Below are 57,671 nucleotides of genomic sequence, written 5' to 3'. Positions count from 1 at the left end.
GGGTTATTTACTGAACCACCTGCTAAAAATGCACCGCGTAAATACGATCGTTTACAACATTTCTTCTCAATTAATTCTTGTGATATATTTCGAATAAATGAAAAGTCGTCTCGAACGATATGAAGATCAGCTAATATTTCGCGTGACTTCTCAACAAGCCTTACGATATATACATTGTTTTTCTTCAATCGCATTTTTTTACGAACAAGTAATTCTACCGTCACGTCATATCCTTTTTTCAAAAGCGTATAAATCCTTCTTGCAATTGCCGCATTTTCCGTTTGAATATCGATTGATAGACGACGATTTGAAAAAGAAAGCGATCCGTTCATACGAAGTAACGCTGATAATTCTGCTTTCTCACAGCATTCCTTCATCTCTAGATTCGTCAACTCTTTCTTTGTTTCTGATGCAAATGACACAGCCAACACCTCCTTATACGATTATTGTGGAACAAAAATCTTGTCCTATATGAAATGAGGAGCGTTACCTCAAACGAGGCAACGCACATCTACAACAGTGAATATAAAATAGAAGCTAGTTTTAATGTATCGTGTCTTACAACACGGTCATCATACTTCGCTAATTGATCTTGAATCACATTAATATTGTTTTCAGTAAAACGCTCTTCATCTACTACAACTGGCGCCGACATTTCTTCCTCATATAACTGACGTAATTCACAAGGAATATCACGGTTATTTACAATTGCAGTATCGATAAATGGTTCACCTAAATGATCATGTAACGCCTGCACATGGTCAAACGCAGTATATCCCATCGTTTCACCAGCTTGCGTCATAACATTACACACATATACCTTCTTTGCTTTTGCAGCAAGAACAGCGTCCCCAATTTTGTTAACAACTAAATTCGGTAATATACTCGTATACAAACTTCCTGGACCGAAAACAAGTAAATCAGCTCGTTTAATTTCAGTCAACGTTTCATGTAACGGCTCTACATCTTCTGGAGTTAAAAAGACACGGTTAATTTTCTTTCCGAAATAAGGAATCTTTGATTCACCTGTTACAATTTCTCCGTCTTCTAGTTCCGCATGTAGTACTGCACTTTGATTCGCTGCTGGCAATACACGTCCTCTAACATTTAAAACTTTACTCGTTTCTGTAATAGCATGGAAGAAGTCTCCTGTAATCGAGGTCATACCTGCCAATAATAAATTTCCTAACGCATGACCTTTCAGCCCATCTCCCGTTGTGAAACGATGCTGAAATAAAGCTTCCACCAGTGGCTCTACATCTGATAACGCAACAAGTACGTTACGAATGTCACCTGGAGGTGGAATTTCTAGCTCATCACGTAATCTACCTGAACTGCCACCATCATCAGCGATTGTAACAACTGCTGTAATATCAACAGGATATTGCTTTAATCCTCTTAATAAAACAGAGAGTCCAGTTCCGCCTCCCATAATGACAATTTTAGGCTTTCTCTCTTTTTTCATCCCTTAATGGCCCTTTCTCTTCTCCACATCACGATGAGATACATGAACACTATACTCTGGTTTCAAATGTTTCCCAAGGTATTCTGTAAGCGTAACAGAACGATGCTGTCCACCTGTACATCCAATTGCAATTACAAGTTGACTTTTGCCTTCTCTTTTATAATGAGGCAGCATGAAAGTAATCAGATCCGTCAACTTTTCTAAAAACTTATGCGTCTCATTAAATTTCAGCACATACGATGAAACTTCTTCATCTAGTCCTGTTAATGGCTTCATATGTGGAATGTAATATGGATTTGGTAAAAAACGAACATCAAATACTAAATCTGCATCAATTGGAATACCGTACTTAAATCCAAATGACATAACATTTACACGAAATGCTTGCTCAGTTTCAGTTGAAAATAGGTGAACAATTTTTTCACGTAATTCTTTCGGTTTTAAATCAGATGTATCAAGCACAATATTCGCGCGTGCCTTCATATCTGTTAATAAATTACGCTCTGCTTCGATTCCCTTTAACGGCAGACCAGTTGGTGCAAGTGGATGCGAGCGTCTCGTTTCTTTATAACGAGTTACAAGTGTGCTATCTTTCGCATCTAAGAATAAAATATGAGGAATAATCCATGTACGTTCTGATAAATCATCAAGCGCTTCCCATAAATGTTCGAAAAACTCTCGGCCACGTAAATCAATACCAAGTGCTACTTTATTCATTTTTCCTTTTGAATCCGCCATAAGCTCAATAAACTTTGGCAATAACATCGGTGGTAAATTATCCACACAGAAATATCCTAAATCTTCAAAACTTTGTAAAGCTACTGTCTTTCCAGCTCCAGACATTCCTGTAATAATTACCATTTTTATATCATTATTCTCTGTCATCGTATCCTCTCCTTGACGGTTTAACTCGGATCTAATCGATATGAAAGCAACTCAAAATCTGGGGTATATACAAATGTACCGTAGATTATTCCATTTCCTTTAATTAAATAATCAATAATGTGATAATCTCCTGGTGCCATTGCTAAATCATCAATTTTATCAAATGTATGCCAACCAATGATGCCTTCTTCGCTCTCTAGTTTGTTTTCTCCTGCAAAATCTGTCGCTAAAAAGGAGAACATCATCCATTCAGAAACAACTTTATCACCTTCTTGGATGACAAAGGTGAAGACCCCCTTTAACGCTGGGTTCTTTAAATAAATACCTGTTTCTTCACGATACTCGCGAACAACGGAATCCCTTACAGTCTCACCACGCTCCATTTTCCCGCCTGGTGCAACCCACCAATTCCGGCGAGGTTTTTGGAGTAAGAGTACTTCATTATCTCTAATTAACACACAGTTTGTCACTCTTTGCATGTTTCTTCACCTCAGCTACTTGCAGCAAATTTCTCACTGCATACTCATTTCATTATACTATCAAAAACAGTTTGCTACAACGAAGGAGCCAGTCCCCCTTTCGCTAAGCACTGCTACTCAACAATTTTAAAAAAGCTTTTTATAACAAGCAATGTAAATGCCTGGACTTTCCGTGAATAGCATGAAAAATCCCCTTAACGACTTTTATCGCCAAGGGGACTCCAGCCCTTACTTCTTACCGAAATAAGTAACAATCGCAAATCCTAAAATAAAGGTAATAATTGAACTTATAATTGAAAATCCTCCAGTTGGAATACCAGGGAACACAATTACAATCGAACCGATAACTAGTCCAATAATTGCCGCAAATGTCATACTTTTATAACGATCTAATAAGAAACTAATTCCTTTACTACTTACAACAAACCCTACCATAACACCAGCACCAATAACTGCGATTAAAGGTAAGTTGAGTGTAGTTAAAGCATTAATTGCTGTTGGATACACACCAATAATTAATAAAATAAATGATCCGCTAATTCCAGGAAGTAACATAGCCATACTAGCCATCCACCCTGCGAAAAATAAACCAATTGCATTTAAAATTGTTAACGTCGTAATTGGATCTGCTGTCTTATCTGGTTTAAAGAAAGCTGTGATCGCAACAAGAATTGCTGCAACTATTAATAAAACAATGTGCTTACCTTTAAACGACGACTTTGCATCAGCTTCTCTCATTAACATCGGTAATATACTAATAATTAAACCGAGAAAGAAAAATTGAGTCGGTTCATAATGATTTGCAAGTAAATATTTAATAACGTGACTTAACGTTAAAAACGCTGCTGCCACACCAGCTGCAAGTGGAATTAAAAACCCTAAATGTTTTTTCCATTCACGACTAAAGAATCCACTAATTGCCGCAAGCAATTGTTCATAAATCCCTAACACAACAGCGATTGTACCGCCGCTCACACCAGGAATTAAATCACTAACGCCCATACAAAATCCACGATATATATTACGCCATTCCATACTGAATAAATTCCTCATTTCTTATAGTGATTTTTTCCGTAAAGTCCAGTATATCAATAAGAAAGCTTATAATCTCAATATTTTTTGACAAAACTTTGACATTTAATTATTCAATTGCCAAATCAAATACATCATTAGTGAAAAGGGGGGTGCTTGATACAGTTTCAAATCTCTAGCCAAAAAAGGCATGACCACAAGCATGCTCCATAAAAGAAACTGCCGTGGTAATGCCCTAATAAAATCTTTTTATTCCTCCTCAAAATCGTTTTTCTTATTCATAAGAAAAACAATTTTCTCATAACTTTACTGAGTATTAAAATATAGGAGCAATATAGAATATAAGTATTTCCCCTAAGTACCAAATAAGTGAATCCGTCCACACATAAACAAGAGTTTTTTCATTCACACTATTAACATATCCCCATCTGCAAAATTTAATCTCTTTTTTTATCAAAAACCTATCTCTGAATAGCTAATGAATTTATGAGGAAAATCAATATCTTTCATCCTATTAATTTTTCTCCTATAAAATAAATTTAGAATATTGGATATACCTTTCTATTCAATAACGCTTGTCCCCTTCTGTTCTTCTATATATTTGACAATACTATTAATAGTTCTAAATACATTCATGTCAACTGCACCGATATTTAATTCATAGTCTTTTTTTAGAACATTAATAAAGATTAACACATCCATAGAATCCAATCCATAAGGAGAATCCTTCCCGAATAAAGGTATTTCGTTATTAATTTCCGCGGGATTAATAGACATTTTATACATCTCTACTAGTTTCTCTTTTATTTGCAATTTAATCATTTTCCAAACCCCTTTTCTTCATTTTTTATATATTTCAAACATATTGATCCCCAAAGAAAACCAGCTCCTATTGCAGAGAAAACTACATAATCTCCTTGTTTGATTTTATTTTCACTCATTGCCTTGTTAAAAGCAGAGAAAATAGTTGCTGATCCCGTATTACCTTGTTCCTGTACTGTAAGGGTCGTTTTATCCATTGAAGCCCCTACTGCACTCATTGCTTCTTTAATAATGTTTAAGTTAGCTTGATGAAGAATGAAGTGATCTATATTCTTCACCTCAAGTCCCGCATTCTCTATAACGGAACAAATAGAGTTTGGAAGATTTTTTGTAGCCATCTTCCATACTTCTCGACCATTCATTTTAATAAATTGACTTTTATTAATATCTTCACCTCTTACTGATTTTGTTCCTCCACCAGTAATTTCCACCGCATTAGATAAACTAGAATCAAGATTCCAAGATAATATACCACTTCCCTCTTTCGTTTTCTGAAGAATCATTGCTCCAGCAGCATCGCCCAAAAACACTCTTGTAGAACGATCTTCCGGATTGGTAATACGTGATAGCACTTCTGCCCCAATTACTAATACATTATGAATATTATCGTTTTGTAACAAATGAGCCCCTAACATAATCGAGAAAATTCCACCCGCACATCCTGTTTGATTCAAGTCAATAGGAATTGCATTGGTAGCACCTATTTTCTCTTTTATAATAAGTGCTGTCGAAGGCAACTTTTGATCTGGTGTAGTCGAAGTTAAAATGATAGCATCCAGATTCCCTGCTGAAATTCCAGCATCATTTATTGCCTGATTGCTGGCATATACACACATATCCGATGTGACGAGCCCTTCTTGCAAAAACCTTCTTTCTTCAATGCCTGTTTTCACCTGAATCCATTCATTAGTCGTCTCTAAAGTCTGTGTCAGCATCTCATTTGTAATTACTTCATCTGGTATATAAGCGCCCACTCCCTGTATTGTTACAGGAGTAACAAGACCACTTGCATTCCTAGCCCTCTCTATACCTACTGTCTCCATTTCCAATTAAACTTCCTCCTTCTCCGGAAAATCTCCATATATTTCTTTTAATGAATCTGGAACATCTTCAAGCTGAACTATACATTCTAAAATAACCGTCTTCCCTTGAGCATATTGCTCATAAACATATTTAAAAGTGCTTAACACATCATCTTTATTATCTAAAGAAAGTACTTCCAGTTGCGAAGTTTTCATCCCTACTAGTGGCAACCCTTGATTAACAAAAGAGTATGGATTTCGTCTCTCTTTATTTTTATTTTGAAATTGCAACCAACCATATCCTCCATTTTTTAATACCACATAAATAACAGGTACCTTGTTATTTATAACGGTTTCTAGCTCACTTCTGAATAAATTAAACGCACCATCACCAACGAAAGCTATAACAGGTCGATTTATATTAGTCTTCGCCACTCCAATTGCAGCACTTACTCCAAAACCAAGGCTTGTTTGTTCACTCGGAACAATTGCATTTTGTCCTTCTTTTAAGCTTAAATAAGGGAAATAATACGACCACATATCCTGCAAACCATTTTCGTGAACAAATATAGTACTGGAAGGTGCATACATTTGCATGCCGTTTAATACATGTGCAACCTTCAGGTTATCACCAGATTCTAAATATTCAATCTTTTTTGAGGTTAGCTGTTTTTTTAACTGCACAATTTTCTCAACCCATTTTTCCTTTTCTAATGGTTCCTCAATTATAGATAGGATGTAATTTACTGTAAGCTCAGCATCCCCTACCAATCTCATTCCATTAAACTCTAAATTAAAATCTTCTTCGATATTATTAATTTGGATTATCTCTTTCGTCCTAAGCGCCCGATCCCAACCAAATAAAGCTGTTTCCTCTAGCTTGCTTCCAATTGTGATTATAAGATCTGAATCTTGTATGATTGGAGACAATTGTTTAGGTGAATATAATCCTGCTAGTCCGCAAAATAACTTTTGACTTTCATCATACGCGCCTCTTCCTGATGCAGTTACAAATACTGCTGCATTTATAAGGTTGGAAAATTCAGTATATAAATGGGTGTCTGTTAAAATCTTACTCCCCCCTCCTAGTAATAGTAGCGGACGCTTAGCTTCTATTATCTTTTTCCGAAACTCTCTCAAACAATTAGGATCAGGTAAGGTTCTCGAAATTGAAATTGGTGAAAATTGCACTGATTCAAGATCTACATACAGTTCACCAATATCTTCTGGAATCTCAACATAAACTGGTCCTGGTTTTCCATTTAACGCCATAAATAATGCTTTCTTTAAAACCCAACCTATAGAATCAGGGTTTTCTAGCCGATGACACCATTTCACTAATGGTGATACAAGTGAAATCTGGTTCGCCTCCTGAAAGGCCTTTTTATCACCATACACTTTGGTCCTTGTTCCGGATGCTATTATTAATATAGGTGCATTTTGAGATTGAGCTTCTAATAATCCTGTAACACAATTAGAAACCGCCGGGCCTTTCCCAACAATACACACTCCCAAGCTTTTAGACGCTAATGCATGTCCAGTCGCCATAAATACAGCATTGCGTTGGTCCTTATTTACCAAAAATTCAATACCATACTCTTCAATAACATTCATTAAATGAAGATCATCACTTGGTAACCCATAAACTAGATCTATCTTATTTCCTTTTAAAATATTTGCAATTGCTTCATAGACACTTATTTGTCCCATTTTCCACCTCTTTTTTTCAAATGTTGCCTACAAACCAATGAAAGAAGGAGCGGTTTAATAAATAATTCACCTTCATAGTAAATATAATTAGCCATCGGTCCATACCCTCCAAAAGCTGTGTTTCCATCTTCTATATCAAATAAAGTTTGATTAACTGAAACAGTATGTTTTCTCTTCAAAAATGTAATCAATTCATGTTGCCCTTCTCCATATACAGTTGCACCCATAGCTCGTTCGAGGAAGTAACCTGTATTCAAAACTTCTTTAATTCCTTCCAATTTTTCGTAACTAACAATATTAAAAATTGGCGAGAAAAATTCATCAATCTTAAGTTTCTCTTCTAAAGAACTAACCAAAATTGTTGGCTCTATTACCTTGTCCTTATAATTTATATTGCCACCATGAATAATATAATTACTATTTTGATTTAAATATCGCGCAATAGATTCTAATGTAGACGTATAGTGAATTGATCCATAATCCGCTCTTTCATCTGAATTATCACCGAATTTCAAATTAGACAATTCCCTTTTTAATAATTGTATAAAAAGAGGTTTAATCTGTTCAGATACATAAACTACATCTGGTCCCATACAATCCTGTCCTGTATTAAACATTCTCACATCAACTAAATCTCTTGCAGCTTTTTCTAAATCCGCGGACTCCGTTATTATAAATGGATTTACCCCTTGTCCAAAAAAGACAAATAACTGATCTTTTGAAAGTTGGAATTTAATACTCTCTGCATTTTGATAAGTTCCTGTAAATAAAACTACATTTGCCTTTAAAGCAGACTCTTTAATATATTTTCTATATGAATACTCCATTAATTCAATTGGTAATTGGTGAACCTTTTCAAATAACTCATGAAGTTTTCTAACCTGATCAATTACTAAACTAGAACCACGAAACTCTATGTGCTTTACATATAATGATGGAATTATTAAATACAAAATATAGGAATACAATACGACATTGGACGGCATAAACACAGACATTCTATCAATAGTTGGTGGTTGATTCTGCGTTACTTCATCGATTGCATTTTCTAAAGCTAATAATGAACAATTAAACTCCTTCTCAGCTGTTTGGTACGTACTGATTTCTGTTAATATATCCAAAATTTCAAACTTATTACTTTTCATATATTGTATACAAAAAATAATTCTTTCTTTTCGTTCATCTAACAATTCAGGTGAATCAATGACCGGTGTCAAACTTTGCATAAGTCTTCCTCCACTCCTATATATGTCCTTGCTTGAACTTCAAGTGCAACAAGATCAATTTTTCCATTAGGGAGATAAGGAAATCCTTCCAGGAAAATAATTTTATCTGGTCTTATTAAAGAATCAAGACTTTCAAACACCAATTTCTTCATATCATCCGCTTCCTTTAATGGAATCTCAAGAAACAAAACAATATACGCTCCCTTTTTCTCATCCTGAAAACCAATAACTTTTCCTACTACACCTAAGTTATCCTCTAATTGCTTTTCAATTTTTGCTGGATTGATAACATAACCATTGCGAATAATCTCTTTTCCCTTTCTACCAATAATAAAAAGATTCCCGTCACTATCCAAATAGCCTAGATCATTCGTTTTAAACCAACCATCAACTAAAACTAAATGTGTTTCTTTGGATAAATTCAAATATCTTTCCATTACTTCTGGTGTCTTTACAATCACTTCTCCAACCTCTTTGAAATGGAGAATTTCATTCATTTCATTTACAATTTTAATTTGTACCCCCTCAAGGGATTTACCGCAGCCACCTTCCTGACCATTTACATTAAGTGCCACGTTTCCTAGTTCAGATAATCCATATCCATCTAATAGTGGCTTATCTAGCAATATTTGAAAATCCCCCGCCAATTTTTTCGATAAAGGTGCACCGCCAACACACCACATGCGGACAGATGATTGTTTTAAACTATTTTGTATTTTTTCACGTTTTTTCATAATATTGGCCAAGACATAATAGGTGGAAGGAATCCCATCAACAACAGTTACTTTTCTTTCTGTAATTGTTTTTATAATTGACCGGATTTTTTTATAGTTACAAATAACTAGTTCACATTTCATAATTCGCCATATGAATAAAATAGACAGACCATAAAAATGGGTAAAAGGAATTAAAGGTAGTAAAACATCTTCATTTCGATATTGCATGACATCCATCGTCTTCATTAAATTAGAAATAAATGATATTCCAGATTTAACAATCCCTTTAGGATGACCCGTTGATCCAGATGTATATAATATTAAAGCATCTTCTTTATTTATCCATGCAGGATTGATCTGATCTGTATCCAGCTCAAAGGAGCACTTCTCAATTGAAGGATTTAACGGAATCTTCTTAAGCTCCGTGGCCAGATTAATCGTATGATCCGAAATATACGCTTCGCTTCTGGAATCCCTTACAATCTCATTTAATTCCTTTTCACCTGTCAAACAATCTACCAAAACAATGGAAGCCTCTAACTCTGTTAGTGCAAAGAAGGCGATTAAAAAGCGATAAGAATTCTCGGCAATAAGCGCGATCCTTTTTCCAGTAACCCCAACTTCCTCTAGATAATTTGTATAACCTTTAATATCTTTTCTAAATTCTTGTATAGAATAAACCCTTTCTGGAGTATAAATTTTATATGCCATTATTTCCCACCACTCATTATAATGTAGCTATATTTTCAATTTCATCAGGACTAATCCTAACTATATTAAAATCTTGTTTTAATAATTGTGCGAATAAATTTCTAGGACCAATAACAAAAGTCTGTGATACTTCTTGCTTCTTCATTGTGTCTGTTACTAAGTCCCACCTAACTGGATTATCATACCCATCCAATAAACTTTGTTTGAATAGTTCAGAATCTGTTATTACTTCTCCGTTTACATCAGATATAATGGATGTTTTCATCGGTTTAAATCTAATTTGATTGAATAATTCATGTTCTAACTGTACTTTTAAGTCTTTTAAAAGCACACTATGGATTGGTTGATTCATAGTATGTAGTGAAGATACCTTTGGTATTGTATTAACCTTCTCTTTAAGTAATTTAATAGTCTTCGCTTCTCCACATAAACATACTACTTTTTTCAGAAAGCCAACTAACTCCAAATACATTCCCTCTGCTTGAAACTGTCGTATAATAGTCTTCGCTTCATCAAGAGACATATTATAAATAAAATGTGTTTGATAATCCTCTTTCATCTGCTTAAAAAACTCTTTTGATTTCTTTGCCGCTTCATGCGTCAACCATACTGCTTCAGCGTAAGTAAGCGTATTAGTCTGTACGGCTGCACTCATTCCACCAAAACTTACTCCAATTGTGAAATCAGGCTGATAGTTATAACGCTTATAAAAATGGTCTAACAACGCAAGCGAATTTGCTAGAAAACAGACTTCATACACTTCTTGATTTGTCTCATCCGCTTCCCTAAATGCACTCACAAGTGAATAACCTAAAACTTCACTTGCCTCTTTAAATCGTTGAATAGCAAAAGAGTCATTATTAATAAAGAATTCAACTTCTCGATAACTAGACGGCGCTATTCCCGGCAGAACAATTCCTTTCATTTCTTAGTCCCCCTTAACCTGTAATTCGCCTATCACTTTTTGCACATCTAATAAGGTTACAAGTGGTACAACTTCAAATGGAATATCAGTAAACTCTAAAGACTTATATATGAAATTCCCTGGTCCTAATACAAACAGTTTATTAACCCCACGTTGTGACAATGCCTGTAACGATTGATACCACTTCACACTATTTGTATATTGTTCCACTATGTCGTGAGATACTTGTGATTTGTTAAAAATTTCTGTTGCATCAACATTACTTATTAATGGTCTGATTGGCGTTTTCAACTGTATATTAGACATAAAACTTTCACTAAATTGCTCTTTTACATTCTCTAACAAAGAGCAATGCCCAGGAGGGCCATATGGAATTTTAACAGCTATCGCTCCATAACTTTGCACTTCTTCGGTTAGTTTTTCTAAACTCTCAAAATCTCCATTGACAATCATTTGGTTAGATGTAGCATACATACACGGTTCTAATACATATCCTTTTTGACACAAATTATAAATGCTACGCTCCAAGGTTTTGGAATCAATATTGTAAAAAAAGTATACGCCGTATTGCTTGCCAATAAACTCCCTTTCCTCAAGTTCACACATCGTAAGAACCATGTTCAAGGTGTCTTTAAAGTCTAAGCACCCACTACAATGAAATGCTGTGATTTGTCCTAAACTAGGACCAAGAAAATATTCAATACCTTCCAATCTTTCCTTAAGTAATTCATATAATGCGACAGTTATCGTCACGATACTAGGTCTTGCTATAATGCCCTTATTTATAATTTTTTCATCATCAGAGAAAAAATGGGTAGCAAGATCTATACCCAAAATATTGCTAGCCTCTTCAAATTTCCTCTGTACACTCGGAATATACTTATATAATTCATGAAAATTACCCTTTTTCAATGTCATTAATGGCGGAAACAACAATGCCGATTTCATTTTAATATTACCTCCAATTCCATTTACATCAGGCCACCATCTACTACCAATGTTTGTCCTGTTATATAACTAGCCTTCTCAGATGCTAGAAATGAAACCGCCTCAGCCACCTCTTTCGCAGTTCCTAAACGCCTCATTGCAATCTTCTTTTCAAAGGCTTCCATCTGATCCTTTGGTATTCTATTCACCATACCAGTATTTTCTGTATATCCAGGAGCCACACTATTCACCCGTACATTATACGGAGCATACTCTTTTCCAAGCGAACGTGTTAAACCAATCACTCCTGATTTACTAGCACTATATGCACTAAGCCTTTCCATTCCTGTAAGTCCTGCAACCGATGAAATATTAATAATAGAGCCCTTTTGTTCTGTTAACATATGAAAAGAAACTGCATGTATACAGTTAATTGTCCCCATTATATTTGTATTAATAATTTCTCTCCAATTCTCAAGAGAATTACTTGGAATTAATGCTCCTCCATAACTAACACCAGCATTATTCACAAGAACATCAATTTTCCCATAATTATCTATAATCCCTTGTACCGCCTCTTGGACTTGAGCATAATCATTTACATCAATTTTTACATATGTAACATCGGGATTCCCGGAACTTTCCTTAATATATTTCACTACATTTTGTACTTCTTCCAGAGAACTTCTATATCCTAGAATCAATCGGCTTCCTAATTCTGCAAAGTGATGAGAAATTTCCTTTCCTAAACTTTTAGAAGCTCCGGTAACAAACACTACTTTATCTTTCCATTCCATTTTCCTCACCTGTCTTCTTTAATCTTGAAAAAAGAGTATTTTCCCAATAATTATTAAGATACTCATACAACTCCGTTCTAATTTGTTCTTTTTCAATTTTAGGAATCATATCTTCTGGTTGTTCTCCTTCTCCAGCAGCATAATATTCATCTCTCAAAATAGAGGAAACCACTGCATCATGGTATTCACCATCCAGGAAGAAATGATCTCTAAGAATCCCCTCAATTGCTACATTATTCTTCATTAAAAACCGAATAGTTCTCAGGTTATATAAACCATTTATAAATTGAATCTTATGCGCATTTTTAAAATGAAAAAGATAGTCCATAATTAATATAGATGCTTCAGCTCCATACCCCATATCCCATAAATTTGAATCGCCAATAACACCTCCTAAAACATAACTTCCTTCATACTTCAACGGCTGCCACGAAATAAACCCTATTTTTTCCCCTTCATGTGTCAACACCGTCGCATAGCGTGTGTTACCTGATTCAATATCCATTTTAATTTCTCTCACAGTGGCAAAATCCTGAGACCCCCTGGCTAATGCACTTATTTTCGAAGGTCTAACCCACTTAGAAAACAAATTATAATCTTCTTCTTCTAAAGCCTGCAACTGAACAAAATGCCCCTTCATAATATCCCCCTTAATATATTGAAATCCTACTTCTATCATAAACATCAGCTTTTTCAAAAACACCCGTAATTCACGCAAACAGGTATTACGATAACATCCCTTTTAACCCAAAATACTGAATCCTACAGTACTAATTCCCCCACTTTTTTTGACAAGTAATCATATATATAAAAAGAGATATATAAAATATTTTATATATCTCTTTAAACGTTTATTATATATATAATAATCAAACAATGTATTCGTTTTTCTGTTCTCTTAATAAAGTTGCCCTTGTAATCTTCACAGCTAATCCTACTCGAGACTTCACCTCCAACTTTCGCATACAAGCGGCTATATGATATTCAACTGTCCTTTTACTTAAATATAAAGTGTCAGCAATCTGTTGATTCGTCTTATCATTAATTAATTCCCTCATAACTTGAAGCTCAGTCTTAGTTAGTAAATTTGACAAATTCTCTTTTGGAGAATCTAATTTATTTGATAGTAAACCATTGCTTTTCTCCGAAATTAATAACCTGAACTCATTAGATATATATAAATCACCTCTTTTAATAGCCTGTAAAGCTATTTCTAATTCATCAGGGGCTCCCTTCTTCACGATGGCTTTAATGCCTTCACTCATTGAAAATAAATGTCCTTCCTTTCTACTCATAAGAACTATTAAATGAGGAAGTCCAATTAACCTACCTTTTAAAACATTATAATTAACAATATCTGTAATCAAAAAATCAAAAGTACTTAAAAATGAAAGATCCTTCAACATGTATTTATTATTAAGAATATGAATTTGAAAACGCCCATTTCCTGCAAGTTCCGAATATACCGAGGCAACCTTCTCACTTTGAATAGCAACTAAAATCTTTTGTCTTCCTCCATTTGTATATGCCATTAATGATGCCCACCAATTATTTCATCCGAAAAAAAAACAGGATTACTTACTTCTATTTTTACATGTTCTACTTTACCATCAATACCTCTTTCCGAAACTTCAAGCATTGACGTTACACTTAACAAGACACTTAAAATAGCACCTAAAAAAATTGATTTCTTTTTATTCATATTTTTCTCCTCCATATTATTCAAAATAAAAACTCTATTATTAATGACACAGGATTAATTCTAAAGATTCAGAAATATTTAGACATATACTTAGATACTAAACCAACTAATACCTATAATTTGGAGTAATATATTTTTTTCAACTTAGTCTTTCCTAAAAGAAATCTACCCTATGACTAATATTCTAATTATGGTAGCATCTAAAAGATTTTATTTCTCATCCATATCTTCACCTCTTTATTTCTTTATCTCTTTGTTGATTTCATTATAATTAAAATTACCATAAATATACATATGCATTTATGCAACATTCAGACACATCTAATGTATTGCAGACACATTAATATATAGTAATCAAAAATATTTTATTTAGACTTTTCATTTTCTCATTGATATGTTTCTGTAAATGTCTTTTTTAAAAAAGAATATTCTGTTAATATATACGTGTATGTGTATTAATAGGAATGTATTTTATCCTATTAATACATTTCTATACAATAACCATAAAAGTAGCATATTAAGCGCTCATACTATACCACTATAAATAATTATTTTTTTCAACTTATAAAAGGAGGGACTTTATGAATAATATAGGTGAGAAAATTCAATTTTTCCGTAAAAAAAGCGGCTATTCTCGTCAACAACTTGCAGAAGATATTTGTGATACTTCCACACTATACCGTATCGAAAAAGGACTACAATCTCCAAGATTAGATATTTTACAAAATATTTGTACTAAACTCAATATACCTATTGATTACATTATTTCCTACGAGGATGAAAATACAATTAAATATCTAAATAAAATTAAATTATTATGCCGTGAAAATTTATATTATCAAGATTTCATCTCTATCCAATATCTTGTTGAAGAATGTGATACATTCCTTAACAAACATCCAGGTACAAGAAATAGTAATTTGGTAAGACTTATCGATTGGTTAAAAGGCATTATATTTCATAAAGTAGAACATAATCTTCCAAAAGCAGAAGAAACTTTCCGTACTCTTCTTCCAAATAATAAAATCATCACTGAACTTGATATAAACATCGCAAATTCACTTTCTCTTATTCTTATAGAACAAAAAAATTCAGCACAAGCTATTCCTGTACTCACAAATGCGATAAATACTTTTGAAAACTTACCATTCGTAGAAGATAAATCACTCTATCCAAGAGTTGGTTATAACCTAGCTCATACATATTACCTAAATAATCAAGAAAATTTATCGCTGGATATCGCATATCATTTACAATACTATCTTATTTCTAACCATCTTTCTTATTCGGCTGGAGAAATCAACCACATGCTTGGAATATTACATAAAAATAAGAAAGAATTTGTAGATGCTAAAAAATATTTAGAAAATGCTTTATCAATATTTACCCTTGAATCTAAATCTCAATTCATTAAACAGACCAACAACGTTCTTATAGAAGTAAATAGACAGTTAGAAGACATCCACTATAAAAAAATTAATTAAGTATAGTGGCTATTTTTCCTAAGTCTCCACCCCTAGAATTTCTTCATCAGTTGCCTACCAACTACTAAGCAAATCGAGCCTTACCTGTACTAAACTTTCATCAATAAGCAGTGCCCAGCTTAGCTGGGCATAAAAAACAAAAAAGCATACTAAAATAGTATGCTAATAAATCCTCTAAACAAGCAATTATGCTTATTTAATTACAGAACTTTTATTCAATAAGTCTGCTATTATCTTAATTGTATGTTCAATATCACTTTCTTTAATATGCCGATGAACAACAGCCCTCATCCGCCCATAGCCCATTTCAGAAAAAACAAGCCCCTTCTCTTCTGTTTTTTTCAAGAATTTCACCCAATCATAGTTTGGATCTGTTATACGGAACATCACAATATTTGTTTGTATCTCTGAGGCGTCAACTTCAATACCATCGATACTTGATAATCCAATTGCCAATCTCTTCGCTCTAATATGATCATCTTGTAAACGCCCTGTCATTGTCTGTAAAGCTACCATAGCCGGCGCTGCAATAATACCCACTTGACGCATTCCTCCTCCTAACATTTTTCGAATCCTTCTCACTTCTTCAATATATTTACGGCTTCCCACCACCATTGAACCAATTGGTGCCGATAGACCTTTAGATAAACAAAACTGAATAGAATCCACATATTGTGCAATTTCTTTAACTTCAATCCCCAAATATACTGCTGCATTAAACACCCTCGCACCATCCATATGAACTGGAATATTGCGTCTCATTGCAAACTCTTTTATTTCTTTTAAATATTTGAGCGGTAGTACTTTCCCACCGCAACGATTATGAGTATTCTCAAGACATATTAATGCTGGCAGTGCAAACTGTGGGTCTTTTACATCGTTAGGGAAAGCAGCCTCTAAATCACTCAATAACAATCGACCATCTGGCTGCGTTTTAATTGGTTGATACATAATCCCTCCACAGATAGATGCTCCACCTGCCTCATAAATATAAATGTCAGATTCATCCCCAACCAAAACTGTAGACCCCCTTGGACAATGAGCTAAAATAGAAGCAAGATTGGCCATTGTACCACTTGGCATGAAACACGCAGCTTCCATTCCTAGCATATTAGCAGCATATCCTTCTAATTCGTTAACCGTTTTATCTTGTCCATATACATCATCGCCTAGTTCAGCATTTTGAATCGCCTTTAACATTTCCTCAGTAGGTAATGTAATTGTGTCACTCAAATAATTAATTAAAGTCTTCATAGTCTTCACACTCCTCTATTTCTATATGTAAAGCATCCATACTTTTATCTAAAATATAATTTAGCTTATTGATATTTTCAGCCGCTCCAATTATATGCCCTATCCGTCCATACGCATTTTCAACCTTCCGGATAGATTCTCCCACAATTGTACGAAGTTTTACCTCTTTAATCCCTACAGTGTTTTCTATATCATTTACTCCAAAAATACTTGTTATTTTCCCATCTCTAAGTGGTATAATAAATCGTATCCCTGCATATAAAGTAGGATTCTGATCTAGTTTTGGCCTCATCCTAGTTACGACTTTTAATTGCTCTTTAAGCAAATCTATTCCGGTAGCATACTTAATTAATTCTGGTATCATCCCCCCAGCAAGCCTGCCATTAAACTCTACTAAAAATATTTTTTCTCCCTTTATCTTAATTTCTAAATGACAAGGACCGTTTTGCCAATTAACTTTTTCTATAATTTTTGTTACTCCTCTTTCAATAACTGATCTTATATCATCAGAGACTGGTGCCGGAAATATGTGACCACATTCAATAAAATATGGAGCTCCATCTACAATCTTCTGAGTCACTCCAACAATTTTACACTTACCATTGTAAGTAAAAATTTCCACACTATATTCTTGCCCAGATACATACTCTTCCACCAATATATTCTGAGCATTTTTTTGAGACCTCACATTATACTTATTGCTCAAAATTTTTTCAGTATGCCTTTTTACTTCTTCATATGAATAACACTTCAATACGTTATTAGAGCCACTATCATCAACCGGTTTAACAACACATGGAAATTTTATATTATCCTTAGCCAACTCTAACTTTTCAAGAGAATCAATAATATAAAACCATGGTTCATAAATATTCTCTATCCCTTTTAGTAACAGACGCATTTCTGCTTTATTTCTACATTTTTTAACAGTATCTATAGGATTACCAATCAGGCCTAACTCTTTTGCTAAAATAGCTACCACTTCAATATAAAATTCACTGGTTGTTGTGATAGCTTTTATTTCACCTACTTCGAATTCTGAATCAATTATTGTTCTAATACAATTTAAGTTGTTCGTATCGCATTCTAAAACTATACATTTTGTCTCTCCTAAACCTATATATCGCCCGGGATTATTCGTAAGCAATACTGGTGTAAAACCTAGCTCTCTAGCTTTTATTAAGGCTAGCATTCCAGTTCCCGTTGTGTTTGATTCAATAAATAATAGTTTCTTCATTTAGGCTCTTTCCTTTATTAAAGTGAAAATAAGTCCACTGCTCAGCATCCTGTATATTAGCAATTTTTATTGGATTCATATTTAGATTCCCCCTATTTAACTTATGGGTTAGATAAAAACTCTCGTCATAGATCGTGTCAACATAGCGATCTCCTCTATCAGGAAAAATACAAGCAATTACTTTATCTCTCTCAACTTGTGTACTTAACCATCTTGCAACTGCATATACACTTCCTGAGCTATTTCCCGCAATAATCTTCTCATGACGTGCTAATTCTAGTGTCCAATTAAAAGCCTCTTCATCATTTAACCAGTGCACATCATCGATAACTGAATAATCAACATTTTTCGGTTTTAAACTATTTCCAAGTCCACCTTGAAGACGGTACGGTCTATCCTTTTGAAAAAAGACCGAGCTTCCTACCGCATCAACGGCTAAAACTTTTAAATTAGGATTAGTAAACTTAAGCGAATTTGCAGTACCGCATAAAGAACCCCCACTCCCCACTGCTCCAACTAAATAATCAATTTTACCTAATTGTTCCACTATATCTTTAGCAAGTTGATCATAAGCTAAAGGATTTTGAATATTTTCATATTGTTTTGGCCAATATGCTGTTGGATACTTTATAAGTAGTTCCTTTAAATACTGCAATCTCGCTCGTTGCCATCCGCCTGTATCTCCCATTTTATTAACAACATGGATGTTAGCACCTAATGATTTTAATTTCTTATAAGTTAAATCATCAATTCGGGGATCGGTGACAATATGGACGTCATGTCCTAAATATGTTCCAACCATTGCTATTCCCATTGCAAGAGTACCAGAGGAACTCTCTACAATTGGAGCTCCTTCTTCTAATAACCCTGTACGTTTTGCTTCTAAAATCATTTGTTTCGCAACACGGTCCTTCATACCATACGGATTTTGCATTTCTAACTTTGCATAAACAGCTGCTTCTCTATTCTCATCATTGATACGAAGTTTTACCAACGGCGTTTGGCCAATTAAATCAATAATAGTGTTTCTCATTTCCCTCCTCCTTCTTGTGTACAAAACGATGATATAGTATGAAATATCGATGTTGGATAACCTAAAGCCCTTAATTTCAATACACCTGCCGCAATTTTTTGAGAATAAAAAGGATCTGTGTTTGAAATTAAAATTCCTACATAAGTTCCACTATGCGCTATTACAACCCCTAATCCTTCAATGGCTTCACAAATAGAACGTACCTGTTCAAATGTCTGTTTTCTATGAAGTTTTTGGTTTAATTCGGCACTTCTAGTAGTTACTTCCCCCAATAAATTGAGATCTTTATTACGTAAAGAAAACACCATTTGATCTAATAACTTTTGATACTCTTGCTTTTCTTCTAAATTAAATGGCTTTGGAAGATTATTGAAAGTAACTGTATCAACTCTTCCCCCTTCATCTAGTGCCATAATGGTTAATGGGGGACAATCAGCAATTAATTCTCGGACTTTAACTTCTTTATGATAAAAAGACACAATCCCTGGGTACATTACCCCATCGGAGGGTTCAATTCTGGATAATAATATCTCTAAGGTTGAATTAGGAATATTAATTTCAAAGCATGATTCAATCGCACGTGAAACTGCCACCATATCTGCTGTAGAACTAGCTAATCCTTTACCTTTACTTAGCTCACTGTATATTTTGATGACTCCTCCCATTGGTAAGTTATAAAATTGTAAAATCTGTTTTGCCATCTCTAAAGATTTTGTCTGATTTGAGGGATAAATACTAAGCTCTTTTGATTCGGGCATAGAAATAAACTCACATTGCGAATATCGATTAATAGGGAGTGTCACCAAAAAATCCCTATTTTCTGGTAACACTCCTTGTAGCAATTCTCCAAAAGTTCCATAAGCCTTCCCGTTCCCTTTTCTAACAACCCGAGTATACTCCTTTTCTAACAATAATTGATTTGATTCTCTCATTATATAATCTCCTCACGAATAGTTCTCCAGTCCTTAAGCATATCAATCCTATTTCCGATTTTATTCATAATGGTATAGAATTCCCTGCATAACTCTTCTCTCTCTAATTGTTGACTCTTCAATATCTCCTCTACAGCTTTTGGATTCGTAGAACCCTGTGTCGTTTTAAAAAATAATGCTTTTTCAACATTAAATACATTTCTCAATTCTCCTACTAAAACCTTATTTGAATATCCATATTCAGTACAAATTTTATTCAACAATTGAATAGAGGCTTCTGCAGGAACAATATTGCTTTCCAGGGATTTTGTAACAAACCTTCCCGCTATAACCTGAGCCTTTCGATATGGAATATTGCTTTTCTCTGTTAATATATTAGCTAGCGTAAAACCACCATAATATTCTAAGGCACAACGCTGTTTCATATTTTCTTCTTTAAAAGAAATATTCTCAAAAACTAAAATTAGTAAATCTAGTAAGCTATCGGTTTCATTAAACAGTGTGGATAGATTCCTACTTGCTTCTTTAGATACTTCGACTAAATTACTGTATGGTGTATTTCGTTGGCCTATTAAAAAGTCGATATGATAAGAAAGTAAATGACTCGTTTTCCCTCTAAGCCTCTCAACAATAGGGAAATTTCTTTTTTGAGGCATGGATGAAGAAATACCAGTCAGCTCATCTGGTAAATCTATAAACTGGTATTCGCTACTCCCCCAGTGCATAATATCAGTTAAAAACCGACTCATATTATTAGAGAAGAATGAAATGCATCCTGCAATTTCTAATACCCATTCTCGAGAAGCTACTCCACTTAGCGCATGACCAATATAAGATTGAAATCCCAAATCATTAGCCATTTGACTACAGTCCCATTCATATTCTTGACCTGACATTGCCCCTGATCCTAAAGGGCATTGATTATTCATAGCATCTAGTACGTTACTCATCTTATTAATTGTTTTTAATAAATGACGACTAATAGCAGTTAAGTAAAACCCTACACTTATAATTTGTGCAGATTGATAATGAGTATAACCAGGCATAACCGTATGGGTATACTTTTCAGCCTTTTTCATTACAAGTTGAGCAAATGAATTCATCTTTTTAGTAAGCTGAATCCATTTGTCACGTGCATACATTAACTGCGCACAAGCTTGAAAATCATTACGACTTCGATCAATGTGCCACTTTGCAATAGGTTTAGACAAATTATGCTCTATTACTCTTTCTATACTAAATGCGATATCTGTCATATTATCCCTTGAAATGTTAAGGATAGACTCCATGTCAATTTGATTGATGGATTCCCATATTTCATAAACTTCTTCTTCAGTTAAAATCCCCATTTTCTTATAAGCCTTCAAAAAAACTTTTTCAATATTCAAATAATGATGCAGATAATTTTCTAACTCAAATTCAAATTGTGGAAATAAAACGTTCTCTATATATGCCTCATCGGGGGATTTTTGAATACGTCCCGTTACTTGCGTCTTCATATCTTCTATCTCCCCTCTAAAATACTTGTAATTTTCTCACTTATATATTCAACTTGTGGAGATAGCATCAAATTATTATGATTTCCCTTAATAGGATAAATAGATACTTTTCCATTCGTTCTTTTTTTCCAAGATTCGACATCTACTAAATCATGAGAGGAATGCAAATCCCTTTCTTCACAATTTAACAAGGTTAGGTTTGATTGTATTGGTTCACTAAATTCATATTGGTCGCTTGCCATATTATTTGCTGCCATTACTTTTATAATTCGTTTTGCATCCTCTAGTTCTGCATTTTTTGGAAGTATCCCTCTCTCCTTTGCTGCTTCCAATACAATGTGATACTTTTCATTCTCATTTTTTTCATAAAATTCTTGAGGTTGGACTCCTAAACTATACGCCCAGACCGCTAACGAATCTTCACGTTCCACTCTTTTCGTAGATTGATCAAATGGATGTGCATCTATTAAACCAATAAATGAAACTTCTTCTCCTTTCTCCTCTAACAATCTAGCTATTTCTATAGCAACTGTTCCTCCCATAGACCACCCTGCTAAACGATACGGTCCTTTAGATTGAATTTTCAGTATACAATTCATGTAGAGCTTCGCCATCGAAACAATGCTTTTCAACGGTTCTCTGTTTGTTTCATATCCTCGTGATTGTATACCAAATATTCTCATATCATTGGCCATACATTTTGCTAATAGCACATAGCATAATGCACCACCACCACCCGGGTGAATAAGGAATAATGGAGCTTCTGAAGAACTTCCCTCTTTCAGAGGGAATATAAGAGCTTCATCATCGGGTGCATCTTTTATTTTTATATATTCAGATAACCCTTTTATTGTTTTGTGTTCAAATAAACAAGACAGTGGTAATTGAAGTCCTAATTTTTTTCGAATCGCCCCTATAACCTCAATAGCTTTTATACTGTGACCACCTAAGTCAAAAAAGTCATCATTTATTCCTATAGAACTTAAACTTAGTATCTCCTCCCAAATTGCTATCAATTGCTGTTCTAATACGTTTCTAGGTAGCGTTTTTTTCTGACTAATTAAATCATTTCTTCCAAACGGTAATTTTTTTTGATCAATTTTCCCATTTAACGTAATAGGAATTTCATTAATCCAACATATTACTTGTGGAATCATATAATGAGGTAACGTATTCTTAAGTCTATCCTTTACTTCATTTACCGATATATTTGTTCCCTCCGCTTGTATGATAAATGCAAATATTTTTTTCTCTCCGCCAGCCCCTTTTGCCATCACAACTGCGTTTTCAATCTCTGGTTGCTTTAATATCTGGCTCTTGATTTCATCTAATTCAATTCGAAATCCCCTTATCTTAACTTGAGAATCTCTCCTTGCAATAAAAATGAATTGCCCATTTGTTAACTGTTTAACTAGATCGCCAGTCCTATAATACAAATTAGTATTTCCGTTAATGTTAATAGAAATAAAACTTGATTCATTCAATTTATTTTCTTTTAGGTATCCTGGTGTTACACCTTTTCCACCTATTAGAAGTTCACCTATCCCCCCCCTAGGTACAGGCTGCAGATCAGCATTTAGAACAAGTAACTGATATCCGGGTAGTGGCAAACCAATAGGTGCAGAATTTTGATCACAGTTAGGTTCACTTATCCAATATGTGGAGGCCACTGTTGCTTCCGTTGGACCATACAGATTGATAAATGAAACTGTATGATCCATCTTTTCATGGAATAAGTTAACCAATTGATTACTAAGCGCTTCTCCACCTGTAAATACATAACGAAGTTTATTCTTTTCAGTGAATGAAGGAAAACTTAGTAATTTCTCTATTAGGCTATGAAACAATTGTGCTCTTGTCACAGATTCATTAATTATTAAATCAGCCAGATACTCAATATCAAATTGTTTATCGGGATGGGTAAGGATTAACGTACTTCCACCCAATAATGCGGAAAATATTTCTGTTACTGATGCATCAAAGCTATACGTAATATTCTGTAAAATCCTCTCGTTATCACACATAGGGAATACCTGGAGCATACCTCTAATATGATTAAGTAAAGAGGAATGTGTAATACCTATTCCTTTTGGCCTTCCTGTTGATCCAGAAGTATAGATAACATAAGCTAACTGTTCCTTTGGATCCTGATGCGGAACCCATTTAATTCCTTCTTTACTTCCATTTGTAAAGATTGCCTCCGAATGAAGAAACGTTACATTTACTAGCCCTTCTAATTCTATATCCTCCGTTATTACTAACTTAGTTCCGGAATCTCCTACAATAAATTTCATTCTTTCTTTAGGTAAAGCTGGATCAATTGGGAGATAGGCACAACCACATTTTAAAATACCTATTATTGTAGCTATTTGCTCTGGAGATCTCTTAAGACATATACCAATTATATCCCCAGATTGAACTCCTTGTTTTTGTAGCTCATTTGCAACTTGATTAGCTCGTTCATTCAATTCTCTATATGAAAGAGAGTATTGTGTACCTTTTATCGCTATCCTATCCCCATAATTACCCATTACCTTTTCGAACAAATGATGTACAAATTCATTCCCCTCTACTTTCCTGCTCTCTTCAATTACCAATGCACTATTCTCTTCTTTTGATAACATATTTATTGTGGAAATAGGCTCATCTGGTGATTCAAGGACTGTTTGAATACAAGATACATAGTTTTTAAAAATATTATCAATTGTTTCCCTATCAAAAAGATCAGTACTGTATTCAAACTCTCCAGTCATGTCATTACCTTCACAAGAAATATATAAAACTAAATCAAATTTTGAAGTACCGGTATTAATTTTTTCATGCTCTATTAATAATTGATGAGATAGCTTCTCTTGCTTACTTTCATGCAATGTGAAAAGCACCTGAAATATAGGGTGATAACTGTTATCACGTATAGGACTTACCTCTTGTACAATTTGTTCAAACGGCACCTCACTATTCTCATGAGCCTGAAGAAAGGATTCAACTGTATCCTTTAATAACATGCGAAAACTTTTATTAGATTGAATAACAGTTCTAATCGGTAAGGTGTTAACAAAAAAGCCTATTAATTCTTGTAATTGTTTATCATTTCTATGTGTAATAGGAGTTCCTACTACAATATCCTTTTGGCTTGAATATCTATATAACAACACATTTAGAACTGTTAGAAAAAACGTGTAATACGTGGTATTATTTGCTCTACAAAACCCCCGAATATCCTCAGACAAATTTTCAGGAAACTTAAATTTATAATTATCACCTTGATAAGAAGGTTGCTTAGGTCTAGGTCTATCTACTGGAAGATCTAAAATTGAAGGCGCATTTTCTAGATACCTCCTCCAAAAACCCATACTTTCTTCTAAATCCATCCCTTTAAAACTCTTCTTTTGCCAGACTGCATAATCTGCATACTGTAAAGGCAACTCTTCTAAATCCATATCTAGTCCTTTTTCGAAGTATGGATAGATTTTCAATATTTCCTTTTCTAATATATTAATAGACCATGCATCAAATATACTATGGTGTACATTAACAAAGAGATAATGATATTCTTCCTCTAATTGAATAAGCTTGAATTTTATTAGAGGTCCTTTTTCTAAATCGAATATTTCTGATGCAAGCTGCTTCAAGTATGGATCTAAAGGAGATTCCATCTTCTGATTAATTACTTTTAAATTAAATTCTGGAACATCTATTAAAATTTTTTGTAATATTTCTCCATCTCGTTCATAGAAAGTTGTGCGTAAGATTTCATGACGATTAATAATTGTTTGAAGCGTTTGTTCTAGTGCTTTTTTATTAAGTTCCCCCTTTATCTTAAAAATAAAGGGGATACCATAAGTAGTACTATTCGGAAAAAATTGTTCAAAAAACCACATTCGAGTTTGCCCATAGGAAGCGGGAAGCATGTATGCTTCCTTTTCGACTACCATTTTACTCATTTCATTCACTTCCTTCATTATTCTTTAATCCTATGTTTAACCCTCTCAACCCTCATAATTGCTATGTTTTTTTTCTTTTCGCTATTAAGCAAATAAGTCGCTAGCTCTTGAATGGTTGGATTTTCAAAAACTGTTCTTAAACTAATATCATAATTTAAACGCTCACGAATACTAGAAATCATTTTTACAATTAACAAAGAGTGTCCTCCTAATTCGAAGAAATTGTCTATATACTTAATATTTTTATTAATCAATAATTCTGACCAAATAGCCAAAAGCTCTTTCTCTAGAGGATGTGGAGTTCTTTCATTAAGCACCGTATCTCTCTCAACTACACATTTTATCAATTGCGACCGATCTATTTTCCCATTTTTAGTAACAGGAACTTTATCAATTTTGATAAAATGGCTAGGAATCATAGCTAATGGTAGCTCTCTCATTAACTCTCTACGCAATAAATTAAAATCGGCTTTATCTTTATCCTTAAATACTATATACGCATGGAGCCTTGTTTCCTGAGACTCTTGAACATCTAACACAATACATTGTTTTATATTTTTTTGTTTAAGGATTACAGCCATTATTTCATCTTTATTAATACGGACACCTCTTATTTTAATTTGTCCATCATTGCGTCCAATAATTTCAATTCCACCATCCAAACAAAATCTTCCCATATCACCTGTGCGATACAATTTGTCACCTGACAGTTTCGTAAAAGGATTTTCAAAAAATGCCTCCATTTTTTTATTAATATACCCTTTCGTACAATACGGTGTCCGAACGACAATTTCACCTGGTTCTCCAATCCCACAAAGTTTCCCTTTTTCATTTAAAATCAACAGCTGCGCTTGCTCAATTGGACGTCCAATCGGAATTACATCAAATGCTAATTCTTGTGTAATCTCAAAAAAGCATTTTGCAAGAGTTGTCTCCGTTTGCCCATAAAAATTACTGATTTGTGCACCCGTTACCTGCTGCCAATCCTGTACTAAATTCTTTTGCAATCGCTCTCCAGCAAAGAAAATATGACGCAAATCTTTTAGATATTCCTCTTTGGTTGAATGATCTAACCAAATTCTTGAAAGAGACGGAACTGCATGCAGTACTGTTATATTTTTTCTTTGTAACCATCCAAGAATATTCGCCTCATCCTCTATCGGGATAACAAGAGTTGCTCCACTTGTTAAAGGCAAAAATATATCTCTTAAATATACATCAAAAGCTACATGTGTTAATTGAGCGGCACGATCCTTCGAAGTTATTTGAAATTGTTTTCTTTGCCATTCTAAAAATTGCGCTAAACCATTATGCGTACCTAATATTCCCTTTGGTTCACCGGTCGTCCCTGATGTAAAGAAAATATATGCTTCTTCACTTGAAATTTCAGAAGGAATATTCATTTTCTGTTCTTTTATAGAGAAAGGTATTCTATCCGTTCTAAGTACCAATATTCCAAGCTTCTTAACAATTTCCTCATGTTCCATCGACATTGATTCAGTTGCTAAAATGCATTTCACTTTTGCTAACTCTAACATTTGCTTCATTCTCCGCTCGGGTACCTGATGATCAATGTTAAGAAAAATAGCATTTGCCCGAAGAACTCCTAAAATAGAGGTAATCATTTCAAAACTTCTTTTTCCATATACAGCTACCACTGTTCCAGCCTCTACACCCTTACTTACAAGTGTTTTTGTAATTTGGAAAGTTCTATGTTGTAAGTGGCCGTATGTATATTGACTATCCCCCTCTTCAACAGCTATATGATATGGCATCTTTAAAGCCCATTCCTCAATACTATCAGTAACATTCTCAAACTTTTCTTCCTTCAGTTTCTCTGTTGGATCTGGCAACACTTTTGTAGCATGGTGAGTAATCAAGGAAAACTCACTCAATGGACTTACCGAAATTTGTAATGTCTGTTCAAGAAGATAAATATACTGATTCAGTAACTCCTCCATTCTCTCATTGGAGAATCTATCATTTTGGAACGCTAAACTGATATTAAAATCTTCTAAAGTCTCTTCAATATAAAGTGTCATAAAGAATTTTGATTCAATGGAATCCACAAGAACTTCTTTCGCCTTCAAATCCCCTAATTTATATATTTTCTCTTCTTCAAAATTTCTATAATTTATTAAAACATCAAATAATGGATTTCTATTTAAGTTCCGATCTGGTTGAATTTCCTCAACAATTCTCTCAAATGAAACATCTTGATTCTCAAAGGCTTCCATAACATTCTTCTTTGTTTGCTGTAATAATTCCAAGTATGTTACCTCATCCTTAATATCCGTTTTCAGTGGTAACGTATTTAAATAAAGACCAACTGAATTTGAGAGTTCTTCTAATTTCCGATTTATAACTGGAGTTCCTACAATTACTTCCTTTTGCCCCGATACCTTACTCAATAACATATTAAATACAGTCAAAAAGCACATAAATGATGTTACCTTTTGTTCTTTACTAAATGACCTAATTCTCTTTGAAGTTTTTTTGTCAAGCACTTTATGAATTGTATAATTACCCTGCTTATAATTATTTACTTTTCTATCTTTTGGTAATTGCAGCAAAGGAATTGGACCCCTAAATTTTTCCTTCCAGTATAAAACCTGCTTTTTATAATTCAATTCTTGACTCTGCTGTCTTTGCCACACAGCATAATCGGGATATTGAATAGGCGCTTCCATTAACAAATCTAATTTACCCATATACAGCTGAAGAAGTTCTTCTTTTAAAACTGTTAGTGACCATCCATCACAAATGATATGGTGAAATACTAAAATTAATGTATCCTCTGTAACACCTCTCACTAATACACCCCTCACTAGAGGCCCGTGTGATAAATTAAAAGGTTTTTGCAGTTCTTCTTGAATAATCCCTTGTGAATTATTTCCTTTAAAATGTTTTATTTGCAAGGGAATGTTACCTTTAGATAATACTTTTTGATAAGGAATACCCTCTTCTTCAATAAATATAGTTCTCAAAGATTCATGTCTAGATATAAGTTGATTAATACAATTATTTAACCTTTTCTCATCTATTAACCCACTAAAATTTAATACAAGAGGCATATTGTATTTAGTATCATCATTTAATTGATTTAAAAACCATATTCGCTTTTGAGCGTCTGACAAAGGAATGTTTTTATTTCGATCAATCTTATCAATAAATTTTTCAATCGCAACTTCCCCTTTTCCCTCTTGAATATTATTACTGATTCCTTCTATTGTAGGATTCTCAAATAATAACTTAACCTGCATATTAGTTTGAAACTCTTTATTAATGTCCGCTGTAATTTGTACAGCAAGTAGCGAATGCCCTCCAAGTTCAAAGAAGTTGTCCTGAATACCAATACGTTCTACTCCTAATCTTCTATTCCAAATTGACACCAATTTTTTCTCAACGTGAGTTCTTGGCATTACATATTGAGAGTTGATTATTAAATGTTCTTGTAAAGGATCTGGGAGTTTATTTCGTTCAATTTTTCCATTTGCATTAAGTGGAAAATTTTCCATCTCTATATAGTAGCTTGGCACCATATAATCCGGTAGAACTTGTTGTAACTCTCGCTTTATAATCCAGGAATCCTGATTCCCCTGTTCACTTGTGTAATATGCAACTAAATGTTCAATATCATCATCCGTCTTCCTTACTACTGCTTCCTTTATCCCCTTCAACATTCTCAAGTTATTTTCAATTTCACCAAGTTCAACCCGCATCCCTCTTAATTTGATTTGATTATCCTCTCGACCAACGAACATAATATTTCCATCAGGTTGCAAATATCCTCTATCTCCTGTTCGATACATAGACTCTCCTGGATAAAAAGGATCTGAAATAAAGGCCTCCGCTGTTCTTTCGGGATTATTCAAATATCCTCTTGCTAAACCTATGCCTGCAATGTATAAATCACCAATAGTTCCACAAGGAACAGGTCTCAAATAGCAGTCAAGTACATAAACACGATTATTATCAATTGGTTGACCTACTGATACAACCTCTGGCAATTGATCATAAACTGGCTGACAATCAAAACAAGTAGAATCAATAGATACCTCTGTTGCGCCCCATGAATTAAATAGACTCCCTGGCATTTTTTCATAGAAAGTATTAACAAGCTCCGTCTTTAAAGCCTCACCGCTTGAAACAACTACTCTTAAATTAGATAACAATTTTTTTTGTTCTGGTTTAATCAACTCCAAAACCATTTCCAACATACTCGGAACAAATTGTAATACTGAAGTCTTATAATGAATCGCATAGTTTATTATGCTATTAGGGTCTTTATGAGCACCCTTAGGAATGAGTGCAATAGTTCCACCGACCATCAACGGCCAAAAGAATTCTACTGCAGCATCGTCAAATGTCAAAGTAGTCTTTTGTAAAACGACCTCTTTCTCATTTAAACGATGCTTATTTTGCATCCAATTCATTCTATTTACCCAACCCTTATGTGTACTACTAACTCCTTTTGGCTTCCCTGTAGACCCCGATGTATAGTAAACTGATACAAGGTTATCTGTCTTTAACGCAACTGGTGGCTTATCACCCGGATAACAGTTAAATTTCTCTTCTTCTAAAGAAAATTCTACGTATTCGATATCCTTGCGTTGTAAAGTAACTTCTGAATTCTGCGTCAAACATAATGATGTAGAAGCATCATTGAGTATAGAATACACACGGTTTTCCGGAAGTTCCGTATCAATTGGAAGATATGCTCCACCCGCTTTTAGAATTCCTAATATTGCTACAACGAGTTCTAAAGATCGATCAATTCTTAACCCAACTGGTTTATCTGGAGCAATCCCTTTATCGATAAGAAAATGTGCCAATTTATTAGATTTTTCATCTAACTCCCTATATGTTAGTTGTTGCCCTTCATACTTTACTGCAATATATTCAGGTGTACGACTTACTTGTTGCTCAAAAAGTTCATGCAAACAAACATCTGGAAAATTGTTCTGATCTGGATTTAACCCTTTTATTAAAAATTCTTCTTCCTGTTTAGTAAGTAACGCAAGCTCCTCTACAGGTAGATTAAAATTATTGACTACGGCAGATAGTATATTTAAAAAGACATTTGTAAAACATTCGATTGCTTCCTCACTGAAGACAGCAGTTCTATATTCCCATTTCCCGTAATAACCATCACTGTCCCTCTCAATAAATAAAGTTAAATCAAATTTAGCTGTTCCATTATGAATAGGTACTGGATTACTAATATCTAAATTATGAATGTCCACTGATGATACAGGAAATTCCTGAAAAGCAAACATATATTGAAATAATGGCATTTGATTTATAGACCGTTGAGGCTGAATCTCTTCTACAACCTTTTCAAACGGCACATTACTATTAGAAAATGCTTCGATTGATGATTTTCTAACACCTTTTAATACATCTTCAAATGACATACCTTCTTCAATTGTATCGCGAATAACTAATGTATTAACAAAGAAGCCTATTAACTCCTCTAATTTCGAATGATTACGACCAGCGACAGGTGTTCCTACAGCCAATTCATTCTCAGATGAAAGACGATATAAGAAAATTTTATATATAGAAAGCATGGCCATGAATAATGTACTGCCCTGCCTCTTACAAAATCTATCCAATTGACCTATTAATTGATTTGATAGTTTAAACACCTTTATATTCCCTTTATGATTATCAAATGGGACTTTCTTCTGATCTGCAGTTAACTGAACAATAGGTACCTCAGCGGATAACTTCTCCTTCCAATAGGCCAACTGTTTTTTGTATAACCCACTATTTTCCGATCTATTCTGCCATTTTACATAATCAATATATTGAATTCCCTCTTCTTCCCTAATAGCTTTCGATTTACATATTTTTTTGTAATTTTCCAATATTTTATCCCTTAACAAGTTATGCGACCATCCATCTGAGATAATATGATGCATATTGAAATATAAAATATAACGATTTTCATTAATTTTAAATAATTTGAAACGATATAATGCCTCTGTCTCAAGATTAAAAGGGATACTAGCATCCTCTTGCATTTCTTTCATTGCTTCTTTCTTTCCGTTCTCTTCTCCATATAGAGAAAAGTCACTAATATCCAAAATAAGCTCCTTATGAGGGTTAATTTTCTGATATGGTACACCTTCCCTTGAAAAAAAGTTACTCCTTAAAATCGATTGATGCTCTATTATCTGATTTAAACTTTTTTCCAAACTTGAAACATGTAAATCTCCCTCAATCTCCATATAATTAGGTAAACTATATAAAGAACTTAAACCTTCTAGCTCATTAATAAACCACAATCTTTTTTGTGAATATGACAGGTCCATCTGAATATTAGATGAAGTATTCGCAACTAATTCTATATGCTCTGAATCGAATTTTCCCCCTTCAATAAATTCACTAATCTTACGAACTGTTTGATATTCAAATACATGTTGTAAATTTATAGAAACATTTAATTCTTCCTTTACCCGCGCCACAAATCTTGCAGCAAATAAAGAATTCCCTCCTATATTAATAAATGCTTCATTAAGACCTACCTGCTCTAAGTTAAGAAATTCCATCCACAAATTAGCTATATATTTTTCTGTATCAGTTACAGGCTTTTCACTTTCTTCAATAACTCTTAGAATTTTTGGATTCGGTAGCTGACTTCTATTTATTTTTCCATTTAAAGATAAGGGTAGGGTTTCTAGTTTCACAAAAAATGAAGGAACCATATATTCAGGAAGTAAATTCCCAATCTCTATTCTCGTCGCCTCTTCATCCCAATTCTCCCCTTTAACTAGTGTTATATAGGCTGTTAAATATGTATGATCCTTTTCATAAAATGCAGATACAATACACTGTTTAATATGAGGGAAACTTTCAATAACGGATTCAATTTCTCCCAATTCAACTCTTATACCACGAATTTTAACTTGGAAATCACTTCTTCCTACATACTCGATTACACCATCTCGACGAAATCTACAAATATCACCTGTTCTATATAACCTTTCTCCATCTTTAAATGGATTTCCAACAAATTTTTCCTCTGTCAATTTAGGATTTTTATAGTATCCTCTCGCAACACCTATTCCACCAATATATAGCTCACCATTAACCCCTGCTTCTTCAATGGGTTTCTGATTTTCATCTAGTATATAAAGTTGTATATTACTAATGGGGTTTCCAATTGGTACTACATTCGCAACTTCTTGTCCATTGCATTTCCAATAAGAAACATCAATAGCTGCTTCAGTTGGTCCATATAGATTATAAAGCTCTACTTTTTCCATTTTTCCAAAGAACATTTTTTCCATTGACTTAGGTAGCGCTTCTCCACTACAGATTACCCTCTTTAAAGATGTTTTTTCTTGTTTTGAACAAGCATCTAAAAAGATTTGTAACATAGAGGGTACAAAATGAACCGTTGTAATTTGATATTCCTCAATTACTTTCAAAAGGTATTTTGGATCTTTATGCTTATCTGGCTTTGCCATTACTAGGGTTGCCCCAGAAAGCAACGGCCAAAAGAATTCCCATACCGAAACATCAAAACTATATGGAGTTTTTTGTAAAACACGATCCATTTCTCCTAAATTAAATTCTTGCTGCATCCATTGAAGACGATTATTTAGAGCTGCATGTGTATTCATTACACCTTTAGGCTTACCAGTCGAACCAGATGTATAAATAATATACATTAGATTTTCTGATTTAACTGGTACATTAGGATTAACTTTAGCTTCAACTTCTAATTCTTTACATGCATCCAAATAAATACATTTTTCTTGATCGAGAGATGATATAAACAATCCATTTTTATCTTTTGTCGAGATAATAAATGCTGGACTAGAATTACCAAGCATATAATCCAATCTTTGCTTCGGGTACGATGGATCCAAAGGTACATACGCACCACCAGCCTTTAAAATTCCTAATAATGTAACTACTAAGTCTATAGAACGTTCCATGCAAACCCCAACCGGGTCTTCTATTTCTAAACCTTTTCGAATTAAAAGGTTCGCTAATTGATTTGCTCTTTCATTTAGTTGTTTATAAGAAAGCTTTTTCCCTTCAAACATAACTGCTATTTTGTCAGCTGTTAATTCAACCTGTTTTTCTATTAACTCATGGATACATAAATCCATATTTAAAAATCTTTCCAGGTTATCCTCTCTATACCCCTTCTTCATTTTACCCATTTCCCTCCTTTAGTTTATTTATTATATTTTTTTGCAACAAGGCAAGTGTTATGTCCACCAAATCCAAATGAATTGCTCATTACCGCACTAACCTTTTGTACTTGTGCCACATTAGGTACATAGTTCAAATCCATTCCCTCATCCTGTTCCTTATAATTAATCGTGGGAGGAACAACATGCTCTTTTAAAGCTAAAATACTTGCAATTAGCTCTACTGCTCCAGCACCTCCAAGCAGATGACCAGTCATAGATTTGATAGAACTAACTGGAATTGATTTAGCCTTTTCCCCCATCATTTTTTTTATTGCCATTGTTTCACAATAATCATTAAGTCTAGTACTTGTTCCATGAGCATTGATATAGTCTAAATCATTTGGCATCAAACCAGCTTCTTTTAAAGCCAATTTCATTGCCATGAACATGCCTTTACCATCTGGTGTAGTGATATGATAGGCGTCCGTTGTCGCTCCATATCCAGATAATTCAGCTAGTATATTTGCCCCTCTTTCCCTTGCAAATTCTTCTGATTCTAGAACTAAAACCCCACCACCTGTACCAATTACAAAACCATCTCTATTTTTATCAAAAGGTCGGCTTGCTTCTTGAGGAGAATTGTTCCTAGTAGAAAGCACCCTTATTTTAGAAAAAGAAGCTACATCAATCTGAGTAAAATCCCCTTCTACTCCCCCAACAATCATGATATCTGCCTCGTCATGCTGTATAGCACGCATTCCTTCACCAATACAATTAGCTGCAGTTGCACAAGCAGTTACAAATGCTCCACTCTTTGCCTTTGCGCCTATACGAATAGCAATTTCATTCGATAAACTGTTAATTAAAATTCCAGAGGCTACATAAGCACTTATAGCTCTAGGTCCTTTTTCCAAAAGTTTCTTGTGATTATTCAGGAGCATATTCATGCCACCTGCTCCTGAACCTACCATAGTTCCAATTCGGTATGGATCAATTTTATCTATATTTAATTTAGCTTCCTCAATCGCCTGCCTTGCGGCCACTATTCCATATTGTGTAAATTTATCCATACGATTGATTTCCTTAGAGTTAAAATAAATGTTAGGATCAAATCCTTTCACCTCAGCACCTATTTTAGTTATATAACCTTCTGTATCAAAAGAACTTATATAACCTACTCCACTTACACCCTGCAGCAAATTATCCCAAAAAGATTTCACATCATTCCCAATAGGTGTAACAACTCCCATACCAGTTACCACTACACGTCTTTTCACAGCAATCTCCTTTTACTTTCAAATTTACTATTATTCTACAAATTTATAGATATAACTACATCCGTATTTTCCGCAACCTTAAAAAATAAAAAACTATAAATAGCAGACTCTAACATAAATTAAACATTCCCCTATAAATCTTGGCGCCATAGTAAAATTTCAGAAGCATATAAGGCAGCCCTCACACAAAGAGGACTACCTTAATTATGTTCATATTTACCTCGACTTCTTATACTAAAAAAAGAATAGACTATAACCATAAAAGGTTATTCCGACATACAATTCTAATTTTCCAGAAAAAACAAACCAATAATAAATAATTAATATAAATTAATTTAACATTTTTATACCTTCTACTTATCAAAAATACAACTCGTTCAATTCTACTTACTTATTGCACTTGCTCCTTCTATTTGATTAATAATTCCTTCAAGAAAAGGAGCATATTTGTCTTTATCAAAACGAGATTCTAAATGTTCTTCTAAATGATTTTCTTTAATATCCTCTTCTATCTTCACATGAATAACAGGGTGAATATGAACACTTTCGGCAGCATCTCCTGGAACACGCGGTATATTCAAAACATCATGAAATTCATGAATATCACCATATTCAAGGGTTACAAACACAAGTGACTCCCCTTCTTTCACTTTCATCTCTTTGAATTCATATGATGTACGATGCCCCAGATTATTCCACTCATCATTCTTTTTTCTTAATAAAAGACCCACTAAAGCTGGTTGAAGCCAAAGCTCCCCTGAATTATTTAATTCATCCAAAATCAAATCCACTACACAGCCTTCCACAGAATTAGCTTCTCTCTCCACCATTCCTAACTTTTCAGCTATGTGGTGAGCAAGAATCTTTGAATTATAACGGAAGCCATGAATAAAGCCACTTGTAGATGTACTTTTATAATCTAAACCATGTGTTTGCGCCCCCGCAAAGTATAAATTTTTAACTTCAGTAGATTCAAACACTCCTGTAATAGAAGGAAATTTATTGTGAATGATATTAATATCAAAATCGTGAATAAGCAACTCCACATTTGCTTCAAAACCAGTTGCAGCAATAATTTCATTAAAAAACAGCGTCTCAACCTCTCCTTTGGCATGTACGTATGCTACAGTAACTTCAAACCCGCTCTCAACTTTCTCAATATTCTCAATTTTACAATCAAGAAGAGCCGCCTGATGTTTTAATTGATAATTCTCTGCAATAATAGAGTTAACAGCCCGTAGATTGCCAACATAATGTGTTTGATAAGCTAATTTAGCTGGCGTAGGACTGGCTAACATAATAACATTTGCTTCATTTAAGATGTCTAACGCACTTTCACTCCCACTATTCCCTTTTCCAATGATCATTACTCTTTTATCTCGGTAATATTCTTTCGGTTTCATGTCTTCATACATCGTGACCATTTCAATACCTTTAATCTTGGGCTTACTTGGTTTTAGTCCTGTCGCTACAACCACTATCCGTCCTAAAAACACTCCTTTTGTTGTTTCCACTTCAAATAAATCGTCTTCGTTCTTTTTTGTCCCTATCCATTTCGTACTATATTGAACTGGTAACTCATACTTACATACTAGATCACCTAACATTTGAACAACACTTTCTCGACGTGGATAAAAATCCTTACTATAATTACGCATTAGAATATCTTTATCTTTTGTAACTAAGCTATTCCAATCAAATCTCTCTGCATACCGACTCTTGTAAGACTTTCCTGAATATAATTTATTATTACTAATTAAATTACCATGGACCGGGAATTTACTAAATGAATGTCCCACCTCATGAGAAGCCTCAAGAATTACCATGTTAGGCTCTTTTCCCTGTTCCCTACATAATTCTTTATAAGTTAATGCTAATTGTATACCACCAGGTCCTCCACCAATAATTATTACATCATGAATAAATTTCTCCATTTCTAAATCCCCCTATATGTTTTGAAATAAATTTTAAATAGCAACAAACAAGTAAAAAATCAACTAACTCTCAATTCTTTATTTTTCACTTTCACTTTTTTCTTTAATGAAAAAGAAAGATTATATACTGGCATCGCCAGGGCTGTTGTAATAATAGCCATCCAGACCAGCAAAGAAAATAATTCCTGAGAAATTATTCCATAAGCAAGTCCTACATTTAAAACAATCAATTCCATTAATCCTCTTGCATTCATAAGGGAACCGATGGCAGAAGATTCTCTCCATCCAAACCCCATTCTTTTCATTACTAAAAGACAAGCGAAATATTTACTAGCAACAGCAATTGACAAGATAGCAAGAAAGGCGACAAAAAGAGAGTAATTTAAAGTTGCAAAACTTGTATTAATTCCAGAATAAGTAAAGAAAATAGGAACTAGAAATACTACAACTATATCCTCTAATTTAGAACGAAGCTCTCTTTGGAAATTGGGATTTTTCGGCATAACAAGCCCCAACATAAAACCACCAAATACTGAATATACCCCGATGTAGTCCGTTACAGCCGCAGCACTTAATACAAGAGCAATGATAACTCCTAAATGACCTTGTGATAAATTCCCTCTTTCTTCAACAAGGTTTCCAAACTTATTCATTAACGGTTTAATAACAGTTAACAATACTAGCATAAAAACTAGCGCCCCTCCTGCAGCAATCAAGCCACCTCTAACTGAATTAGTCGTCACTAAAGCAGTTACAATAGCCAATGCAATCCAACCAAGTGCATCAATAATGCTAGCAGCTAACAAGGTAATGTTAGCAATTTTTGAATTCATTAGTTTTCTCTCTTGAAAAATTCTAGCTAACATTGGAAATGCCGTCATAGAAATAGCAATCGCGAGAAACAAACTAAAATGTAGCCAGTTACTTTCCTTGGAAAATTGATTGTGTAATAATAGGGCCAGAAAAATACCAGATACAAAAGGAGTAATAAACCCAGCTGATGCTAAAGCAACTGAATTTTTATAAAAACGCTTGTCAAATTCTCCAAAGTTAAGCTCCGTCCCAACTAAAAACATATAAAGAGCTAGACCTAGATTACTAAGCATATACAATACCATTTTAATGTCAGCTGAGAATAGCACTGCATGTAAATCTGGTACAAGGGCTCCAAACAAAGTCGGTCCTAATAAAACTCCCGCTATCATCTCCCCTAAAACACGTGGCTGACCAACACGCAAACATAAATATCCTATAAACCGCGATACTGCAATAATTATTACTAGTACAACAAGTAGTGTTACAAACAAATGTAAATCCTTCAAATATTAAATCCTCCTTTATTCTTATGTACTTACTCAACAAAATTGTAATATTTCTCAACATTCTACACATCCGTATAAAGCGCAAGAAATCCATAACTGTATTGACTCCTATATATTTTTTCAATACGTTAAAAGAAAACAATCTTAAAAGGAGAGATAAAATGATTATACTTAATGATTACTTGAAAAATGTTCCAGTTTTATCCAAAACTAATGCTCATATTTGGTTATTGGAATTGGATAAATCTTCCTATCCGTTAAATAGTATCCTTTCAGAAGATGAAAAAATCCGAGCAAACCAATTTATAAATCAAAAGTCCAAACAGACTTTTATTGCTTGTCGTGGTATTTTACGTACTTTATTAGGTATATACCTTAAGATAGACCCACAAGAAATTAAACTAGAATATAATTCATATGGTAAGCCGTACGTATCTTCTTTACAAAACTATCAAGATATAAATTTTAGTCTCTCACACTCTCAAGATATTGCCGCTTTCTCTTTCTCTCAATATCAAACTATCGGTATTGATATTGAGAATATAAATTCTGATTTCAATCCTAACGAACTTAGTCCCCATATTATGACTAATACAGAATTAAAAAATTTTCATAAACTCAGCCAATCAGAAAAAGTCCATGCATTTTATCATCTTTGGACTCAAAAAGAAGCCATTGTTAAAGCAAAAGGAACCGGTTTTCAAAAAGCCCCAAATAAAATTTCAGGTTATTTAACACCAGACATTAATTTGAATAATTTTCATATTGAAGATTGGAGACTCAATAGCTTTATTGTTAAAAATAATTACTCCACATGTATTTGCACAAAAAACAACATATTTTTTCACCCTATTCAACTCCCGACTATTGCATCTTTATATTCAGCTCCCCAAAAATAAAAATAATTTTCATTTTTTTTTGACATCTTCTATTTACTTAGTATATACTCGGTATACACTTAGTATATACTGAGTATATACAATGAATAGGAGGTACTTTATGATTAAAGGGCAGAATATAAATAAAAATTATCTTCTTGGAGAATCGATCTTTCCTGTACTACGTGATATCAATTTAGAGATTCCTAAAGGGGAATTTATAGCAATAATGGGGCCATCTGGTTCTGGAAAAAGCACATTACTAAATTTACTTGGTGGTCTTGATACACCTGACGAAGGAGATATTTTTATCGATGGAAATACCATAAATAAATTAAACGAAAGAAAGCGTACATTATTTAGAAGAAAAAATGTAGGGTTCATATTTCAGAATTATCAATTATTACCTAACATGACTGTTACAGAAAACATCGCTTTCCCTATGCAGGCTGCTCATTTAAATAAAAATACCATTAATGAAAGAATTTCCTTTCTTATTCAAGCCGTAAAACTGGAAGGAAAAGAGAATAATTTCCCTTCTCAGCTAAGCGGTGGCCAACAACAACGTGTATCAATTGCAAGAGCACTGTCAATGCAGCCTAAGTTGATTTTAGCTGATGAACCAACAGGAAATTTAGACCGGAAAACTGGTACTGAAGTCTTACAATTATTATCCTCTCTACATCGTAACGAAGGATTGACAATCGTTATGGTTACTCACGACATATTAGCTGCAAGTTATGCAGATCGTATTATTCTACTAAGGGACGGAATAATTGAATCAGATATAAAAACGGAGGGCGATACCGATGATGTTATGGCGAGTGTCTTATCGAAGCTTAATACGTAAAAAACTAAGAGCACTTATCACGATCATGGCAATTATCATTGGAATTTCTACCATGTTTGCAGTAATTAGTACTGTAGAAACGGCTAAAGAAATAACAAATAAACGTCTACAACTCTATACAGGAAACGCAGATTATACTATTTCATCTAGTAAGCACCTATTTTCCAAAGACATATTAAATATTGCAGAACGAGAAAAAGGAGTACATAGTGCAACAGCTGTACTTCACAAGCAAGCTAGCTTTAATCTAAAAGAAGATCGAAGTTTTACTCAAACCAGAATTCGTGTTACAGGTCTTTCTTCTTTTCAAAATGAATTGCTTTCTCTTAAAGTAATTCATGGTAATTTAAATAATAAAGGAATCATTATTCCAATGAAAACAGCTGAAATTTGGGGCGTGAATGTGCAAGATACTATTACACTAAATCTTCCGTCTGGGAAAAAGCTAGTCACAATTGCTGCTATTGTTGAAAACACTCCTTTATTAGAAGGACCAAATAATTGGAAGGAAGCAAGTGATAAGAGTTGGCGAGCACTATCTTCATTAACTACTGTTCAATCATGGTTTCAACTTCCTAACGAAATACAAGAAATAAGACTAAAATTACAATCCACCTCAGATTCTCAATCAGTTGTAACATCTTTAAAAGATAACATTACTGATCCTTTTATATCAGTACAAAAGGTTATTCTAGATGAAAAACAAACTAATCAGTTAGATGATTTATATTTTATGCTTTATGCAATCGGTGGATTAGCAATGTTTATTAGCTCCTTTATTCTTTATAATACTTTGTATGTTAACATCGTAGAGAGAAAGAATGAAATTGCCATTATGAAAACAATTGGTTATACTCCTTTTCAAATCAAGCAGTTCTTCCTTATGGAAGTAATTATGCTAGCCGGAATAAGCTTAATATTTGGGGTTCCACTCGGATTTGGTTTGGCTACTATCTTACAGGGGACATTATTCAATTCATTTCAAGAAAATATGGCATATACAATCCAATATCAATTTGCTTTACCCGCAACACTATTCCTGGGAATCCTTATACCTATACTAGCTTCTATTATTCCAGTAACATATGCGAGTAAAGTTAATATAATTGCTACCTTGAAAAATGTGCCTTCTGTACAAGTAAAAAATAGTAAGCTGCGTGCTATCACTGGAATTGTTTCAACCTTAGGTATCTTCATTAATCATATTAGTTCAATATTATTCTTGTTTATAGGAATTATATTGCTGTTTCCCTTTTTAATGAGGCTAATTACAAACTTATTGGGTAAGATAAAAATTTTAGGTTATGAAGGGAAAGTGGCAAGTAACAATACTTTACTCACATTAAAACGATCAGCTAATATGTCGGCTATTTTAGCTTTAGCTATCTGCTTAGGGCTACTAGTTTCTTCTATCTTCACTTCCTTAGAAAAAAATTTAAGTGAAGACGTAACTCGTTCTTTTGGTGGCAACCTACAATTTTCAACAGAAACTCCTATTACTAATATATTGCCACAAATCCAAAGGATAGAAGGTGTAAAACAGGTTATCTCTTATAAAGAAAAAGAAGTAATTTGGAAATCTAAAAAAGAGACTCGTAATTTCACTGTTATTAGTACAGATTTAAATTGGTATAAACAAAACCCCTTATTTTATGATCCAAATCATAAAGAAAAAGAACTATTAAAAAAGCTAGCTAAAAATACAAATGGAATTTTGTTAGGTGATTATGCATTTAAAGAATGGGGAGGATCCATAGGAGAAACTATTACTATCTTGCAAGATAATAATACTACAAAGGAACTACAAGTGGTTGGGAAAGTCAGCTCTTCAGTATACGGTGGTTATACAGCTTTCATGGAGAAAGAAAACTTTGATACTCACTTCCATGGGATAGAGGCTTATAAAGGACTTATACTAACTACCAATAATAAGAATGAGGCTTACGTAAAACAGAACATTCTAAAATCATTCCAGAATGAACTCTCTGAAATTCGAACTTTACATGAAGAAATTGAAAAACAAAAACGGGCTCTACCAGGTGTAAAATCTTTATTTAACGGTTTACTTATTATTACCATCATCGTTTCTGGGATTGGAATTTTAAATGCTTTAATTATCAATGTAATAGATCGCACACGAGAAATTGCTATTATGAGAGCAGTTGCCTTTACAACTACCCAAGTGTATAAAATGATTATATACGAAGGCCTTATTATAGGAATAAACGGTGTAATTATAGGGGGCATCCTAGGAATTCTTACTATATACTTAAACACTTCACTTGCGTCTGATCCTTTAATTGAATTTTCCATGTCACTTCCTACCTTAGTAACTACAATTATTTTCGGTATTCTCGTTAGCTGTCTGTCCGCTATTATACCGGCTTACAAGGCAGCGAATACTAAACTTGATAGAGCACTAAAAGAAGATTAGTGGTGAATAAATATGTCAGTAAAACATGCGATATTAACATTGTTATCTCAATCCCCTCGACATCGTTATGATTTGAAAGTCTCTTTTGATACGATGGTTTACAAACAATGGGAACTAAATACTGGACAAATCTATACAACAATAGATCGACTAATTAGGGATGGATTTGTAGAAGAGATATACGAAGAAAGTGAATCTGATTTAAAAACTTATAAAATTACTAAAAGCGGGGAAGAGGAACTTCACAACTGGCTTCTCTTCCCTGTAGAAACGTCGATCCTAAAAGACGAATTTTACTTTAAGTTATTATGCGCAAAAAGATTACACTACTCTCAACTATCCAGTATGATTAGACAACAAAAAGAATCTATTATCAAAACAATATTACAACTTCAAAGATTACGGCTCAATATTGATTCTACTAAAGAAAGTGAAGGGATGTCATTCCTAATTGAAGGGAAACTTCTTCATTTAGAGGCTGATTTAAAATGGCTAGATATGTTTCAAAAAGATTAAGGAGGATCAAAAATGAATTTTATTCTAGAAAATAAATGGACATTTCTCATTATGGCTGAGGCTATATTCTGGATTTCTATTATATGCTTCTTATTACTACGTTATTGGTTTGAATTTAAAAAATTAAGTATCGCATTCTTCATACTATTTATTGTAAATGATTTATGGATTGCTACTATGGGGTTTTTTGATTATTTAAACACAGGTAAATTTTCCAATTATCAACTTATCATAGTAATAATTATTGTATATGCACTCACTTATGGAAAAACTGACTTTAGAAAACTCGATGCTTTTATTCAAAAAAAGGTTGCAAAATGGAAAGGAAATCCTATACCTGAACTTCCGAATGTTAAAAAACTATCCGGAAAAGAGCATGCAAAAATGGAACGAAAACACTTTTCCATCCATTTACTTATTTATATAGTAGCTCACGTTGTACTAGTTTCCATATTCGGACTATCTGATCAGCTCACCGATATTCATAGTATATGGAATACACTAGTAACTTGGTTTGAAGAAAAGCAGCCACATTTCCCATCTAATAACATCGCTTTTAATAATTTAAGTAGGGTTTGGTCACTTATACTAGCTATAGACGCAGTAATCTCTCTATCTTATACATTCTTTCCTAAAAAAGGGACATCAAAAAATACTTCTTATTAAATATAGAAAGTATTTGCACTACTAAAACACTTTTTGTAATTGTTAACCCCCCCCTTTTAAAATACTTAGTATTTTAAAAGGGGGGGTTATAGCAAAAAATCAACTTAATGCATAAGAACTTACAGTGGCATGTTCCCATGTTTTTTCATGACTTTTTCCTCTTTCTTCGTTCGTAGCATATCAAGTGCCTGTATCAATTTTATACGTGTTTCCCTTGGATCTATAACATCATCAACAAATCCATACTTTGCAGCAATATATGGATTTGCAAATTTATCACTATATTCCTTACCCAGCTCTCTACGTTTCATATCAGGTTTATCGCTCTTTTGAATATCCTTTGAAAAGATAATATTTACTGCCCCTTGTGATCCCATTACTGCAATTTCTGCATTTGGCCATGCATATACGACATCCGCTCCGATAGCCTTGCTATTTAATGCAACATACGCTCCACCATAAGCCTTTCTCAAAATCACTGTAATTTTCGGAACTGTTGCTTCAGAATAAGCGTATAAAATTTTAGCACCGTGACGAATAATACCATTATGTTCTTGCTTTACACCCGGAAAAAAACCCGTTACATCTTCAAATGTAATCAATGGAATCTGGAAAGAATCACAAAAACGAATAAAACGTGCTATTTTATCAGACGAATCAATATCTAAACTTCCAGCTAATTTCTTCGGCTGATTACAAACAAGACCCACTACTTCTCCTTTTATACGAGCAAACCCTATTACAATATTTTTCGCAAAACTTTTTTGCACTTCAAAAAAAGACATAATATCAACCACTTGTTCAATAACATGACGTATATCATAAGGCCTTTGTGTATCATCAGGGATAATATCAGCTAAATCTTCACGATAATCTTCCACTGATTCTTCTTTAATTATAGGTGATTTCTCTTGATAATTTTGTGGTAAATATGAAAGAAGTGTACGAACAAGATACAATGCTTCATACTCGTCCACTGCAGAAAAATGCGCATTTCCACTGATTTGATTATGAACCATCGCTCCACCTAAATTCTCAGGTGAAATTTTTTCTCCTGTTACTGCCTCAATTACTTTTGGTCCAGTAATAAACATCTGACTCTTCTCTTCAACCATAATAACAAAATCTGTAATAGCTGGAGAGTATACCGCGCCTCCTGCACAAGCTCCTAAAATTACTGATATTTGAGGGATAACTCCTGAATATTTCACATTTCTATGAAAAATTTGGCCATATCCATCTAGAGATAGCACTCCTTCTTGAATACGTGCACCACCTGAATCATTTAAACCAACAATGGGAATACCATTTTTCCCAGCCAAATCCATGATATTTGAAATTTTCTTCGCATGCATTTCTCCGAGCGCGCCACCAAATACAGTAAAGTCTTGTGAAAATAGGTAAATTGGACGACCATTTACTTTTCCATATCCTGTAACAACTCCGTCACCAGGACCTACTTTTTTATCTAACCCAAAATCTGTACACCTATGTTCAATAAACGGTTGTAACTCTACAAATGTATCTTTATCTAATAGCAATTCTATACGTTCTCTCGCTGTCAGTTTACCTTTTTGGTATTGCCTTTCAACTCTTTCATAACCCCCTCCAATTTCAATACTATTCTTTTTGTCATATAATTCAGTTATTTTACCGTAAATATCAATCATATTCTCCCCCCTTATCACATAGCTCGTACAATGTACCATAGCTTGAACTAGGATGAATAAAAGCAATTGACGTGCCTTTTGCCCCTCTTTGAGGGATTTCATTAATCATTTGTATTCCACATTCCTTCATATGCCGAATCCTTTCCTCAAGAGAGGTTGTTCCTAATGCTATATGGTGTATCCCCTCCCCATTTTTCTGTATAAATCGTGCGATTGAACTTTCTGAACTTAATGGTTCCAATAACTCTAATTTACTGTCACCAATAGCTAAAAAGGCAACTTTTACTTTTTGTACCACTATCTCCTCTATCCCTAATAATTTTAACTTTAGAACATCTACATAAAAAGGTAATGCCCTTTCCAAAGAATTTACTGCTATTCCAATATGCTCAATTTTTTTGATCATTTCTTATCCTCCTGTATGTCAACCTATATTTCCTTTTTTTAATTCATTCAATCAAAAATGTTTTTACTATATACTTACTTTCATATTTCTAACTATTACTTAACAATTTATATTCTAGAATAACTTATTCAACATAACGTATTCCTTGACGTAAAGAATAAAAAACAATCGCTACAACAAATACAGAAATACCACTCCAAAATATAATATTTGAAATCCCAATGTTATACATAAGAAGCATTGACGTAACCCCATAAGAAAGCGGTGTTAGCCCCATCGATGCTAAAGTGAGTAAACTCATAATTCTTCCCAAATACTGTTTTTCTGTATACTCCTGAATAATACTAATTACTGGAATTATTATCATTTGTGTGAACAATCCAACAAGAAACAACATAATTACACTATACAAAAATTCTATAGATGTACTAAAAATTATAAAACTTATAGATAAACACATAAGAAGTATAAGAATTAATTTTCCTCTTTGCTTTTTTACATTGAGTAATACCATAATAATGGATCCAATAAATAAACCTAATGATAAACTCGCCTCTAAAAAACTATAGTCAAATGCCTCTCCATTTAATACGGTATCAACAAAAATAGGTAATCCTATAAATAAGGGACCAACTATAAGAAAATTAACTAAAATAGAAATGAATACAAGAGATAACAAAATGTTAGATTGGCGTAAATATTGGATACCCTTTTGGATTTCTGTTCCAATCCTAATTCTCTCTACACTTTTCTTTTTACCATGCTGAACCTTAATAAAGGTAACCATAATCGTACTTATTAGTAGCATACTAGCAACAAATATAAATGCTATCATATAATTGTATTTCCCTATTAATATCCCAGCAATTACAGGTCCTACGATTACTGTAAACTGATTTGTCGTATAAATAATAGAATTTGCTCTTGCTAATTGAGATGCTCCGACTATTAATGGTATGAATGAATCCCTAGCAGGATAGAAAAACGCGTTCAATATTCCAAATAAAAAGGAGTAGGCAATAAATATTATAAAGTTAACTTTTGCGAATAGTAGGAATAATAAAACAATTGAAGCTACAAGAATCGTTCTCATAAAATCTGACCATAACATAATCTTTCCCTTGTTCCGGTGATCCGCAAGCACACCTCCTACAAATAAAAATAATATTTGTGGAATACTTGCCCCCATCATTACCCATCCTACAGCTTCTCCTAAATTTAAAAACTTTACTATATACCATGTCTGTGTAAAAAGAAACATTGATGAACCTAAACTAGAAAATCCTGCTGCCATCATAATTAACATAAAGGGTTTATTTCTAAATAAATTTGATGAATATTCTTTCTCCTCAGCTATCGCTTCCATATTACTCCCTCTTTTTTTCTTGTTTTCATTTTAAAAAAACGAAATAATAATTTGTAATTAAAATTTTTATTTATCCCTCACTTATAAAAAAGAGGGGCTTAGCATATTTCACTAAGCACCAATTTTAAATTCATGTTTCTTCTTACGACTTTTTGTCCATTTATATTTTAATTTCATTAAACTTTCGTATACAATAGGTACAATAATTAATGTTAGTAACGTTGAAGATGTCAGTCCACCAATTACAGTGACTCCTAGTCCCTTTGAAATAAGCCCGCTGCTATCAGAATTTTCCGTAAATAACAATGGCGATAATGCACCTACCGTAGCAATAGCAGTCATTAGAATAGGTCTCAACCTAGTTACTCCTGCTTCAAGAATTGACTCTCTTAACAGAATACCTTTTTGTTCATTTTTAATTGCTCTATCTATTAGAACAACAGCGTTTGTTACAACGATACCTATTAACATTAATGCACCGATCATTACAGAGACACTAATTGATTCATTTGTAATTAATAAACCCAATAAACTTCCAATTAAAGCATATGGCAAAGAGAATAGTATTGCTAATGGAGCTAATCCGCCTCCAAAAGTAACCACTAAAACAAAGTATACAATTACAATTGCAATACCTATTGCAATTCCTATCTGTGCAAAAGACTCATCAATTTGTTCTGTCACCCCACCAACATTAACTTGTACTCCTGACGGTACTGATAATTCATCGATTTTCTTTTGAATATTCTCTGTAACTTTTCCAACATCTTTATCAGTTATTTCAGCTGATATTTTTGTATATACATCTCCATTTCGCTTAGTAATGAACGCCGGGGTATCCGCCTCCGCTTCACTCAAGATTTCTCCTAACTCCACCTTTTGATTTGAAATTGTAGTAACTTGCTGTTTACTAAGTTCGGACTGTTGTACTATACTATCTCTTTCCACAGTCCTAATTGGTATTTTTTGTCCATCAACTTTTAATTCACCAATCTGCTCTTCCTTAGCTGAACCCAGTTTATTATATATTTGTATTGGCTGAATTCCTAACGAAACCATTTTTTCTGTATTTAATATAAAATTCACCTGTCTTAAAGAATCTGATAAATCTAGCTTAACGTTTGTAACCTCCTGATTATTCTCCAAGCTTTTTTTCACCGAATCTGCAACTGGTCTAATTTCCTCAATTGTTTTTCCATAAACAAAAACATCTACATTCCCATTACTATTTCCTGAACTATTGAATCCCCATTCACCCATTCCCAACTTTTGTAGATCATTAAAAATAATATCTTTCTCTTTAGTTAAATCTTTCAAACCATCTTTATAGGTAATAAAAAACAAAACTTGTTTCTTGTTAGCTGGATGTAGCGGATTACCCTCTCCATAAGATGACTGTATCATCTTTATGTGATCCCGTTTGAGTAGATATTCTTCTGCATTTTTAACATCATTCTTAATTGTATTGTCTGTAGCACCAGGTACCGGATTATAAGTTGCTAATATCATTTTATTCCCACTAGAACCGATGAAACTGACTCCAATAGACGGTATTAAGAATATACTTCCTATAAATAGTGCGCTGGCCAAACAAAAAGTAATTAATTTATGATTTAAACTCCAATTTAATATCGCATGATAGCTGTTAGTTACTCGACTCGAAGATGTTTTCTTAGTAACTTCCACTTTCCTCTTAAGCATTAAATGCGCCATCATTGGAACAACAGTAATTGAAACAACTAGAGAAGCTAGCAAAGCAAATACAATTGTAACCCCAAATGGCATAAATAACTCTCCAACAGGTCCATCAATTAAACCTAATGGCAAGAATACTGCAATAGTTACAATAGTAGATGACATAATTGATGAAAACATCTCAGAAGTTGCTGCCTTTATTAAATTAACTCCACTTAATTTTTCCTCAGTTAATGTCATGCGTCGGTAGATATTCTCTATAACTACAATAGAATCGTCTATAACCCTTCCAATTGCCACCGTCATGGCGCCTAATGTCATTAGATTTAATGTCATATTTAACTGTTTTAACATTATTAAAGAAATGACAAGTGAGACCGGTATAGAAATAACAGCAATAATTGTAGATTTTATATCTCTTAAGAACAGTAAAATAATTAGTACCGCGAAAGCAGCACCCATCAATGTTTTATTTATCATCACTCCAACAGATTCCTTAATTGGCTCGCCACTATCTAAAATGGATACAAACTCTAACGAGTTATGCTTCTGTTGTAATTTTTTCATTTTATCTTTGATACCATCCACTACATTTACCGTATTACCATTACTACTTTGTAATATTTGGATACCAATTCCTTCTATCCCGTTAGCCCTAGAAACAGATTGAGATTTTTGAACAATATTTACATCTGCAACCTCTTTGAGAGCAACCGAAGTTTCTCTTCCATTAGGATTATTATTTTGTACTTTTAAATTTATAGGAATAGGTAATTCCTTTATCTTTTCAAAACTATCTTCATTGCCATTAACCTTTATGATTTTTTCTTTACCATCAAGTACTTGCATTCCTAAATTCATATCAGTTTTAATAGTTTTTAAATATGCTGTTACGTCTTTTGCAGACAACGCATATTGATCTAGCTTATCTTGTTTATACTTAATCTCCACTTCTTTGTTTTTCTTCCCAATAATTTCAACTTTAGAAACACCTTCCACCTCTTCAAATGCAGGCATTATCTCCTTTTGAGCCAAAACACTTAAATCCTCTATTTTTTTAGTATTATCAGTTAAAGATAACACCATTACAGGCAAATCATTAAAGTTAGCTCTTGCTACGTCTGGATTCATAACTCCTTCAGGAAAATGCAATCCAGATACCATTTCCTTAATTTTATTTTCTGCTTTTTCCATATCAGTCTTGAAATCGTACTGAATTTCGATTGTAGAAGCACCTTCAAAAGAAGTAGAAGTAATATTTTTAACCCCTTCCAAGTTAGACACCTTTTTTTCAATTGGTTCTGTTACATCACTCAGTATCGCCTCTGGTGATGCTCCAGGGTATACAGTTGTAATGTTTACAACTGGCTCATTAATATTAGGGATGGTCTCTAGTTTCATAGAAAACCCTACATATATTCCAAACACAATAATAAAGCACGTTACAATCCAAATGGCTAGCTTATTTCCAATTGAAAATCCAATAATTGATTTCATATATTGTCTCCATTTACATATTTTTTTATTATATCTACATCACCTAAAAATCACCTATTACAGTATAGTAACTAGTACTCTTACCTTACAATGTAATGCAATTTTCACAATACAAGAGTTGCAGAGATATTATCTTATTAAGAATAGAAATAACCTTTCCTATTTTTTATGAATTAAGCACGTATCCTATAGGTGATTTAGTAGTATTAAAAAAATACTTTTCTCCTTTTGAATAGTCACTTAATATATTAGTATTCATATCGTTATATCTATTAATTCCCCTTAATTAATTCTTCACTTTTTATTTTTATCGAATATAAGCCATATTATTGATAATAATATTCCTTTAATATCATCCCCCCTCATAGCAGCCAGATTTTTTTACTCCTACTCCCCTCATATAAGCTCTTTTCCAGTTCATTATAAGAAATATAATTTAAGAAAACCCCAGTGTATCACGCATATTTCTTATTGTGACCTTTCTAACTTACAAATGATTTTTAATATGCCATATTTCATCTCACCCATAAAGGAAACGTTCATAAAAAACTACATTTATACAAATGGATTAAATATTTTTGTTTTCATAACTGAATAAATTTTTTACATATTAACGCAAAATAAAAAAAGGTAAACTCGATACAAGATCAAATTTACCTTTTAAATCAACATCTCTAATATATTTTTTATTTCTCTCTTACAGTTTTTAATTCCTCTAATAATTCTTCTACGTAATGTTGTGCACTTTGTGCTGCGATACTACCATCACCTGTTGCAGTTACAATTTGACGTAGCATTTTTTCACGAACATCACCTGCTGCGAAAATACCAGGAACTTTCGTTTCCATACGCTCGTTTGTTTCAAGGTAACCATTTTCATTTGTAATACCTAGTTCAACAAATGGTTTTGATAGTGGTAACATACCGATGTATACGAATACGCCGTCAGTTTTGACTTCTTTCTCTTCTCCACTGTTTACATCTACAAGTGTTACACTTCCTACTTTACCATTTGCTTCGTTAATTTCTTTTATCGTGTGGTTCCAAATGAAGTCTACTTTTTCGTTTTGGAAAGCACGATCTTGTAAAATTTTCTGTGCACGAAGCGTGTCACGGCGGTGAACGATTGTTACTTTTGATGCGAAGCGTGTTAAGAACACACCCTCTTCAACAGCAGAATCTCCGCCGCCAATAACTACAAGTTCTTTACCTTTAAAGAATGCGCCATCACATACCGCACAATATGATACACCGCGGCCGCCAAGTTCTGTTTCACCTGGTACACCAATTTTTTTATACTCTGCACCACTTGCAACGATAATTGCACGTGCTTTATATTCTTTTTTACCAGCAATAATTGTTTTGTATTCTTTACCATCGATGACTTCTTTCACATCACCGTATGCATATTCAGCACCAAATTTCTTCGCATGCTCGAACATTTTATTTGATAAGTCTGGTCCTAAAATAGACTCATAACCTGGGTAGTTTTCTACATCTTCTGTATTTGCCATTTGCCCGCCTGGAATACCACGCTCAAGCATTAATGTGCTTAAATTCGCACGAGATGTATATACTGCAGCTGTCATACCAGCTGGTCCTGCACCAATAATAATGACATCATAAATTTTTTCTTCCGACACACTATTCACTCCTATCCATTCCTACACAATTAAGTTACCCTCATTATACTGTTCGCATCATTTTTTTCCCAATGATTTGCTTATCTATGTGTGCGTACGCTTAACAGCTTGCACATACTTTCGAACAGTCGCTACAGATACATTATACACATCTCCGAGCTCCGACTGTGTCATCTTATTTCCTTGTTCACTGCGTACGATATATTCAACCGCAGCTGACCAGCCGTATACATTTGTAAAAACTGCCCCAGATGTATATAAACGTATGAACGTACAAAACCAAAATTGTAAACACTCTTCGATTAATTCATCATCTTTTTTCGTATAATTGTATAAAGCATCCGCGATTCGCGCGCACTGTTCAAATTGCTGTAAATCAGCTGGAATACTCTTATGGCTATTCAGTAAAAAGAAATACTTTGCAAGTTGCGATACGATCGGAACACCATTCTTCGCCTGCGTTACATCAAAGAAGAATCCAACCTTCTCTGGCGTTGATAATTCATTCATTAAATATAAAGCTAGCATTTGTTCCTCTAGCGTCGCACTTTGCTGAAATGATTTTCGTAATTCTTCAAATAACACGTTTTGTCCTTCATCCGCTAAATTCAATGCATTCCACGGTTCTTTTCCCTTTTTATCAGGGTGCAATTCTACAACATGTTGCCACATTTTTTCAGCTACTTGCTGATCTTTTACCATATACGCAGAATATGCAAACCAATAATAAAAACTAACGTCTCCCTCGTATCCTTGACGCTTTAATAATTTAAACCATTTATACGCAGGCTCGAAATGACCAATTGTTGCAAGTGTCGTCCCAAGTTTCAAACGATGTTCAAACGAAATCGGATATACCGAAACTAACTGAGCAGCTAACGCCTCTACTTGTTTATGCTCTCCAATTGAATATAGAAAAATAAGCGTATTACAAAGCGCATGTATATTACCAGGATTTTTCTCTAAAATCATTTCCGTTAATTTCAGCGCCTTATCTACATTACCAGATTGAAAATGCGCAATGGCTAAATTATTATGCCCCGACCAAAATTCCGGATAATCTTTCGTAACAATTTCTAATGTAGCAATTGCTTCTTCCAATTGTCCATTACGAATATAACGATTGGCTTCTTCCTGCATAACAATTAAATCATCTTCATCCTCAATCTCTTCCGCACCCATCGCTTCTTCTTCCATAATTTCAAGTAATTCTAATGTATCTTCAACAAATTCCTTCTCTTCTGCAACTTCTAAATAGCGATCCGCATACTTCTTTGCCTGCTGAAATAGCCCCATATATGCATAATTATTTGCAATAAAATAATAACACTGTTCAAGTTCTGGATTAGATCTAACAAGCTTAAAGAAGGTTTGATTTGACTCTTGATATTCACCAGCCTCAGATAATACTGTTGCTAATTGACATAAAATAAACGGCTCCTTCTCGCTTTGTGCCGCTCTTCGAAAATATTTAATTGCATCTTGCAATTTTTGTCCTTTGTAAGCCCTCATCCCTTTTTTATAAAAGAAGTCCGCTAATTGATTAAAAGAGATAACTTGTCCGTTCTCCTTATATATTCTTTGATTTTTCCCCATATATCCTCCAGTTTTTTGTTTTCTTCGTTCACACATTCTTCTATCTATAAGTATAAACGATTCCGTAAAAAACAAAACAGTATATTATACTCAATTATTTCCTTTTTATTCATTAAAAAAGAAGAGAAATGTTACATTTTTAGCATCAACCTTCTCTAGCATCTATTTCTTCTTTTGTATAAATAACACGCATTGGATTTCCACCTACGAAAGCACCGCTCGGTACATCTTTATGAACGAGTGTGCCAGCTGAAACAATCGCACCATCTCCAATTTTCACACCTGGTAATATAGTCGTATTTGCTCCAATCATCACTTCATTTCCTATAACGATCTCTCCAAGTCGATATTCTCGAATTAAATATTCATGTGCTAAAAGCGTTGTATTATAGCCTATAATCGAATTTTCTCCCACAGTTATCTTTTCCGGGAACATAATGTCTGGCATTACCATAAGCGCAAACGATGTTTTCTTTCCTACTTTCATCCGCAAAAATGTGCGGTATAACCAATTCTTGACCGATAAAAAAGGTGTATAACGTGCAATTTGGATAATAATAAAATTCTTCATTACCTTCCAAAAAGACACTGTTTTATACACGTTCCATAATGAATTTTCTCCTGAAACAGGATAGCGCGTTGTCCGTCGCACTTGACTCGCTCCTCTACTTATCTTTACGAACGATTCATGTCGGACAAAATCGGCAATAAATCACTCATTTTATCTAGCATAAAGTCTGGCTTGTAAGCCTCTAAATACGCTCTACCTTTCAATGTCCATGAAACCGCAGCTGTTTTCGTACCCGCATTTTGTCCGCCAACAATATCATGATGATTATCCCCAACCATCAATGCTTCTTCCGGTTTCGCATTTAATAACTGAAGCGCTTTTTGAAGTGGCTCTGGATGTGGTTTCACATGCTCGACATCATCAATTGTCACAACAACATCAAAAAACTCATCAAGCTTCGATAACTTTAATCCCATCTCAACAGTTTGTCGTGCTTTCGTTGTAACAATACCAACTTTATAACCTTGCTTCTTCAACTCTTGAACTGTTTCATATACAGTTTCATATTCTTCTACTAATTCATCATGATGATCATGGTTAAATTGACGATAGCTCGTAATTAACTCTTCAACCTTACTTTCATCAATCTTGCTGAAAGTATCATGTAAAGATGGACCGATAAATGGCAATACATCCTCACGCTTATATTGATTTGGATAATATGTATGTAAAGTATGTAAAAAAGAAGAAATAATAAGTTCATTTGTATTAATTAACGTTCCATCTAAATCAAATAACACTGTATTTATTTTCATTGCCTTAGTCCTTTCTCTTTCCTGAATATGAAAGAAGCAGCATCTTATAATAAGATGCTACTTTTCTCTAATTTTCTAAATATCTTTTATCAGCTTGCCCCATTTTTCGTCTCACAATAATGAAAATAATAGAAATAACAACAAGTCCAATTGACATTACTTGTGCAATACGAAGTGGCCCTAGCATTAAACTATCTGTACGTAACCCTTCTACGAAGAAGCGTCCTACTGAATACCAAATTAAATATGTGAAGAATAATTCCCCGCGGCGTAAATTTACTTTTCTTAATGCAAGTAATAGAATTACTCCCGCAAAATTCCATAACGATTCATATAAAAACGTCGGGTGGTAGTACACACCATCAATGTACATTTGATTAATAATGAAATCCGGTAAATGAAGGCCTTCTAAAAACTGTCTCGTTACTTCATCACCATGCGCCTCTTGGTTCATAAAGTTTCCCCATCGGCCAATTGCTTGTCCTAGTAAAATACTTGGTGCAGCAATATCCGCCAACTTCCAGAATGAAACCCCGCGACGTTTCGCAAAAAGAATCCCTGTAATAACAGCTCCGATTAAACCACCATGAATCGCCAAACCACCTTGACGAATATTAATAATTTGACTCGGGTTTTGCGCGTAATATTCCCATTCAAAAATAACATAGTACATTCTCGCAAATAGAATAGCGATCGGTACTGCAATTAATACAAGGTCAACAAATGTATCTTTTGGAATACCTAGCCTTTCTCCTTCGCGAGTTGCTAGCCAAAGACCTAATAGCACACCTGTACCGATAATAATCCCGTACCAATAAACAGGAAACGGTCCAAGTTGGATAGCTACGCGGTCAAGCTGTGGTACAGAACCTAACAGCATATGTATGACCTCCCTCTCCAATGTTTACTCCTGATTTCCTAACTCAATCGCACTCATTAATCGTTCTGAGAACTGCTGTGCCGCATTGACTCCCATACGTTTTAAACGGAAGTTCATCGCTGCCACTTCAATAATAACAGCTAAGTTTCGACCAGGACGAACTGGAAGTGTAATCTTCGTAAGTTCTGTATCAATAATCTTCATCTTCTCTTCATCAAGACCTAAGCGATCATAATTTTTCTTTTGATCCCAAATTTCAAGATTAATAACAAGTGTAATACGCTTATAATTTCGCACTGCCCCTGCACCGAATAACGTCATAACGTTAATAATGCCTAGACCACGAATTTCTAATAAATGCTCAATTAAATCTGGTGAGCTTCCGACTAACATGTCTTCATCTTCTTGGCGAATTTCTACACTATCATCCGCAACAAGGCGATGACCACGTTTTACAAGCTCAAGAGCTGTCTCACTTTTACCGACACCACTTTGTCCTGTAATTAAAACACCAACGCCGTAAATATCTACTAACACACCATGAACAGCTGTTGTTGGTGCTAACTTACCTTCTAAATAATTTGTTAAACGACTTGATAATCTCGTTGTCGTTTGAGAAGAGCGTAATAAAGGCATGCCCGATTCACGCGATGCTTGCAACAACTCATCTGGTACATCTTGATTACGAGTTACAATAATACATGGCGTCTCCTCAGTACAAAGCGCTTTCATTCTCTCTTGTTTTTGCTCTGACGTTAACGTGTCAAAGAACGTTAGCTCCGTCTTCCCAAGAAGCTGCACGCGATCAGCTGGATAATATGTAAAAAATCCTGCCATTTCAATTCCAGGTCGTGATAAATCACTTGTATCAATCGGACGATGAATTCCTTCTTCACCACTTATTAACTCCAATTGAAATTGTTCAATTAAATCTTTTGTCCTTACTTTCGGCATATGTATAAACCTCCACTCCGCTGCGGGTTCAGTCTCATTTGATGTAAAATTCCATTCTACCGGATATTGTACCATTTTTTTCTGGAAACAAGAAATACGGTTTCTAATAAATAGAAAAAAACATTTCATACATATCATGAAATGTTTTTCTTTTTGTCATTTTCTCTTTTTTTCATATAAAGGTTCCACAATTGCCTTTTCAATAATCATATTAAAAATTGAAATACAAATTGCCGCAACGATTGCTACACCGAAACCTGATATATTAAATGCGTCTCCTAATAATGAATCTGCTATTTTTAACGTAATCGCATTAATAACAATTAAGAAGAAACCGAAAGTTACAACAGTAATTGGTAGCGTAATTAAAATTAAAAACGGTTTTACAAACACATTTAAAACAGCCAAAATAATACTCGCAATAATTGCAGTTTGTATATTTGCTACGTAAAACGCGTCTGGTGCAATCCCTTTTAAAAGTCCCGATACAGCGATTAACACAACGCTATTTACAAGAAGTGATACAATCCATCTCATTTTCTTACACATCCTTTTAAACATATATCTTTCATCATACGCTAATAGATAATAAACGCAAGTATCAGCAAACACTTATATCAACTTATTCTACTCTTCACGCTTGTATACCTACCAACATCTCTTTGTGAAATAGGGACCACACCACCTATGTTCATGAGTTTTCACAAAGGTCCAAGTGAAATCTCTGTCTACAATATAGATATCGCCTCTATACATATCATCTGTTTCACGTAATATATCATCCGTACTTAATACACTCGCAT

At 33.9% G+C, this 57,671-nt stretch carries 43 protein-coding genes and 1 pseudogene (2 of these 44 cut by a window edge); 6 read left to right on the top strand and 38 right to left on the bottom strand.

Annotated features, from left to right (window positions below; all coding sequences use genetic code 11):
- From whiA to FH036_RS27195, 16 genes are all read right to left on the bottom strand, one after another.
- On the bottom strand, positions 1 to 422 hold the 5' end (the start) of the coding sequence (whiA, locus tag FH036_RS20790) for a DNA-binding protein WhiA (protein ID WP_000006561.1). 529 nt of this gene lie to the left of the window's left edge; only the first 422 of its 951 coding nucleotides appear in the window; the start codon lies at positions 420 to 422; its stop codon lies beyond the left edge, outside the window.
- 89 nt (positions 423 to 511) lie between these two features.
- Positions 512 to 1,465, bottom strand: coding sequence for a gluconeogenesis factor YvcK family protein (locus tag FH036_RS20785; protein ID WP_000712175.1), 954 nt, complete (start codon positions 1,463 to 1,465; stop codon positions 512 to 514).
- 3 nt (positions 1,466 to 1,468) lie between these two features.
- On the bottom strand, positions 1,469 to 2,350 hold the full coding sequence (gene rapZ / locus FH036_RS20780; RefSeq protein WP_000138457.1) for an RNase adapter RapZ: 882 nt from the start codon (positions 2,348 to 2,350) through the stop codon (positions 1,469 to 1,471).
- A gap of 20 nt (positions 2,351 to 2,370) precedes the next feature.
- Positions 2,371 to 2,829: an NUDIX hydrolase gene (locus tag FH036_RS20775; RefSeq protein ID WP_001190080.1), complete on the bottom strand. Its 459-nt coding sequence runs from the start codon at positions 2,827 to 2,829 to the stop codon at positions 2,371 to 2,373.
- 228 nt (positions 2,830 to 3,057) lie between these two features.
- Entirely contained in the window at positions 3,058 to 3,864 is an 807-nt protein-coding gene (locus FH036_RS20770) for a DUF368 domain-containing protein (RefSeq protein WP_000455203.1), read from the bottom strand.
- 558 nt (positions 3,865 to 4,422) lie between these two features.
- Entirely contained in the window at positions 4,423 to 4,683 is a 261-nt protein-coding gene (locus FH036_RS20765) for an acyl carrier protein (protein ID WP_000593846.1), read from the bottom strand.
- Positions 4,680 to 5,726 (bottom strand): 3-oxoacyl-ACP synthase III family protein, encoded by a 1,047-nt coding sequence (locus FH036_RS20760; protein WP_041184262.1) that lies wholly within the window; start codon positions 5,724 to 5,726, stop codon positions 4,680 to 4,682. The genes FH036_RS20765 and FH036_RS20760 overlap by 4 nt, the downstream gene beginning before the upstream one ends.
- A 6-nt stretch (positions 5,727 to 5,732) precedes the next feature.
- Entirely contained in the window at positions 5,733 to 7,415 is a 1,683-nt protein-coding gene (locus tag FH036_RS20755; RefSeq protein WP_000529844.1) for a thiamine pyrophosphate-binding protein, read from the bottom strand.
- Positions 7,403 to 8,641: an aldehyde dehydrogenase family protein gene (locus FH036_RS20750; RefSeq protein ID WP_044790920.1), complete on the bottom strand. Its 1,239-nt coding sequence runs from the start codon at positions 8,639 to 8,641 to the stop codon at positions 7,403 to 7,405. Before FH036_RS20750 ends, FH036_RS20755 begins: the two co-directional genes overlap by 13 nt.
- A complete protein-coding gene (locus tag FH036_RS20745; RefSeq protein ID WP_000323584.1) occupies positions 8,629 to 10,068 on the bottom strand; it encodes a class I adenylate-forming enzyme family protein in 1,440 nt (479 codons plus the stop codon). Before FH036_RS20745 ends, FH036_RS20750 begins: the two co-directional genes overlap by 13 nt.
- 16 nt (positions 10,069 to 10,084) lie before the next feature.
- On the bottom strand, positions 10,085 to 10,993 hold the full coding sequence (locus FH036_RS20740) for a hypothetical protein (RefSeq protein ID WP_000676434.1): 909 nt from the start codon (positions 10,991 to 10,993) through the stop codon (positions 10,085 to 10,087).
- A gap of 3 nt (positions 10,994 to 10,996) precedes the next feature.
- Positions 10,997 to 11,941, bottom strand: a complete 945-nt coding sequence (locus FH036_RS20735) for an ACP S-malonyltransferase (RefSeq protein WP_000833528.1) — start codon at positions 11,939 to 11,941, stop codon at positions 10,997 to 10,999.
- Between the two features lie 23 nt (positions 11,942 to 11,964).
- A complete protein-coding gene (locus tag FH036_RS20730; RefSeq protein WP_000454875.1) occupies positions 11,965 to 12,717 on the bottom strand; it encodes an SDR family NAD(P)-dependent oxidoreductase in 753 nt (250 codons plus the stop codon).
- On the bottom strand, positions 12,701 to 13,357 hold the full coding sequence (locus tag FH036_RS20725; protein ID WP_000675826.1) for a GNAT family N-acetyltransferase: 657 nt from the start codon (positions 13,355 to 13,357) through the stop codon (positions 12,701 to 12,703). Before FH036_RS20725 ends, FH036_RS20730 begins: the two co-directional genes overlap by 17 nt.
- Before the next feature lie 229 nt (positions 13,358 to 13,586).
- The gene (locus FH036_RS20720; RefSeq protein ID WP_000332010.1) at positions 13,587 to 14,249 is read right to left on the bottom strand and encodes a response regulator transcription factor; all 663 of its coding nucleotides are present in this window, start codon (positions 14,247 to 14,249) and stop codon (positions 13,587 to 13,589) included.
- Entirely contained in the window at positions 14,249 to 14,419 is a 171-nt protein-coding gene (locus FH036_RS27195) for a hypothetical protein (RefSeq protein WP_014481789.1), read from the bottom strand. Before FH036_RS27195 ends, FH036_RS20720 begins: the two co-directional genes overlap by 1 nt.
- A 581-nt stretch (positions 14,420 to 15,000) precedes the next feature.
- Here FH036_RS27195 and FH036_RS20715 point away from each other — a divergent pair.
- A complete protein-coding gene (locus FH036_RS20715) occupies positions 15,001 to 15,903 on the top strand; it encodes a helix-turn-helix domain-containing protein (RefSeq protein ID WP_001059538.1) in 903 nt (300 codons plus the stop codon).
- 192 nt (positions 15,904 to 16,095) lie between these two features.
- Here the strand turns inward: FH036_RS20715 and ltaE are convergent, their stop codons facing one another.
- The 10 genes from ltaE to FH036_RS20665 all read right to left on the bottom strand — a co-directional run bounded on the left by ltaE (position 16,096) and on the right by FH036_RS20665 (position 38,491).
- Positions 16,096 to 17,157: a low-specificity L-threonine aldolase gene (ltaE, locus tag FH036_RS20710; RefSeq protein WP_000854011.1), complete on the bottom strand. Its 1,062-nt coding sequence runs from the start codon at positions 17,155 to 17,157 to the stop codon at positions 16,096 to 16,098.
- Positions 17,141 to 18,394 (bottom strand): ATP-grasp domain-containing protein, encoded by a 1,254-nt coding sequence (locus FH036_RS20705; protein WP_014481790.1) that lies wholly within the window; start codon positions 18,392 to 18,394, stop codon positions 17,141 to 17,143. The genes ltaE and FH036_RS20705 overlap by 17 nt, the downstream gene beginning before the upstream one ends.
- Positions 18,372 to 19,427: a PLP-dependent cysteine synthase family protein gene (locus FH036_RS20700; RefSeq protein WP_001246252.1), complete on the bottom strand. Its 1,056-nt coding sequence runs from the start codon at positions 19,425 to 19,427 to the stop codon at positions 18,372 to 18,374. Before FH036_RS20700 ends, FH036_RS20705 begins: the two co-directional genes overlap by 23 nt.
- A complete protein-coding gene (locus tag FH036_RS20695; protein WP_001209284.1) occupies positions 19,424 to 20,359 on the bottom strand; it encodes a GHMP family kinase ATP-binding protein in 936 nt (311 codons plus the stop codon). The genes FH036_RS20700 and FH036_RS20695 overlap by 4 nt, the downstream gene beginning before the upstream one ends.
- Positions 20,359 to 21,858 (bottom strand): argininosuccinate lyase, encoded by a 1,500-nt coding sequence (locus tag FH036_RS20690; protein WP_000857121.1) that lies wholly within the window; start codon positions 21,856 to 21,858, stop codon positions 20,359 to 20,361. Before FH036_RS20690 ends, FH036_RS20695 begins: the two co-directional genes overlap by 1 nt.
- 5 nt (positions 21,859 to 21,863) lie before the next feature.
- Positions 21,864 to 25,802, bottom strand: coding sequence for a non-ribosomal peptide synthetase (locus FH036_RS20685; RefSeq protein WP_180358389.1), 3,939 nt, complete (start codon positions 25,800 to 25,802; stop codon positions 21,864 to 21,866).
- A gap of 17 nt (positions 25,803 to 25,819) precedes the next feature.
- Positions 25,820 to 33,985 (bottom strand): non-ribosomal peptide synthetase, encoded by an 8,166-nt coding sequence (locus tag FH036_RS20680; protein WP_014481793.1) that lies wholly within the window; start codon positions 33,983 to 33,985, stop codon positions 25,820 to 25,822.
- Positions 33,986 to 33,999: 14 nt separating this feature from the next.
- A complete protein-coding gene (gene fabF, locus FH036_RS20675) occupies positions 34,000 to 35,235 on the bottom strand; it encodes a beta-ketoacyl-ACP synthase II (RefSeq protein ID WP_000830327.1) in 1,236 nt (411 codons plus the stop codon).
- A 383-nt stretch (positions 35,236 to 35,618) separates the two neighbouring features.
- A complete protein-coding gene (locus FH036_RS20670; RefSeq protein WP_139896186.1) occupies positions 35,619 to 37,169 on the bottom strand; it encodes an NAD(P)-binding domain-containing protein in 1,551 nt (516 codons plus the stop codon).
- 59 nt (positions 37,170 to 37,228) lie between these two features.
- Entirely contained in the window at positions 37,229 to 38,491 is a 1,263-nt protein-coding gene (locus FH036_RS20665; protein ID WP_014481794.1) for a cation:proton antiporter domain-containing protein, read from the bottom strand.
- A 161-nt stretch (positions 38,492 to 38,652) separates the two neighbouring features.
- Between FH036_RS20665 and FH036_RS20660 the strand changes: the two genes are divergently transcribed.
- From FH036_RS20660 to FH036_RS20640, 5 genes are all read left to right on the top strand, one after another.
- Positions 38,653 to 39,390 carry a 4'-phosphopantetheinyl transferase family protein gene (locus FH036_RS20660; RefSeq protein WP_180358388.1) on the top strand — a complete coding sequence of 246 codons (738 nt, stop codon included), beginning with the start codon at positions 38,653 to 38,655 and terminating at the stop codon, positions 39,388 to 39,390.
- A 100-nt stretch (positions 39,391 to 39,490) separates the two neighbouring features.
- Complete coding sequence (locus FH036_RS20655) at positions 39,491 to 40,219, top strand: ABC transporter ATP-binding protein (RefSeq protein WP_000589738.1); 729 nt, start codon at positions 39,491 to 39,493, stop codon at positions 40,217 to 40,219.
- Positions 40,179 to 42,653 carry an ABC transporter permease gene (locus FH036_RS20650; protein ID WP_000979727.1) on the top strand — a complete coding sequence of 825 codons (2,475 nt, stop codon included), beginning with the start codon at positions 40,179 to 40,181 and terminating at the stop codon, positions 42,651 to 42,653. The genes FH036_RS20655 and FH036_RS20650 overlap by 41 nt, the downstream gene beginning before the upstream one ends.
- A gap of 12 nt (positions 42,654 to 42,665) precedes the next feature.
- A complete protein-coding gene (locus tag FH036_RS20645; RefSeq protein ID WP_000111620.1) occupies positions 42,666 to 43,169 on the top strand; it encodes a PadR family transcriptional regulator in 504 nt (167 codons plus the stop codon).
- Positions 43,170 to 43,181: 12 nt separating this feature from the next.
- Entirely contained in the window at positions 43,182 to 43,835 is a 654-nt protein-coding gene (locus FH036_RS20640) for a hypothetical protein (RefSeq protein ID WP_001009362.1), read from the top strand.
- A 119-nt stretch (positions 43,836 to 43,954) separates the two neighbouring features.
- Here FH036_RS20640 and FH036_RS20635 read toward each other — a convergent pair whose 3' ends face one another.
- The 12 genes and pseudogenes from FH036_RS20635 to FH036_RS20580 all read right to left on the bottom strand — a co-directional run.
- Entirely contained in the window at positions 43,955 to 45,505 is a 1,551-nt protein-coding gene (locus FH036_RS20635) for an acyl-CoA carboxylase subunit beta (protein ID WP_000565608.1), read from the bottom strand.
- Positions 45,498 to 45,911, bottom strand: coding sequence for a methylmalonyl-CoA epimerase (mce, locus tag FH036_RS20630; protein WP_000591735.1), 414 nt, complete (start codon positions 45,909 to 45,911; stop codon positions 45,498 to 45,500). The genes FH036_RS20635 and mce overlap by 8 nt, the downstream gene beginning before the upstream one ends.
- Positions 45,912 to 46,035: 124 nt before the next feature.
- The gene (locus FH036_RS20625; RefSeq protein ID WP_000387266.1) at positions 46,036 to 47,277 is read right to left on the bottom strand and encodes an MFS transporter; all 1,242 of its coding nucleotides are present in this window, start codon (positions 47,275 to 47,277) and stop codon (positions 46,036 to 46,038) included.
- A 111-nt stretch (positions 47,278 to 47,388) separates the two neighbouring features.
- Positions 47,389 to 50,448, bottom strand: a pseudogene (locus tag FH036_RS20620) (efflux RND transporter permease subunit); the annotation flags it as partial.
- A gap of 707 nt (positions 50,449 to 51,155) precedes the next feature.
- Positions 51,156 to 52,112, bottom strand: a complete 957-nt coding sequence (trxB, locus tag FH036_RS20615; protein WP_001288071.1) for a thioredoxin-disulfide reductase — start codon at positions 52,110 to 52,112, stop codon at positions 51,156 to 51,158.
- A gap of 84 nt (positions 52,113 to 52,196) precedes the next feature.
- Positions 52,197 to 53,708 (bottom strand): tetratricopeptide repeat protein, encoded by a 1,512-nt coding sequence (locus FH036_RS20610; protein ID WP_016718902.1) that lies wholly within the window; start codon positions 53,706 to 53,708, stop codon positions 52,197 to 52,199.
- Between the two features lie 145 nt (positions 53,709 to 53,853).
- Positions 53,854 to 54,360: an acyltransferase gene (locus tag FH036_RS20605; protein ID WP_070807161.1), complete on the bottom strand. Its 507-nt coding sequence runs from the start codon at positions 54,358 to 54,360 to the stop codon at positions 53,854 to 53,856.
- 23 nt (positions 54,361 to 54,383) lie between these two features.
- A complete protein-coding gene (gene ppaX, locus FH036_RS20600) occupies positions 54,384 to 55,034 on the bottom strand; it encodes a pyrophosphatase PpaX (RefSeq protein WP_070807162.1) in 651 nt (216 codons plus the stop codon).
- Between the two features lie 67 nt (positions 55,035 to 55,101).
- The gene (gene lgt / locus FH036_RS20595; RefSeq protein WP_000924232.1) at positions 55,102 to 55,914 is read right to left on the bottom strand and encodes a prolipoprotein diacylglyceryl transferase; all 813 of its coding nucleotides are present in this window, start codon (positions 55,912 to 55,914) and stop codon (positions 55,102 to 55,104) included.
- A gap of 24 nt (positions 55,915 to 55,938) precedes the next feature.
- Positions 55,939 to 56,868, bottom strand: coding sequence for an HPr(Ser) kinase/phosphatase (hprK, locus tag FH036_RS20590; RefSeq protein WP_001127250.1), 930 nt, complete (start codon positions 56,866 to 56,868; stop codon positions 55,939 to 55,941).
- A 156-nt stretch (positions 56,869 to 57,024) separates the two neighbouring features.
- A complete protein-coding gene (locus FH036_RS20585) occupies positions 57,025 to 57,405 on the bottom strand; it encodes a phage holin family protein (protein WP_001267308.1) in 381 nt (126 codons plus the stop codon).
- Between the two features lie 111 nt (positions 57,406 to 57,516).
- A protein-coding gene (locus FH036_RS20580) for a DUF4275 family protein (protein ID WP_000394725.1) crosses the window boundary here: on the bottom strand, positions 57,517 to 57,671 show its end. The gene runs 298 nt beyond the window's last position; the window shows 155 of its 453 coding nt (coding positions 299–453); its start codon lies off the right edge, out of view; the stop codon is at positions 57,517 to 57,519.

This window comes from Bacillus sp. CD3-5, assembly GCF_006349665.1.
Classification (GTDB): domain Bacteria; phylum Bacillota; class Bacilli; order Bacillales; family Bacillaceae_G; genus Bacillus_A; species Bacillus_A paranthracis.
Note: the sequence above shows the minus strand (reverse complement) of the source record. Positions and strands in the feature narration are given on the sequence as shown.

Bases quoted from the DNA above. Each gene is read 5' to 3' on its own strand.
- FH036_RS20785 (WP_000712175.1), bottom strand. From the start codon at position 1,465: ATGAAAAAAGAGAGAAAGCCTAAAATTGTCATTATGGGAGGCGGAACT.
- rapZ (WP_000138457.1), bottom strand. From the start codon at position 2,350: ATGACAGAGAATAATGATATAAAAATGGTAATTATTACAGGAATGTCT.
- FH036_RS20775 (WP_001190080.1), bottom strand. From the start codon at position 2,829: ATGCAAAGAGTGACAAACTGTGTGTTAATTAGAGATAATGAAGTACTC.
- FH036_RS20770 (WP_000455203.1), bottom strand. From the start codon at position 3,864: ATGGAATGGCGTAATATATATCGTGGATTTTGTATGGGCGTTAGTGAT.
- FH036_RS20765 (WP_000593846.1), bottom strand. From the start codon at position 4,683: ATGATTAAATTGCAAATAAAAGAGAAACTAGTAGAGATGTATAAAATG.
- FH036_RS20760 (WP_041184262.1), bottom strand. From the start codon at position 5,726: ATGGAGACAGTAGGTATAGAGAGGGCTAGGAATGCAAGTGGTCTTGTT.
- FH036_RS20755 (WP_000529844.1), bottom strand. From the start codon at position 7,415: ATGGGACAAATAAGTGTCTATGAAGCAATTGCAAATATTTTAAAAGGA.
- FH036_RS20750 (WP_044790920.1), bottom strand. From the start codon at position 8,641: ATGCAAAGTTTGACACCGGTCATTGATTCACCTGAATTGTTAGATGAA.
- FH036_RS20745 (WP_000323584.1), bottom strand. From the start codon at position 10,068: ATGGCATATAAAATTTATACTCCAGAAAGGGTTTATTCTATACAAGAA.
- FH036_RS20740 (WP_000676434.1), bottom strand. From the start codon at position 10,993: ATGAAAGGAATTGTTCTGCCGGGAATAGCGCCGTCTAGTTATCGAGAA.
- FH036_RS20735 (WP_000833528.1), bottom strand. From the start codon at position 11,941: ATGAAATCGGCATTGTTGTTTCCGCCATTAATGACATTGAAAAAGGGT.
- FH036_RS20730 (WP_000454875.1), bottom strand. From the start codon at position 12,717: ATGGAATGGAAAGATAAAGTAGTGTTTGTTACCGGAGCTTCTAAAAGT.
- FH036_RS20725 (WP_000675826.1), bottom strand. From the start codon at position 13,357: ATGAAGGGGCATTTTGTTCAGTTGCAGGCTTTAGAAGAAGAAGATTAT.
- FH036_RS20720 (WP_000332010.1), bottom strand. From the start codon at position 14,249: ATGGCATATACAAATGGAGGAAGACAAAAGATTTTAGTTGCTATTCAA.
- FH036_RS27195 (WP_014481789.1), bottom strand. From the start codon at position 14,419: ATGAATAAAAAGAAATCAATTTTTTTAGGTGCTATTTTAAGTGTCTTG.
- FH036_RS20715 (WP_001059538.1), top strand. From the start codon at position 15,001: ATGAATAATATAGGTGAGAAAATTCAATTTTTCCGTAAAAAAAGCGGC.
- ltaE (WP_000854011.1), bottom strand. From the start codon at position 17,157: ATGAAGACTTTAATTAATTATTTGAGTGACACAATTACATTACCTACT.
- FH036_RS20705 (WP_014481790.1), bottom strand. From the start codon at position 18,394: ATGAAGAAACTATTATTTATTGAATCAAACACAACGGGAACTGGAATG.
- FH036_RS20700 (WP_001246252.1), bottom strand. From the start codon at position 19,427: ATGAGAAACACTATTATTGATTTAATTGGCCAAACGCCGTTGGTAAAA.
- FH036_RS20695 (WP_001209284.1), bottom strand. From the start codon at position 20,359: ATGAGAGAATCAAATCAATTATTGTTAGAAAAGGAGTATACTCGGGTT.
- FH036_RS20690 (WP_000857121.1), bottom strand. From the start codon at position 21,858: ATGAAGACGCAAGTAACGGGACGTATTCAAAAATCCCCCGATGAGGCA.
- FH036_RS20685 (WP_180358389.1), bottom strand. From the start codon at position 25,802: ATGAGTAAAATGGTAGTCGAAAAGGAAGCATACATGCTTCCCGCTTCC.
- FH036_RS20680 (WP_014481793.1), bottom strand. From the start codon at position 33,985: ATGGGTAAAATGAAGAAGGGGTATAGAGAGGATAACCTGGAAAGATTT.
- FH036_RS20670 (WP_139896186.1), bottom strand. From the start codon at position 37,169: ATGGAGAAATTTATTCATGATGTAATAATTATTGGTGGAGGACCTGGT.
- FH036_RS20660 (WP_180358388.1), top strand. From the start codon at position 38,653: ATGATTATACTTAATGATTACTTGAAAAATGTTCCAGTTTTATCCAAA.
- FH036_RS20655 (WP_000589738.1), top strand. From the start codon at position 39,491: ATGATTAAAGGGCAGAATATAAATAAAAATTATCTTCTTGGAGAATCG.
- FH036_RS20650 (WP_000979727.1), top strand. From the start codon at position 40,179: ATGATGTTATGGCGAGTGTCTTATCGAAGCTTAATACGTAAAAAACTA.
- FH036_RS20645 (WP_000111620.1), top strand. From the start codon at position 42,666: ATGTCAGTAAAACATGCGATATTAACATTGTTATCTCAATCCCCTCGA.
- FH036_RS20640 (WP_001009362.1), top strand. From the start codon at position 43,182: ATGAATTTTATTCTAGAAAATAAATGGACATTTCTCATTATGGCTGAG.
- FH036_RS20635 (WP_000565608.1), bottom strand. From the start codon at position 45,505: ATGATTGATATTTACGGTAAAATAACTGAATTATATGACAAAAAGAAT.
- mce (WP_000591735.1), bottom strand. From the start codon at position 45,911: ATGATCAAAAAAATTGAGCATATTGGAATAGCAGTAAATTCTTTGGAA.
- FH036_RS20625 (WP_000387266.1), bottom strand. From the start codon at position 47,277: ATGGAAGCGATAGCTGAGGAGAAAGAATATTCATCAAATTTATTTAGA.
- FH036_RS20610 (WP_016718902.1), bottom strand. From the start codon at position 53,708: ATGGGGAAAAATCAAAGAATATATAAGGAGAACGGACAAGTTATCTCT.
- ppaX (WP_070807162.1), bottom strand. From the start codon at position 55,034: ATGAAAATAAATACAGTGTTATTTGATTTAGATGGAACGTTAATTAAT.
- lgt (WP_000924232.1), bottom strand. From the start codon at position 55,914: ATGCTGTTAGGTTCTGTACCACAGCTTGACCGCGTAGCTATCCAACTT.
- hprK (WP_001127250.1), bottom strand. From the start codon at position 56,868: ATGCCGAAAGTAAGGACAAAAGATTTAATTGAACAATTTCAATTGGAG.
- FH036_RS20585 (WP_001267308.1), bottom strand. From the start codon at position 57,405: ATGAGATGGATTGTATCACTTCTTGTAAATAGCGTTGTGTTAATCGCT.